Below are 57,671 nucleotides of genomic sequence, written 5' to 3'. Positions count from 1 at the left end.
ATCGCGTAGTTGACCATGATGAGCGAACGTTGTGTGGACAGGCGGCGAGCCAGTTCCGTGATCGTGTCCCGGCTTAGGCCCGTGATCCTCGCTGCCCAGGCGGCATCCTTGGCAACGCCGTCGAATTCGCCGGTCAAGTAGGAGGCGAAGCGGTCGAACCCGACGCAGCAACGGCGAAGGAAGTCCTCGTCGTGCCAGCCGTTGACCAGCATGGTGTGTGCGATGCCGAGCATCGCGGCGGTGTCGGTGTTGGGGATGACGGGCAGCCACTCGGCGTCGAGGAAACCGGCGGTGTCGCTGCGGATAGGGCTGATGTTCACGAACCGCACCCCGGCCGCACGGCACTTTCGCTGAAGGTCCTGCGTCTGGTGTCTGGCCAGTCCGCCGGGGTTGATCTGGCTGTTCTTGAGGGCCAGCCCTCCGAACGCCACCACAAGCTCACAGTTGTCGGCGATCTCGTCCCACATCGGCATCCGGGACTGGTAGCTCCACGGAGCTCCGCCGATCACATGGGGGAGGATGACCTCCAAAGCCGCGGTGCTGTACGTGTTGCGAGAGTCGGTGTATCCCCCGCCCAACGCAAGGAACCGGTGGAGTTGCCCCTGCGCGTTGTGGAACGCGCCCGCACTCGCCCAGCCGTAGGAGCCGCCGAACACGGCGCTGTCTCCGTGCTGTGAACGCACTCGGCGCAGTTCCTCGCTCACCAGGGTGATCGCGTCGTCCCAGCTCACCTCCACGAAGGCGTCCGTGCCCCTGGCGGTGTCGTGGGCGCGCGGCAGGCCGTTCAGCCAGCCCTTGCGCACCGCGGGGCGCAACACGCGGGCGCTGTCGTCGGCGGCTGTCACCATTCCGGGTCCGATGGGCGACGGTGCGGGGTCATCGCGCCTCGGCTCGATTCGCACCAGCCGACCGGAGTCAACCACCGCGACGAAACTGCCCCAGTGCGTCGCAACCGACATGCGTCGTTCCACGATGCATCAACCCCGTCTCTGATGTTCCCCGGCTCTGGGACAGCGGCCACTTAAGTCACAGGGGCTCCACGTCAGTTGACGGGCCGCAGGACACAGACTCCCCCTGCGGCCCGCTGCCCAACCCTGTAGGTGCACGAGCCTCCCAACGGCCGCACGGAAGCGCCGTCCGCGTCGACTCGCCTCAGGGAGCATGTGTCTCACGGGCTGGCAATACGTCCGGGACACCGGCGGCACGGTATCTATCCCCACCGCCCGAGATCTCCCGCCCGCCGCAGCCGCCGAACGGGAAGACCTGGAGCCGGGTCGGCGGAGCAGGGCACGTCAGGACGGTGAGGGGAAGAGGACGGTGACGGGAAGCGGACGGTGAGGGGAAGAGGACGGTGAGGGGAAGCGGACGGTGAGCAGGGCCCGGTCGTCGGGGAACGCCGCCTCGGGCTGGGGTGGTGCAGGAATCGGTCGCAGAGCTCGGCGATGTCCAGGCCGCTGGTGGTGCGGGCGAAATCGGTCAGTCGCCGCATCCCGATGGCGAGGTCTTCGCGACGGCGCTCGATCAGCCCGTCGGTGTACAGCAGCAGCGTGTCGTTCTCGGCCACGGTGGTGTCGGCCTGCCGGTAGCGGATGCCCCGGACGGGGCCGAGGGGCGGGGAGGTGGCGTGGGCGAGGTAGGTGCTGGAGCCGTCGGCGTGTTGAGCAGCGGCGGCGGGTGGCCGGCGGTGTCTTGCATCAGGGTGCGGGTGCGGCGATCGAGACCAGGTGGCAGGCGGTGGCCATCCGCTCCGGGTGACAACGGCCGAGGAAGGTGTCGACTTCGTCGAGGACGGCGGCAGGGTCGGCGCCGCAGCGCGGCACGATGTTGCGCAGGGCGGCGGTGACCTGGGCCATGACGGTCGCTTCGTGCAGTCCGTGGCCGGCGACGTCGCCGATGCTCAGGACGATGTGATCGGCATCCACGTCGTAGACGTCGTACCCGTCGCCGCCGACCGAGAGCAGGTCACTGCCCGGGGCGTAGCAGGTGGCCGTCTCCAGGCCGGGAAGCTGTGGAAGCTGGGGCAGGAGGCTGAGCTGCGGGCGTTCGGCGACCCGATGCTCGTGTTCGTGCAGGCCCGCCCGGCGCAGGGCCTGGGCGATCTGCTGCGCCACGGCCGTCACATGCTCGGGAGCGGTGGAGCTGTCCGAGCCGTAGACGATCAGCATGCCCAGGTGGACGCCGTCCGCCTCCAGGGACAAGGCCAGGGGAACCGCGTCCGCGGCTTCACGAGTGAGCGGGCCGTCCGAGGAAGAGGGCCGGTCCAGGTCGGTCCAGCCGCCCGCGCCGACCGGAAGGCTGCTGTCCTCCGGCTGGAGGGGCGGTACCAGCCGTGCCGCGTGCAGACAGAGCTCCGCCGCGGTGGCCCCCCCCAGGGCGGCCGGCGCCACCTCGCTGACAGCGTGGGAAACCTCCGCGAGAGTGATCGCTCCGGCCAGGGCGGCGGTCAGGTCGTACAGGTGCTGCAACCGGGCACGGGCGGCCTGTTCAGCGGCCGGCAGCCGCGCCCGGTCCACTTCGGTGGCCGACGGAAGGTTACCTCCCGGGTCAGTGCCTCTACCTGCCGGCTGAGCACGACGAACCGGTCCGACGCCCCGGCCTCGACGAGATGCAGATGCACAGCCGGCTGCGGGCCGTCCCACCACGTGGCCCGCGCCCCGTGGCGGCGGAAGCGCCGCGTGCGGCCGTCGGCGTCCTTGAGGACCAGCGCGCCGGGCACGGGACTGCCGCTGCGCAGCCACACAGCACCCTCGGGCCCCGGCGGCAACGCCACCGGCGTGACCTCATGTCGTGTGACGGGATGATTCTGCCGACGCACTTCAGCCCTTCACCACCAGTCCCGTCGACAGCGGCGATCAACCCTTCACAGGATCAGCCCGTCGCCCGACGGACACAGATGGTTCACCAAGCAGGCAGTGGTAACCCGACAGACGACTGCGACCGGCTGTACGCAGCGTCGGCCGGCGGCAGAGCAGGGCCGCCACCCTGGCTGGAGGAACCTCATGAACGGCGAACCGACCATCCCGTCCTGCGAGTCGCGTTTCCCCGCCGTCACGGCGAGCATCGCGGCCGCCCGGCACTGGGTCCGCGACTGCGTGGAAGGTTTCGGCGGCCCGCTGCGCCAGCACCCGATGATCCAGAATGCCGAACTGCTCGTCTCGGAAATGATCACCAACGCCATCCGCCACGGCGCCGGCCCACCCCTGATCCGACTCACGTGGAACGGCCGGATGCTGCGCATCGCGGTCAGCGACTACAGCGACCGCTGGCCGCGCATGCGTGCCACCAAGAACACCGAACCCGGCGGTTTCGGCATGCAGCTCCTCGAACGGCTCGCGCACCGCTGGGGCGTCACCCCGCGCCACCCCGGCAAAACGGTGTGGGCCGAACTCGGCCTCGCTCCCTGAGATCGCCCCCTCTGGGGCGTGAGTCAGCATGGGCGGCTACTACGGGAGGACACCGACTCGGTCGCATGAGCTCCGCCGGCTCTCCTCACCGGGGCCCGTGCGGGCCAGGCCCGGCCCGATTCCCTCGCTCGGCCGGACTGGGCGTCCACCGGTGCCAGACCGCGTATCGTGCAAGGTGACCGGTAGAGCCGCCGTGCGGCCGAGCCCGGGGAACTGGGGGGCAAGAACGTGGATGTCGTACCCGGCGAGGGCGGGCCCCCCGTCGCGCCGCCACGTGATGCGGTACTGCAGATCGATCCGTTGCCCGGCAGTTCGGGGCTGGGGGCGACAGGGGAGATCAGCATGAACACACGGTCCGTATGGCAGCAGGCGCTGAACCAGCTGGTCGAGCGGCGCACGGACGTGCTGCATGTGGATATGTCCCGGGTGCGGTTCGTGGATGTGGCCGGTGTGACAGACCTGGCGGTCACCGCTCAGCGTCTCCCCGAGGGGCAGCGGATCGTGCTTCACCGACCACCGCCGCAGTTGCCGCGCATACTCGATCTTTTCTGGCCCGGTATCGCCGCGATCGAGGTGGCTGCGTGATGAGCACAGCCACCTCGTACGAGCCGTTCGTCCACCCCGCACTGTTCTACGAGGGGACGGACCAGTACATCGAGGGCACGGTTCCCTTCTTGCGGGAAGGGCTGGACGCCGGTGAGCCCGCAGCCGTCGCCGCGCCGCCGGATCGACTGGAACTGATCCGCGAGGGGCTGGGTGAGCGAGCAGCGGAGGTGCGCTTCATCGACATGACTCAGGCCGGCCGCAACCCCGGCCGCATCATCCCCAACGTGCTGCGCAAGTTCGCCGACGCCCAGCCGAGCGCCCGCCGGGTCCGCATCATCGGCGAACCGATCTGGCAGGGGCGTTCCGCCGTCGAATACCCGGCGTGCGTCCAACACGAGGCGCTGATCAACACCGCTTTCACCGGGCGCGCGGTAACCATCCTGTGCCCCTACGACGCCGGGCAGCTGGACAAGCAGGCCCTCAGCGACGCCCTGGCGACCCACCCGGTCGTCATCGACGCCGATGGCCAGACGCAATCCACCGCCTATGGCCCCGAGCAGATCATCGCCCGCTACAACGAGCCACTGCTCGCCCCCCTCGAAGCAGCGGCCCGCCCGTTCGCCGTCCAGACACTGCCCGACACGCGCGACTTCGCAGTATCCCAGGCGCGGTCCCTGGGCGTGTCCGGGGCGAGCCTGGGAGATCTGGAACTCGTGGTGGCGGAGCTGACCACCAACAGCGTCGTCCATGGCGCCGGCTCGGGGACAGTGCGGATCTGGGCCGAGAGCGGCCGGGTCGTCTGCGAGGTACACGACGGCGGACAGCTGACCGATCCGTTGGCCGGCCGCCGCCCGCCGAATCCCACGCAGCCCGGCGGCCGTGGACTCCTGCTCGTCCACCAGCTCGCCGACCTCGTCCGTGTCCACACCGGCCCCGACGGCACCACCATGCGCTGCTACCTCCCCACCTGACCACGACCGTGTGCCGGGCCGCTCGACACAGCACAGGTATAGGTACGGGATGACGGGGTAGACGATGCGCCGTCGGCCGTTTTGCAGGCGGTAGCGGTCGGCTCGAACTTTGGGAGGGGCACAGCATGGCGCTCATGAGCATTCCGGCGGCACTGGACGCACGAACGAGCGAGCTGCCGGAGGTCGCCGACCCCTCCCGGGTGGCGCCCAAGGACGCTCGCCAGCTCTCCCGGCTCTTCTTCGAACAGCTGACGGTCCTGGAAGAGGGCACCCCCGAGTACAGCTACGCCCGTGGAACGCTGATCGAGATGAACATGTCCCTGGTCCGATACGCGGCCGGTCGTTTCCGCAGCCGCGGCGCGGAGGAGATGGAGGACATCGTCCAGGTCGGCATGATCGGCCTGATCAAGGCCATCGACCGGTTCGAGCTGACGCGCGAAGTGGAGTTCACCTCGTTCGCGATCCCCTACATCGTGGGTGAGATCAAGCGGTTCTTCCGCGACACCACCTGGGCCGTGCACGTGCCGCGCCGGCTGCAGGAAGCCCGCGTCGAACTCGCCCGCGCCACCGAGGAACTGCGAAGCCGGCTCGGCCGCACGCCCACGGTCCAGGAGCTGTCGGAGCTGATGAGCCTGTCCGAGGAAGAGGTGCGGGAGGCCCGGCTGGCCGCCAACGGCTACAACTCCTCCTCCCTGGACGCCGCGATCGGCGGGAGCGAGGACGGCGAGAGCGCCCTGCAGGATTTCATCGGCGCCGAAGACCAGGCGCTGGAACTGGTGGAGGACTTCCACACTCTCGCCCCGCTGCTCGCCGAACTCGATGAGCGGGACCGGCAGATCATCCACATGCGGTTCGTGGAGGAACTCACCCAGGCCCAGATCGGCGAACACCTGGGCGTGTCCCAGATGCACGTCTCCCGGCTCCTGTCGCGGACCCTGAACCGCCTGCGTGAAGGCATGCTCACCCACCGCTGAGGCCTACCGGCAACGCGGTGCCCGGTCCGAGTCCGTCGGCGGATGCCGTCCAGAAACCCTGGTCGGGCCCAGGGCCTACGCCTTCTTCCGCCGGAGGGGCGAGCACGGACTGACCGCCGAATTCCACGACCTGCTGCGCGTGAAGGCCCGGGAGCGGGGAGCCGGGGGCCGCGAGGCCGAGCCGTCGGCGTCAGGCACGGCCACGGGCCGGCACCCTCATCCCGCCGCCACGCCGACGCGGCACGAGCGGGGCGGCCCCGATCGACGTGGCCACCGCATCTGTGCCCCTGCGTTGCTCTCCGCCGAAGCGTGCGGGCCTGTCTCCACCGTCACCCCGGCGTCCGATCGCCCTGCCGGGAACGCGGCAGAAGGGCCAGGCTTCCGAAGCGCCGTCAGCTCGACGTGCGCCCTTTGTCGAGTGCGTCGGCCGGGCGGTCGCCGAGCCGGGGGGCGGGGAGGGTTGCCCGCGCCTTCTCGTGGCGGAACGCGCGGGCGATGGCGCGGGCCTCGATGCCCGCCTGGCGAAGGACTCCCGTGAGGGGATTGGTGAATCCGGTCAAGTACAGGCGCGGGGCTTCGGGATGGGTCCGTGCCCCTGTGGCGAGGGGATGCCCGGCCTCGTCGAGTACGCCCAGAGACCCGACCAGGTCGTGCAGGTTGGGCCGGTAGCCGGTGGCGGCGATGACAGTGTCGGGTCGCAGCCGTGTGCCGTCGGCGAGTACCACCTCGGGGCCCTCGAACGCCTGGACGGCCGCGACCGGCTCGACCCGGCCGGACCGGACGGCGTCCACGAAGCCGTGGTCGAGCACGGGGTTGACCCCTTCACGGGCATTGCGGGTGTACAGGCCCGTGCGGGGTCGAGGCAGTCCCCGTGAGGTCAGGTCGGGCACCGCGAGACGTTGCGTGAGCAGGGAGGTGCGATCGCGCCACGCGAGGGGGAGGGCCTCCGTCAGCCGGCCGGCAGCATGCCATCGTGCGCTGGAGCGGGGCAGGATGTTGGGTGGGGTACGGACCGCGATCCATACCCGCCCGGCTCCGCCCCCGGCCAGGACACTCGCGATCTCGGTACCGCTGTTACCGGCGCCGACCACCAGGACGTCCCGCCCGCGGTAGGGGGCCGGAGAGCGGTAGTGGGCCGAGTGCAGCAGGGTGCCGGTGAACGTCGAACGCCCGGGCCAGCGGGGGAGGTTCGGGGTGTGGCAGCGGCCGGTGGCCACCACGACCGCGCCAGTGGGCACGGGACCGGCGGGGGTGTGGACCAGCCACCGTGCTCCCGAACCGGGCTCAGCCCGTTCGATGCGCCGCACCGGGGTGGTCACCCGGACGTCGAGTCGGTGATGGGCTACGTAACGCTCCAGGTATCGCACATAGTCGTCCCGGCTCACCCACGGGCCCGCCTGGCGCGGCATCGGCAGGCCGGGAAGCTTCGACGTGCCGGGAGTGGTGTGCAGGCGTAGGTGGTCATAGCGCTGCGCCCAGCTCGCTCCCACGCCGTACGACCGTTCCAGGATCACGGTCGGCTCTCCGGAGCGGTTCAGTAGCGCGGCTGCCGCCAGGCCGTGGGGGCCTGCTCCGATCACGATCGTGGGAGCACTGAGGTCTCGTTGTGGTGTCGGGGGCATCGCCTCCTATAACGGCGGACCGCGGCGCATGTCACGCCCAACTGGCAGGTACAGGAGGCCGGGTGACCGCCGTTACACCGGCGGTACGGACTCGTTGGACACCGGGCAGCAGACGTTGCGCGGAGGATCGGTCCGCCCAGGGCCGGACCGTCCGGGTCGGCTCGTTACATCTGTCCGATCTTTCGAGGGGCTCATGTGCAGGCAGTGACGACGCGCCACCGGCCACGGCTGCGGATCAGCGGAGTCTGCAAGGCGTTCGGCGGCAGGCAGGTCCTGCGCGATGTGGATCTTGACGTGTATGCCGGAACGCTGGTGGGAGTCGTCGGCGAGAACGGAGCGGGAAAGAGCACTCTGTTGCAGATCGCCGTGGGGCACCTCGCACCCGACCGCGGAACCGCGACACGGACCGGGGCGGTTGGGTACTGCCCGCAACGGGCGGTACTGAACGACGGGTTCACCGTCGGACAGCATCTGCGGTTGTTCCAGATGGCCTATCGGCTGCCGACACTGGAGCGTGCCGGCGAGCTGATGGAGCTGCTGGCGTTGACCGGCTGCCGGCGACAGCAGGTCGGCGAGCTCAGTGGTGGCACGCGGCAGAAGCTGAACCTGCTGATCGCTCTCATGCACGATCCGCAGTTGCTGGTCCTGGACGAGCCCTACCAGGGCTTCGACTGGGACACCCATCAGCGGTTCTGGGCCCTGGCCGCCGACCTGCGTGATCAGGGCCGGTCGATCATCGTGGTCTCTCACCTGCTGCACGACCTGCACCACTTCGACGCGATCGCTCACCTGCGCCAGGGCCGTCTGCACTTCGAGGAGACCGACCGTTGAGGCTTTCCTGGACGGCATTCACCGAACTGCTGCGCTGTACTCTGCTGGGCCACCTGCGCAACCGGCTGGCCCTGGTTCTGGCGGTCGCGTTCATCCCCGTCTGGATCGCTGTGGCACGCCTGTGCACCTCCGACCAAGTGGTGCGCATCCGGCTGGACGCCATCGGCGCCCCCATCTCCGCTCCGGCCAGCCAGGTGGGGCAGGTGGCCAGCGCGCTGGGCGCCGTCACCATGGTCGCCGGCTTCATCACCTTCACCGAGACCTTCCGATCGCGGCAGATGGACCGCCGTCTGCTGCTGGCCGGTTACCCCCGGCTGCCGATGCTGCTGGCGAAGCTTGCCGCCGTCGCCCTCACCGCCGCCCTGTTGGCCCTCTACACCACGATCGTGCTGTGGGTGTCTCTGCCCGTACGCCACGCGTTCCCCCTGGCGCTGGCCCTCGCGGGCGCCGGCCTCGTCTACGGCGGCATCGGCCTTCTGCTCGGCTCTCTGGTCCGCGGCGAGCTGGAGGGCTTCTTCCTCATCATCATGCTCAGCCTGGTCGACACCGGCCTGCAGAATCCCGTCTTCAACACACTCATGGATGTGGCGGGCGTATGCGCGCTCCCTCTGTACGGCGTGAACCAGCTGGCGCTGAGTTCAACCCTCACTCCCCAGAGCGCCTGGTCCCCTGGCTTGCTCTCCCTCGCCTGGTCCGCAGCGACCGGCGCCCTGGCGCTGCTCGTCCTCCACACTCACCGCCCTTCCCGCTCTCCGGTGTCCCGCAGGACGGGGGTCCGGGCAGGGTGATCGCTGTCGTGCTGCGATGACCGCATGCCGGCGCGGGCTGCTCTCGAAGGGACGTGCGTTCAGCGATGCAGGAGCTTGCTGACCGGGCGCGTGAGCCTGCTGTGGCGGATTTCCCGGTGTCGGCCTCGCTGGGTGCGGGGCAGGGCCGTGGAACCGCCAGGCGGCCGGCTACGGTTCCAGGAATGCGAGCGCCCGCGGGACGAATCTGTCGTGGTGCTGGAAGATCCCGCCGTGTCCGGCGTCGGGGTAGAGGGGTTCGAGTTCGCCTTGGGGCAGCCTGGCCGCCAGGTCGACCGAGTTGACGCTCGGGACCATGCGATCGCTCTCACCGTTGGCCACCAGGACCGGTTGGTGGATGCGCGACAGGTCGGCCGGTGCCTGGCGGCCCCAGTGGTGGATGGCCTTCAGCTGGGCGCGCAATGATGAGAGCGAGATGGCCTTGTCGCGGGCGTCCGTGCGTTCCTTCAGCCGCTCCAGGAAGGCGTGGGCCGCCCGGCGGCCACCCGCGGTGCCGGTGAAGAAGAGGTACTGCTTGGGGTCCTTGCGGGTCAGGACGGCCTTGATGGTGTCCTTGATGGTGAGGCTGGTGACCTTGTCGATGCCGAGGCCTCCGGCGGGCCCCGTGCCGGCGAGGATGAGCTTGCGTACAAGATCGGGTTCTTCTGCCGCGATGACCTGTGCGATGAAGCCGCCCATCGACAGGCCGAGCAGATCGACCCTGTCGTACCCGAGGGCCCGGATGAACAGCACGGTGTCGCGGGCCATCGCCTCGATCGTGCCGGGTGTGGAGCCGCCGGACCCGCCGACACCGCGGTTGTCGAAGGCGATCACCGGGCGCCGGGCGGCGAGTCCGTCGACGACACGGGGATCCCAGTTGTCCAGGATTGCGGACAGGTGGTTGAGGAGGATCAGCGGCACGCCGTCGTCCGGGCCGAGCTGCCGGTAGACGAAGGTCACGCCACGCACGGACACGGAGCGGTTCGGCGTGTTCTTGTACGACGTCGGGGCGGGGGAACTGGGCGGTGTGCTCATGACCGGGTCCTCGGGTGGTGTGGCGGGGGGAGAGAGCGGGGTGTGCAGGGTCTTCTCGTTGTCGGAGGTGACGGGCGCCGGGGACTCGTTCCCGCCCTTACGTCATTGCCACGACGACCTTGCCGGCCTTGGCCCGTCCCTTTTCCACGTACTCCATGGCCTGGAGGGTTTGTTCGAACGGGAAGACGCGGTCGATGACGGGGCGGATCTTCCCGGTGTCGATGAGGGGGGTGAGCTCGCGCAACTGGTCGCCGCCGGCCTTCATGAACAGGAACGAGTACGTCACACCGTGGCGCTTGGCGTTGCGCCGGGTTGTGAAGCTGAGGGCGGTCATGGCCAGGCGGAGGATCGGGTTCGCCCCCAGTTCGCGGGCGAAGTCCGGGTCGGGCGGGCCCGCGACGCTGATGGCCGTGCCACCGGGCTTGAGAACGCGCAGGGACTTGGTGAGGTTCTCGCCGCCGAGGCTGTCGAGGACGACGTCGTAGCCGTCGAGGACCTCTTCGAAGTCCTGGGTGCGGTAGTCGACGACGACGTCCGCGCCGAGGTCCTTGGCCAAGCCGACCTTGGCGGTGCTCACGGTGGTGGCCACCTGCGCGCCCAGCGCCTTGGCCAGCTGGACGGCGATGGAGCCGAGGCCGCCGGCGCCCGCGTGGATGAGGACCTTCTGGCCCGGCTGCACGCGTGCCCGCTCGACCAGCGCCTGCCATGCGGTCAGGGCGACGAGGGGGAGGGAGGCGGCCTCGGCCATGGTGAGGGTGGCCGGCTTGAGTGCCAGGTCGTCCTGGTGGACGGCGATGAGTTCGGCGAAGGTACCGATGCGGTCCTTGTCGGGCCGGGCGTAGACCTCGTCGCCCACCGCGAAGCGGGTGACGGACGGGCCGACCCGGACGACCGTCCCTGCGAGGTCGTTGCCCAGAACGAGCGGGAGACGGTAGGGCATGAACGCCTTGAAGTCTCCGTTGCGGATCCTGATGTCCAGCGGGTTGACGCCCGCCGCGTGGATCTTGACCAGGACGTCGTCGGCCCCTGCCCGGGGGTCGGGCAGGTCGGCGGCGCGCATCCCGGCTTGGTCGCCGTAGTGCTCGACCGTGAAAGCCTTCATCGTCATCTCCGTTCCGTTTCCCGTCCGTGAGAGGTCGGGGTCTTTCCTTGCTCCGGGTATGTCTCGGTGCGGGGTAGTTTGTAGTGCTCTTCTGGCTGTGTGCGGTCGCGCCGCGTCCTCAGCTGCGTTCACCCCTCAGGCCACCGGCACGACCGGGGCGGTGACGCGGTCGGCGGTGCCTCCCTGGAGGCGGTCCAGCGAGGCGGCGATCCTCTCGTGGGACATACCGAGCGGCACCGCGCTGACCTCGGTCAGGCGGGTGTACTGATCATCGGTCAGGTGGACGGTCGCGCCGGGGTTCAGGGGCGAGCGTCAGTCCGCGTGCGGCTCGGGTGCCGCGGACAGGCTCTGCTTGACGTACCGGCTGCTCTCGTCGGCGAGGACCTCGGGCAGGCCGGTCTCGATGCCGTACAGGGCCTGGGCCGCGACGTCGGCGGCGGCGACCTTCTGATCGGCGGGCACGCCGGCGGCCATGTCGGTGTCCATATAGCCGACGTGCAGCGCCGAGACGGCGATGCCGCGGGGCGCCAGCTCGTCGCGGGTGGCACCGGTCAGCGCCCACGCGGCGGCCTTGGACGCGGCGTAGGAGCCGAGCCCTGCCGGGTGGAACCAGGACAGGACGGACAGGACGTTGAGCACGGCGCCGCCGCCGTTCCCCTCGATGACGGGGGCGAAGGATCGGGTCGCGGCGAGCGGGCCGAAGAAGTTGGTCTCCATCTCCCGGCGCACCTCGGCTGCGTCGCCTCCGATCAGCGACGCGCCGGTGGAGATGCCCGCGTTGTTGATCAGCAGCGTCGCGTCCGACGCCACGCGCGCGGCCTCTCGTATCGACGCCTCGTCCGTGACGTCCAGCCGCAGCGGGATGACGCCCGGCACGTCGACCGTCTCGGGGCGTCGGGCCGCGCCGTACACCTTCGCGCCGCGCTCGACGAGCTGGGCGGCCAAGTGCCGCCCCAGGCCTCGATTGGCGCCGGTGACGACCGCGACCGCGTTGTTCAGTTCCATGCTCGCTCCTGGTCCTGGCGGGCGTCGTCGGCCACCCGCAAGCGTTTAGATTATGAAGTCAATCTAAGCACGGGTCTATGATAGATGCCAGTCGACATCCAAACGGGAGGTGGTCATGGGCCGCGTATCGCAGGCGCAGGCGGAGGAGAATCGCAGGCGGGTGGTGGGCACTGCGTCCCGGCTGTTCCGAGAGCAGGGCATGCAGGTCAGCGTCGCCGACCTGATGAAGGCGGCCGGTCTGACTCACGGCGCCTTCTACAAGCAGTTCGCCTCCAAGGAGGCACTCGTCGACGAGGCCACCGCCCACGCCTTCGCCGAGTTTGCCCGACTCCACAGCGCCGGGCTCGAGCAGTACGACGGGCAGCGTGCCGCCGCCCAGCAGGCGCTGATCGACACCTACCTCTCCGTCGAGCACCGCGACGACCCTGCGGACGGCTGCCCGGTCGCCGCGCTCGCCACCGACATCGCGCGCGAGGGCGGGGGGCGCGAGGCCCGTCGCGTCTACTCCGAGGGGGTCGCCGACTTCGCCGACTTCCTGGACGGTGACGACCAGGACGGCATCGTCCGGCTCTGCACGCTGTTCGGTGCGCTGGTTCTGTCCCGTGCCACCAAGGGCTCCCCGCTTTCCGGGGAGATCCTCGCCGCCGCGCGCGCAGCCTTGACCGAAGCAGGCTGATCAAGGGCGGGGGGCGGACCATCCGCCTCGGCGGTCGGCTCGGGAGGGCGTCGATCGCGGAGGGCGGCCGACGTGGCCGGGGCGGGGTGAATGGCGGCGTCAGAGGGGCGCGGCTGTGACGCTCACAGGACGCTCCGGCCCGGGGTGGGCCGTTCCGGCACCAGGGAAAGGCCCTCTCGCCTGCGGCTTTCTCCCATCAGGGGACTCAGGCATGGTTCCGATGACGCATCAGCCGGAGTGCGTGGCGAATCTGGAGCCTGCTGCAAAGGGGCTCTGACCTGTCGTTTCCCTTCGTATCGATGAAGGGCGTCACACTCGGGCCGGTCACCGGTGAGTTCGTCATCGGGCGACGCCACTACCCCGGCAAGCAGGTGGGCCAGGTCATCATCGGCCGGGACCGGCGCGATGGCGGCACAGGTGTGAGCCCAACCGGGCGGTGAGGCCCGACCGGCGCACGCCGGTCGGGCCTCACCGTGTGTCGTGTCTCGGTGGATCAGTGGCCGGAGTAGCTGAAGTCGCCCACGGTCCAGGCGGCGACGTCCTCGATCGCAACGCGGTACATCCCGCCTGTCTCCGGGATCCCCACCGTGCCCTGCAGGATCCGGGCGACATGGAAATGCAGATGCGTGGGCGGCCCGTCCTTCTTGGCGGGGGTCTGGAAGACGGTGGAGAACTCGCCCAGGTCGGCGGAGTCCGTCAGCACCTCGGACACCCTCTGCCTCCATGTGGCTTCCGGAGCCAGTCGACCGGTGATGACAGCACCACTGGTGACCACGGTCAGGGACATCTGATTGCTCTGTCCGGACTCCACAAGGGCGGCTATGGCGACGAGCAGCTCATCAGGCTTCTGCATGGGATCGGATTCTATGCAACGGCCCGCCCGGACGGCTTGGAAGGTGGCGCAACCGGGCGTCGGCAACGGCCGCGTGGAACGGGGGTGCTGCGGACGGCCCCGGGCATTCGCAGATCGTCTCAGTGGAACACCTCCTCGCCGAGTCGCAGCAAATCTGTGCTTGCTGGAGTAGACATTCGATGGCTTCATGGTTATGGTTTCTCTCGTAGCCGAGATCCAGCAGGGCCCGGCAGACACGAACTGCCGGGCAGCAGTCCACGCATGACGGTGCGGTGGTGGAGTTTCGAAGCCAGGTTGTTGTACGACGGCGACGGGACTGACGACCGGACCGGGTGGCCCGAAGTGATGAGGGGCCGCCGTGAGCAGGGCCGCAGTTGATGCGGTTGCAGTACCAGAAGTACGCAGTCCCTGTTGGCAAGTGATTGATTCCGAGGGAAGAACGGAGGAGTCGAGCACCATCAGGATCGCCCGGGCGGAAGACGCAAGCCCGGGTACCGCAGGACATCGATAGGTAGGTGGTCTCCGGTCACGCATTCGCGATCCCCGCACCCCCGTCGGAGTATCGGGCGGCTGGGCGGAAACAGAAGGCCGGCGCAGCACTAGGGCCGGCAGATGGTGTTGCAGTTCCTTCGGGGCCTTGGTGTCAAACGGCACCAAGGCCCCTCGACGTGTTCCACAGAGAGGTGAGATGACAGCAGACGAGTCGCTGAGCCGTCTCGACGACGACGACTACCCCGCCTACACGATGGGCCGGGCCGCCGAGTTGCTCGGTACCACTCCCGGCTTTCTCCGCGCCATCGGCGAAGCGCGACTGATCACACCACTGCGCTCCGAGGGCGGTCACCGCCGCTACTCCCGCTACCAACTGCGCATCGCGGCCCGCGCGCGTGAGCTCGTCGACCAGGGCACCCCGATCGAGGCCGCATGCCGGATCATCATTCTCGAAGACCAGCTCGAGGAAGCCCAGCGCATCAACGCCGAACACCGCCGCACCGGCGGATCGTCCAGTCCATCGGCCGCAGCCTGAGTGAGCGGGCCCCGCCGGTATCGGCGGGCCATCACGGCCGTGTGTGGCCGGGCTGCGGTGCACAGCGATGATCCTCGTGTCCCCACGGCTCCACCGGCATGCCGCCCACCTCCGGCCCCGCTCGCGGCGTCGCCACACCGGGCGAGGCGGCCGGCAGGATCCCTACCCGGGCGCCGCCTCCCCTCCAGGCATCCCCCCGCACGGTCCCAGTCGCTGATCGAGCCGCAGCACCGGGGTTCCTGGTCCGGCCAGTGACCTCGCCGCGAGCTCGCCACCCCGGATGCGAGAGCCGTGCCGAAGCAGAGGGCCGGGCTCACGGCTGACCCACCGAAGGCGGTACCGCCCTGACCCCTTCCTGTCCGGCCGCAGGCGTCATCCGCTCGTCCCGGAGCAGCCGCTGCCCGCTCCGTCGGGCGGAGAGATCACACAGGCGATGGATCATCTTGTTCTGCTCTCCGGGTACCGTCAGGGTATGAGTCATCCGCACCCCGAACTGAAAGCCGCCCCGCCCCTTCCCGAAGGAGGGCTGCGGGTCATCGCCCTGGGCGGCCTGGGTGAGATCGGCCGCAACATGACCGTCTTCGAGCACGCCGGCAAACTGCTCATCGTCGACTGCGGCGTGCTGTTCCCCGAGGAGACCCAGCCCGGCGTGGACGTGATCCTGCCGGACTTCACCTCGATCCGGGACCGGCTGGACGACATCGTGGGCATCGTCCTCACCCATGGCCACGAGGACCACATCGGCGGCGTGCCGTACCTCCTGCGCGAACGGCGCGACATCCCCGTCGTCGGCTCCAAGCTGACGCTGGCGTTCCTGGAGGCCAAGCTCAAGGAACACGGCATCCGGCCGCGCACGGTGCGGGTGCGGGAGAGCGACCGGCGCGGCTTCGGGCCCTTCGACCTCGAGTTCGTGGCGGTCAACCACTCCATCCCGGACAGCCTCGCGGTCGCGATCCGCACCGGCGCCGGCATGGTGCTGCACACCGGCGACTTCAAGATGGACCAGTTCCCCCTCGACGACCGCATCACCGATCTGCGCGCCTTCGCCCGCCTCGGCGAGGAGGGTGTGGACCTGTTCCTCACCGACTCCACCAATGCCGAGGTGCCTGGCTTCACCACCTCCGAGCGTGAGCTGAACCCGGCGATCGAGCAGGTGATGCGCACCGCGCCGCGGCGGGTCATCGTCTCCAGCTTCGCCAGCCATGTGCACCGCATCCAGCAGGTTCTGGACGCCGCCCACCAGCACGGCCGCAAGGTCGCCTTCGTCGGCCGGTCGATGGTCCGCAACATGGGCATCGCACGTGACCTGGGCTATCTGAAGGTCCCGTCCGGTCTGGTCGTCAGCACGAAGGAGCTGGAGAAGCTCCCGGACCACAAGGTCACTCTGGTGTGCACCGGCTCCCAGGGTGAACCGATGGCCGCGCTGTCACGGATGGCCAACCGCGACCACATGATCCGCATCGGCAAGGGCGACACCGTCCTGCTCGCCAGCTCCCTCATCCCCGGCAACGAGAACGCCATCTACCGGGTGATCAACGGACTCACCCGGTGGGGCGCCCACGTCGTCCACAAGGGCAACGCCAAGGTGCACGTCTCCGGGCACGCCAGCGCCGGCGAACTCGTCTACTGCTACAACATCGTCAAACCCCGCAACGTCATGCCCGTGCACGGCGAGTGGCGCCACCTGCGGGCCAACGGCGACCTCGCCATTCGTACCGGTGTCGACCCCGACCGGGTCGTCATCGCCGAGGACGGCGTCGTCGTCGACCTGGTCGACGGGCGCGCGTCCATCACCGGCAAGGTCCCCGCCGGCAACGTCTACGTGGACGGCATGGAAGTCGGCGGCGCCACCGAAGCGTCCCTCAAGGACCGCCTCACCCTCGCCGAGGAAGGCGTGGTCACGGTGGTGGCGATCGTCGACGCGGACACCGGCGCCCTCGCCGAGGCCCCCGACTTCCTGGCCCGCGGCTTCGTCCACGACGATGCCACCTTCGAGCCGGTCATCCCCGTCATCGAGAAGACCCTGGCCACCGCGGCCGAGGAAGGCGTCGGGGACGCCCGCCAACTCGAACAGCTCCTCGCCCGCGCCGTGGCGAACTGGGCGTTCCGCACCCACCGCCGCAAGCCCCTCATCATTCCCGTCATCATCGACGCCTGAGCCGCAGCCCGGCAGGCACCCGGGGTCGGACGCCCACATGCACGAGGTTGGAAGCGTGGCTTTCCTCAAGCCTGCCGCTGAGGGCGTCTGACCTGCCGTTTTGTTCACGGAGAGCGAGCCCGGCCGGGTCGCGAGGGGCGGCGCCGTGACCCGGGGGTTCGAGTAGCCGTTATCACCCGGCCACCTTGATACCAGCTCGGTTTCATTGCTCCATGGCGATGACACTCCGGCTCCCCGACGACCTTGACGCGAGGCTGACAGGGCGTGCTCGACGGGAGGGCCGCAGCAAGCAGGAACTTGCCATCGAGGCCATCCGTGACGCCCAGGACCGGGCCGAGCTGAAGGTCGATGACGTCCTGGCCGAGCTCATGGACAGCGATGCGGAGATCCTGGACTACCTGAAGTGACCGAAGTGCGTTACCTCCAGATCGACGAGATCCTGGCCATCGCCCGCACGGTCAACGGAACCGAGCACAGCGTGCGTGACATGGGACTTCTGGTGTCAGCGATCGAACGGCCCCGGACCGACGTCTTCGGGGCCGAGCTGTATCCCACGCTGCACGAGAAGGCGGCGGCACTGCTGCACTCCGTTGCTCGCCATCACGCGCTGATCGACGGCGACAAGTGCACGGCCTGGCTTGCCATGCGCGTCTTCCTGCGGTTCAACGGCGTCAGCGCCGGTACCGTTCCGCCGCCCGTCTCCATCGCCGGCCCGTTCGTCGAGGAAGTCGCGCAGGACGACATCGATGTACCGGTCATTGCCAAGCGCCTGTCGGCCTCGTTCCCCGTGTCCTGACGTCCGAGGTCGTGCCTCCGCAGTGAAGCGGGAATGGCGTCCGAGAGCGCCTTCCCGCCTTGGGCGGCGGTCAAGGCGGGCTCCGGCGGTCGCTTCCCGACCGGCATCCGCACCGAGCAGCCGTTCGCGCCTCCGTGGTCTGATCGTTTTCGGTCAGGGTGCCGGTCCCGCGTCCGCCCGTGGGGCGGTGGGTCCTGTTGATCCGGCCCCGGGGGTCATCGTTTTCCGGCTGCTCTCCCCCTGCTCCCCGGGCTCGGTGGGTCCGCCGAACGAGGCGGTTGTCCGGCATGGCTTGATCAGATCACCTGTGCGATAGCGAATCGGCCATCCGTGCGAGCGGGGCGGCCGGATGCCGGAGTGGAATCCGGCCACTACAGGTACCGGGGAGTTTCGTGGTTACCGGGTGTAAGGGGCAGTGGATTGTCAACGGGTGAATTCCGCCCGAGATTACTCGGTGCGAATTCGCGCAACTGATCACTTGTACAATCCACGAAAAGTAAAGAGGATTCCCCGATTCCGCGCCGTCGAAGCCCCTGACCTCCGGTACGGCTGGAAAACGCCAGGGAACCGGCCCGGCCGCTCGGGTATTGTCGTCCAGGCGCTGCGGTGAGGACGGTGGGTGGAGTTCTGGGGGGACATCCGTGGGCGAGCGGCTCGGTTTCAAGGTCCTGGGGCCCCTGTCGGTGACGGCGAACGGCCGCGCGCTCACCGTCGGCGGTGCACGCCAGCGCACGGTCCTCGCTCTCCTGCTGCTCAACCCTGGCCGGATCGTGCCGGTCGACACCCTCGTCGAGGGTGTCTGGAACAGCGGCCCGCCCGCCACCGCCCGCACCCAGATCGCGATCGTGATCGCCGCCCTGCGCAAGACCTTCAAGGCCGAGGGCGTCACCGAGGACATCATCGTCACCGCCCATCCCGGATACCTCCTCAGATCCGAGGGTCACGCGGTCGACTCGGTCGACTTCGCCCGGCTCATCAAGGACGCCGAGACGGCCGTGGAGCAGGGCCGGCACGCCGACGCGGCCGACAGCTACGCGCATGCCCTCGCCCTGTGGACGGGCCCAGCCTTCGCCGGCATCGCCAGCCCGGTGGTGGAGGACGAGGCCGCCCGGCTCGAAGGACACCGTCTCAACGCCTACGACGACGCCACCGCCGTCATGCTGGAACTCGGCAGCCACCAGGACCTCGTACCGGAGTTGGCGGCCGTCGTGCGGGAGCATCCGCTGCGCGAGCGCACCCGGCACCATCTGATGCTCGCGCAATACCGGTCCGGGCGGCGGGCCGAGGCGATGGGAACCTTCCGGGAGGCGCGAACCCAGTTCATCGAGGAACTCGGCATGGAGCCGGGCCCGGACCTCCAGGAACTGCACGACGCGATCCTGCGCGACGACCCCTCCCTCGCCCCCGCGCCGCCGGTCGTCACCACCGACGCGCTGCGCTCCGACTCCGTCATCGTCCCGTCCGAACTCCCGCCGGACGTACCCGGCTTCACCGGCCGCGGGCCCGAACTGGCGGTACTGGACCTGCTGGTGGCCGACCGGGACCGGCAACAGGGGCCCGCCTTCGGACTGATCACCGGCATCGCGGGCGTCGGCAAGACCGGCCTCGCCGTCCGCTGGGCCCACCGGGCCGCCGCCCACTTTCCGGACGGGCGGCTCTTCGCCGACCTGCGCGGCTACGACGAGGAGCACGAGCCGACCGTCGCCGCCGACGTCATCAGCCGCTTCCTGCGCTCGCTGGGCGTGCCCAGCGACCAGATACCGCCCGAGACGGAGGCGCTCGTCGCGCTGTACCGCAGCGTGCTCGCCGAGCGGCAGGTGCTCGTCGTCCTGGACAACGTCCGCTCCTATGCGCAGCTGCGCACCCTGCTGCCCGGCAGCGGACGCTGTGCCGTGCTGGTCACCAGCCGGGACCAGCTGGAGGAACTGGTCACCTGGCCGCAGGAAGCCCGGGTGCACCTCGGCGTACTGCCCGAGCCGGAGGCCGTGGAACTGCTCGGCCGGATCGTCGGCACCGAACGCATCGCCTCCGCCCGCGCCGACACCGTACGGCTGGCCGAGCTGTGCGACCGGCTGCCGCTGGCCCTGCGCATCGCCGCCGCCCGGCTCGCCTCCAAACCGCACTGGACCGTACGGCACCTGGTGATCCGGCTCAACGACGAGGCACGCCGGCTCGACGAACTGAGCCAGGGTGCTTCCCGGGTGCGGGCCAGCTTCGCGCTGTCGTACCGCTATCTGCCCGAGGACGCGGCGCTGCTCTACCGGCGGCTCGGCCTGCTCGACGTGCCGGACTTCGCGGCCTGGGTGGGCGGCGCGCTGCTCGACATCGACGTGCTGGACGCCGAACGGATCATGGAGGACCTCGTCGACGCCCAGTTCCTGGAGGTCGTCGGCGTCGACGCGACCGGCCGGCTGCGCTACCGGCTGCAGAACCTGATGCGCCTCTATGCCCGCGAGCGGGCCTACGCCGAGGAGCCGCCGGACGCCCAGCGGGCCGCCCGCGAGCGCGCTTTCCGCACCTGGCTGACGATCGCGGAGGAGGCCCACCGGCGGGAGTACGGCGGCCATTTCAGCGTCGTGCACAGCGAGGTGGCGCGCCGGCCGGTCGACCCCGTCCTCCTCGACGAACTCCTCGACTCGCCGCTGGAGTGGCTGGAGGCGGAACGCCTGCCGCTGGTCGCCGCGGTCGAGCAGACGGCCGCCCTGGGCATGGCCGACCTCGCCTGGGACCTCACGGTCTCGGCGGCGGTGCTCTTCGAGACCCGGCACTACCTGGACGACTGGCGGATCTGCTCCGAGGCGGCACTGGCCGCAACCTGCAGGACGGGCAACCTGCGCGGGCAGGCCGCCATGCTCCACCAGCTCGGGGGCGTCGCCCAGTCCTACCGCCGGCTGGAGGAGGCGCACGCCCGCTACAGCGAGGCGCTGGAGCTGTTCGAGCAGGCCGGTGAGGAACACGGGCAGGCGCTGAACCTGCGCAACCTGTCGATCCTGGACCGGTTTCGCGGCAACCTGGACGTCGCCATGGAGCGGTTGCGCACGGCCCGGGACATCCTGCGCCGGGTCGGCGACACCTCCTCCGAGGCGCACACGCTCGACAACATGGCGCAGATCGAACTGGACCGCGGTGCCACCGAGCAGGCGATGAAGCTGAGTCTCGAAGCGGTACAGCTCATGGAGTCGATCGGCGGCGGCAGCCGGCGCGGCGCCGCCCAGACCCTGCACCGGCTGGGCCGGGTGCACCTGGCCCGGTCGGACTTCGACCTGGCGGAAAAGGCGTTCCAGCAGGTGGTCGCGCTGGTCACCGACAAGTCCGACCGGGTGGGGCTCGCCTACGCCCTGCTGGGACTCGGGGAGAGCCGCCTGGGCGCGGACGAGGTGGAGGCCGCCGCGACCACGCTGACCGAGGCGCTGGAGGTCGTCGAACACATCGACGCCCCCCTCGTCGACGGCCGGATCAACCTCGCCCTCGGCGACACGTTGCGCCGCCTGGGCCGCCACGACGCGGCGCGTGAACGGCTGGCCGCCGCCCAGGACGTCTTCGTCCGCGCCGACGCCCCGCAGTGGCGCGCGGAGGCGGAACGCGCGCTGGCCCGGCTGGAGAACGAGGAAGGCTGAGGCCGGACGGCAGCGGGGCGGAGTGGGCCGGGGAGGCCGGGCCCCCCAAGTGCCGTTGTAGACGACCGATACCCCACCGATAAGCGGGCTGCCTACGTTCGGCCGGTACCACTGTCAGCCGAAACGTGGAGTACACGATGCCGCCTGCCGCCAAGGCGCCCACCTTCGCCGTGATCTCCGGGGCCCAAGTCCACCGGGTCCTGGCCGGCCGGCACCAGGAGGTGGTGCGTCTGATCGAAACGGCGTACCGCGTCCACGGTGCCGGTGACACCGTCAACCCGCCGTCCTACTTTTTGCGCTTCCCCGACCGGCCGGCCTCCCGCATCATCGCGCTGCCCGCGTCGATCGGCGGCGGCATCGGCGTGGACGGCCTGAAATGGATCTCCAGCTTCCCCGGCAACGTGGCGGCGGGCCTCCCGCGCGCCTCCGCCGTGCTCATCCTCAACGACCCGGACACCGGCTATCCGCTGGCCTGCCTGGAGAGTTCGATCATCAGCGCGGCTCGTACGGCCGCCTCCGCGGCGCTGGCCGCCGCGACCCTCGCCCGGGCCCGTGGGGACCGGCCGCGCCGCGTCGGCTTCTTCGGCACCGGTCTCATCGCCCGCTACATTCACCAGTATCTGGCGGGCACCGGCTGGGAGTTCGACGAGATCGGCGTGCACGACCTGTCGGCACAGCACGCCGCCGGGTTCGCCGGACACCTCGACCGCTCCGGGGCCGGGGGCCGCGTCACCGTGCACGAGTCGGCCGAGGACCTCGTCCGCGGCAGCGACCTCGTCGTCTTCGCCACCGTGGCCGGCACCCCGCACGTCACCGACCCCGGCTGGTTCGGCCACCACCCGCTGGTGCTGCACGTGTCGCTGCGCGACCTGGCGCCCGAGGTGATCCTCACCGGCGCCAACTTCGTCGACGACGTCGAGCACTGCCTGAAGGCCGACACCTCCCCGCACCTGGCCGAACGGCTCAGCGGCGGACGGGAGTTCATCGACGGCACCCTCTACGACGTGCTGACCGGCGCGGCCGGTGTGCCCGACGACCGGCCCGTGTTCTTCTCGCCCTTCGGGCTCGGCGTCCTCGACCTCGCCGTCGGCAAGCACGTCTACGACCGGCTGCTCGACTCCGGTGAACTCGCCGTCGAGCAGGACTTCTTCCACGAGCTGCGCCGCTACGGCTGACCATCGCCCGCCACCCTTCGAGGATGGGGTTCACCTGTGACCACACTGCTCGACTCACCACTCCGAGCGGCCGGCGCACCACACCGGCCCCTCACCGTCCATGTCGACGAGACCGTCCTGCCCCCGCACGACCCGCTGGACCTGTACACGGCCCTGCGCGCCCGGGCCGGCGACGAGGTGTTCCTGCTGGAGAGCCTCGCCGCCCCCGAGGAGGACGGCAACGGCGCCGTCGTCGGCCACGGCCGGCTCGCCGAACTCCAGGTGCACGCCGACCGCGTCACCGTCGACGGAGCCCCTGCCGTCACCGAGGCGCTGCGCGCCGCCGCCACCGACCTGGGGCTGGCCGAACTGCCGGACGGGGCCCGCGCCCTGGCCGACGCCGACCAGGTGTGGGAACTGCTGCGGGCCGCCCAGCGGGCGTTCACCGTGGAGACCTCGGTGCCCGCGGACGGATACGCCTTCGGTTTCCTGGCCACCGTCGGCTACGGCGCCGCCTGGCACATGGAACGGCTGCCCGAGCGCTCCGCCGACGGCGGCCCCGACCTCGTCCTGACCCTCTTCCGAGAGGTCGTGCGCTACGACCCCGACGCGGGCACCGCCCGGCTGCTCACCGCCCGCTGCCCGGACTTCCCGCCCGCCGCGGTCCCCGGCCTCGTCGCCGCCGTCGCCGCCGGGCTGCGCCCGCCCGCGCCCGCCCCGCTGCCCGCGGCGCCCACCCCGCGCACGGTCCGTGACAGCACCGATGAGCGGACCTTCCTCGCCCAGGTGGAGCGCTGCCTGGCGCACATCGGCGTCGGGGACATCTACCAGATCCAGATCGGTCACCGCATCGACGTGGACACCGAGCTGACGCCGCTGGACGTCTACCGGCGGTTGCGGCACCGCAACCCCTCGCCGTACATGTACCTCGTCCCGCGCGACGGTTCCACGCTCATCGGCGCCAGTCCCGAGGTGCTGTTCCGCACCGAGGGCGACCGGATCGTCATGCGGCCCATCGCCGGCACCACCCCGCGCAGCGGTGACCCGGCGGTCGACGGGCCGCGCATCGAGGCGCTGAAGGCCAGCGAGAAGGAACGCGCCGAGCACGTCATGCTGGTCGACCTGTGCCGCAACGACATCGGCCGGGTCAGTGCGCCGGGCACGCTGGACGTGCAGCGGCTGATGACCGTGGAGACGTACTCGCACGTCTTCCACCTGGTCTCCACCGTCGAGGGGGTCCTCGCGCCCGGCGAGGACACCTGGTCGGTGCTGCGCGCCACCTTCCCGGCGGGCACGGTCACCGGCGCCCCGAAGATCCGGGCCATGGAGATCATCGAGGAGTTGGAGAGCGCGCCCCGGCGGATGTACGCGGGCGCGGTCGGCCTGGTCGACGTGCGCGGCTGGTCCCGGCTCGCCTTGTGCATCCGCACCATCACCCACGACGGGACGGCGTACTCCACCCAGAGCTGCGCCGGCATCGTCGCCGACTCCGAGCCGCTCGCCGAATGGCACGAGACGCTGCACAAGATGGGCGCCGCCTACTGGGCGCTGACCGGTGAGGAGCTGCTGCCGTGAAGGTCCTGCTCGTCGACGCCTACGACAGCTTCACCCACATCATCGACCAGTACCTGCGCACGCTGGGCGCCGAGACCGACGTGGTGCGGTCGGGCACACGCACCCCGGCGCAGCTCGCGGCCCTGGGGGCACAGGCGGTGGTGCTGGGGCCCGGGCCGGGCCATCCGGCCGACTCCGGGCACGTGGAGCTGGTGCACACCTTCGCCGGGCGGGTTCCGCTGCTCGGCATCTGCCTGGGCCACCAGGCGATCGGCCTCGCCTACGGGGCGCGGGTCGCCGTCGCCGCCCGGCTCAAGCACGGCAAGACCAGCCCCGTCGCGCACGACGGCGCCGGGGTCTTCACCGGCCTGGGCGGCGAGGTGACCGCCACGCGGTACCACTCGCTCGTCGTCGAGGAGCCGCTGCCGCGGGGGCTGACCGTGACGGCACGGGCTGCCGACGACGGCTACGTCATGGGGCTGCGGCACTGCGCGCTGGCGGTGGAAGGGGTGCAGTTCCATCCCGAGTCCATCACCACCGTGGGAGGAATGCGGCTGCTGGAGAATTTCCTGTTGATGTCCTCCCGGGCCGCCGTTCCGGTTTCCTGAGGAGTTGGAATTTTTTCGCGTATGGCCCGTGCGGGTCGCGGGGAGGGCCTCCGCAACCCCCGCACGACCCCTGGAATCTATGGGTCCGAATTTCCCTTTAACATGGTGTGACCTGCGAGTATATCGCCGTTATTGATCCAGCGGTGATCGCTGAAGCACCTCCGATAATCAACTAAAGCCGTAGCTCCGTAATTTTCTCGGTGTCGGGACGGAACGGGTCGGACCGAAACCAAGAGAAAACAATGACGGGGAGACGGAAATGCAGCTCACGCAGATCAAGAAGTCCGGGATCCAGGCCTTCGTCCTCGCCGCCTTCACGGCCGGCGCCCTGTTCACCAGCGCGGCGGTGTCCGACCAGGCGCACGCGGCTCCGAACAGCGTGGTGGCCGTCACCGAGGAGGTGGACCCGTGGAGCAACGGGGCCGCCGGTGGCGATGTGGATCCGTGGAGCGGCGTGGCTGCCGGTGGCGATGTGGACCCGTGGAGCGGCGTGGCTGCCGGTGGCGATGTGGACCCGTGGAGCGGCGTGGCTGCCGGTGGCGATGTGGATCCCTGGAGCTGACGTCCGCGAGGCACTGTTCCCGGACCGGATGACTGAAGGAGAACCGGAGTGAACGCAAGGACCGTACCGGGTGGGCCGCAACTGTCCTGGCCCGGGCTGCTCGGCTCCGTCCTGAACGGTCGCGACCTGTCCGAGCCGGACACCGCGTGGGTGATGGACCAGGTGATGCGGGGCAACGCCTCCGACGCCCTGATCGCCGGCTTCCTGGTGGCGTTGCGCGCCAAGGGGGAGACGACCGGCGAACTGGAGGGGCTGGTGCGGGGCATGATGGCGCACGCAGTACGCATCGACGTGCCGGGGAGGACCGTCGATGTGGTGGGCACCGGAGGGGACGGGGCGAAGACCGTCAACATCTCCACGATGTCCGCGGTCGTGGCGGCGGGCGCGGGGGCGCGCATCGTCAAACACGGCAACCGCGCCTCCAGTTCCGCCTCGGGCTCGGCCGACGTACTCGAAAAGCTCGGGGTGAGCCTTCGGCTGCCGCCGGGACAGGTGGCGGCACTGGCGGAGGAGGTCGGGATCACGTTCTGCTTCGCCCCCGACTTCCATCCGGCGATGCGGCACGCGGCGGTCGCCCGGCGCGCGCTCGGCATCCCCACCGTCTTCAACGCCCTCGGGCCGCTGACCAACCCGGCGGCGCCCGCCGCCCAGGCGGTCGGCGTCGCCGACGCCCGGCTGCTGCCGCTCGTCGCCGGGGTGCTGGCGCGCCGGGGGGTCGACGCGCTGGTGTTCCGCGGCGACGACGGGCTGGACGAACTGACCGTCACCACCACCTCCACCGTCCTCACGGTGGAAGGCGGCACGGTCCGTCAGGAGTCGTTCGACCCACGGGCCCTCGGCTTCGGGTACGCCCCGGTCGAGGCGCTGCGCGGGGCGGACGCCGGATACAACGCGGACGTGGCGCGGCGGGTCCTCGGCGGCGAGCGGGGGCCGGTGCGGGACGCCGTCCTGCTCTCGGCCGCCGCGGCCCTGGCCGCGCTGGAGCCGGCCGGCGGACGGACGCTCACCGAACGCCTCGCCCCGGCCGTCGGCCGGGCCGCCGAGGCGATCGACTCGGGCGCCGCCCGCTCCACCCTCGAACGCTGGGCCTTGGCCAGCAGCGCCCACGCCCTGACACCGGCGGCCTGACCATGGGCGTCCGTACGACCGCGACGCCCCCGGTTGCCGCAGTGACGGCGGGGACCGGCTGCGTTACGCGGCGGTGACCGGCCGGGGGGCGGGGACGGACGGCTCCGGGGCCGGGGTACGACGGAACCAGGTGAGCGCGGGGGAGGTCATGGCCGTGGTGATCAGGGCCATCAGGACCAGGATGGTGAACAGGTCCGGTCCGATGACGCCCAGTTCCAGGCCGAGGTTGAGAACGACGAGCTCGGTCAGGCCGCGGCAGTTCATCAGCGCGCCGAGCGACATCGCGTCCCGCCACGACTGGCCCGACAGCCGTGCCGCCGCCGTGCTGCCGCCGAACTTGCCGAACAGCGCCACCGCCAGGACCGCGCCGGCCCACAGCCACTGGGCGGCGTCACCGGTGAGCAGCGAGACATCGGTGCGCAGTCCGGTGCTGACGAAGAACAGCGGCAGCAGCACCGGGACGGTGAACGCCCGCAGCCGGGCGGCGGACAGCTCGACCACCCGCGAACCGCGCGGCACGACCACGCCGAAGAGGAACGCGCCGAACAGGGCGTGGATGCCGATGCCGTCCGTGACGAAGGCCGACAGGCACAGACCGGCGAAGACGAAGACCAGGACCGAGCTCTCCGCGACCTTGCCGGCCTGCCGGGTCAGCCGGGCCAGCACCGGCCGGACCAGGTACATCATGCAGGCCACGAAGAGCAGTGACCAGGCAGCCGTGACGGCCGCCTGCTCCATCGAACCGCTGGTGCTGACCGCCGCGACCAGCGCCAGCAGGCACCACGCGCTGACGTCGTCCACGGCCGCGCACGCCATCGCCAGCGACCCGAGGGGAGTGGTGTAGAGGCCGCGGTCGGTGAGGATCCGGGCCAGCACCGGGAAGGCGGTGATGCTCATCGCGACGGCGACGAACAGGACGAACGGCAGCCGGTCCACCCCGGCCGGAGCGAACGGGCCGTACATCCCGAGCGCCAGCAGCGCGCCCAGCAGCAGGGGCAGCGCGATGCCGACGTAGGAGACGGTGACCGCTGCACGGCTGTGACCGCGCAGGGCGGACAGGTCCAGCTCCAGCCCGACCAGGAACATGAAGGCGAGCAGGCCGAGATTGCCCAGAACCATCAGGTGCGGGAGGACCTCCGCCGGGAACAGCCAGTGCTGGGCGGCGGGGGAGATCCAGCCGAGCAGCGACGGGCCGAGCAGGATGCCGAGGGTGATCTCGCCGATGACCGAGGGCTGCCCGATCCGGCGGAAGAGGAGCGCGCCGATACGGCACACGCCGATCACCACGGGAACGGCGACGAGCAGGCCGGGCAGCGGGTCAGGAGCCGACACGGGCTTCTCCTTCCACGGGTGAGGGCACGGCGAGCGCAGGAGCGGGCAGGGCGCGGGCCGGCGCGGGCTCTGCCTCCGGCGCCGGCCCCGACGCGGCCGCCGACCAGCGGGCGTACCGGCGTCTGCCGTAGAGCAGCGGTGATCTGCCGTCGGTGTGGGTGACGCGGGTGACCCGGCCGAAGACGGCCGTGTGGTCGCCGATCTCCACGGTGTGCACCACCGTGCAGTCCGCGACGGCGAGGGCGGCCTCGGTCAGGTGCGGCCCCGCGGCACCCAGCGGGAGCCGCCACTCGGCGTGCGCGAACCGGTCGGTGCTGCCGGAGGCGAACAGGTCGGAGACGGTCCGTGCCTCCTCGTGCAGCAGGTTCAGGGCGAAGTGCCCGCTGTCCAGGGCGGCGCGCAGGGTCGGGCCGGCGGTGCGCAGGCAGACCACCAGGGTCGCCGGGTCCAGCGCCACACTCGCCAGCGAGCTGCACGTCATCCCGCGCGGGGCGGAGTCGGCGCCGAGCGCGGTCACCACGCTGACCCCGGAGGGGAAGGACGCCATCAGGGGGCGTATGTCGGTTTCGTCCGGCGCGGCGGCCGGTGCCGCCGAAGGGGTCGAAGTGGTCGAAGCGGTGGTCGTCGTGGTCGTCTCAGCTGTACCAGTCATGCGGTCGGCTCCTGTCGGAAGCAGGATCGGGCCCGGAGTCGGGACAGGGATCGGGACGGAGCGGGTCTGCCCGGCGGACTGCGGGGGTTCAGCGCCGCCGGGCTGATCCGTGGCCGGAGCGGCCGGGGACTACTTGCCGTGCAGGCGGCGCAGGTAGTCGTAGGCGCTGGGCAGCGTGTCAAGCAGGTGCTGCTGCTCCTGCTTGACCTTGTCGAACAGCGGCTGGGCGCCCGCGACGGACTCCGGCTTGTGGGCGAGCGCGGGCAGCGGCGTGTCCGGCTCCAGACCGAGGCCGGCGAAGATGCAGTAATAGCTGCCGTTGGTCCAGAAGTTGCGGAACTCCGCCTCGAAGTTCCCGTAGTACGTGGACTCGTCGGCGATCGGCGAATTGACCGGGAGACCCGCCTTGTAGGCATCGATCTTCCGCTGGATGTTCTCCGGCAGCTTCAGCTCTTTCTGGGCCCGCCAGAACGGCGAGTCGTCGCGCGGCGCGTAGTAGAAATGCGCCTGGATGAAGTCACGGGTGTCGTCGAACATCATCTCGATCTCCTGGTTGAAGCTGTTCACCAGGGCCGGGTTGAAGGTGCGGTCGGGGAAGTGCTTGGCGAGCTGGTAGATCGCGGCGGTGATGAAGTAGATGCCGGTCGACTCCAACGGCTCCAGGAAGCACGAGGAAAGGCCGATGCTCACCACGTTGTTGACCCAGGCGCGGCGGTTGCGGCCGACCCGGAAACGGACGTGGTTGAACTGCGTCTCCGCGGGGTCGAGTCCCCACATCTCACAGAACTCCGCAGTCGCCTCGTCCTGCGAGGTGAACCTGCTGGAATAGACGTAACCGGACCCGAAACGGCCCAGCATCGGAATCTTCCAGGCCCAGCCGGAGGACATCGCGATGGCCGAGGTGTACGGCTCGACCCCGTTCGCCTCGTCGTCGTGCGGCACGGCGGTGGCCACCGCGCTGTCGCACATCAGGTGGTCGCTCATGTCGACGAACGGCTCGCCCAGCGCCTTGTTGATCAGCAATCCGCGGAAGCCCGAGCAGTCGACGAACAGGTCGGCGTCGAGCACCCGGCCGGACTTGGTGTGCAGGGCCGTGACGTAGCCGCGCTCGTCCTGCTCGACCCGGACCATCTCGTCCTGGACGTGCTCCACACCCTGCTTGTCGGTGGCGAAGCGGCGCAGGAAGTCGGCGACCAGGGCGGCGTCGAAGTGCCAGGCGTACCGGGTGGACTCGGTGCCGTCGAGCCACTTCGGCGACTTGTTGGCGTCCATCACCGGCGGCTCGCGGAAGCAGGCGTAGTCGAACGGCTCGTCGGTGCGGCCCTCGTGCCTGTTCTTGTACCAGTAGTGGGACAGCGGTGTGTTGTCGTGGTCGGGCAGGATGCCGAACGGGTGGTAGAAGTGGTCGGGCCGGCCGTCGTCCAGGGTGCGCGCCCCGGGCTCGCCGCGGCCCGGGGTGCGCCAGTTGACGAAGCGCACGGCCATCTTGAAGCTGGCGTTGCACTCGCGCATCCACTCCTCCTCGGGTATGCCGAGGTAGTCGAAGAGCACGCGGTGCAGATTCGGCACGGTGGCCTCGCCCACGCCGATCCGGGGAATGGCCGGGGCCTCCAGCACCTGGATGTCGACGGTGCCCTGGAGCGCCTTGCCGAGATAGGCGGCGGTCATCCAGCCGGCCGTGCCACCGCCGAGGATGACGACTTTGCGGATGCGCGAGTCGGTGTCGTTCGTACCGATGTCGGTCATAGGAAGGCTCATTTCTCCGGTCGGGTGCGTCCGTGCGCCGCTGTGTGCAGCGCCTTTTCACACTGTCGAGTGGATTTACACGCCAGAATCGGCTGACTCGCTATGCGGCATCTATAGGTGGCCGGAATTGCCGCTTGAGCAGGTTCGTATGGGTGAGGTATAGGCGGCTCGACGATTCTCGGTAGGCGTCGAAAACCGCCCGCAACTCCCAGCAGAGGATGGCTGCATCAGATGCCGTACGAAGACGGGAAGGCCGTTGCCCAGGGACCGGGCGGACTTCCCGGCATGCCGCTTGCGGAACTCCGGGGAATCCTCGCCGTGGTGGGGAACACTCCGCTCATCGAGCTGGAACGGCTCGCACCGGACTTACCGGTACGGCTGTTCGCCAAGGCAGAGAGGTTCAACCCCGGCGGCAGCGTCAAGGACCGGTCGGCGCTCTCGATGGTGCTGAACCGGATCCGCTCCGGGGAACTCGTGCCCGGTCGGTCCACCGTGATCGAGTCCAGTTCCGGAAATCTCGCGATCGGACTCGCCCAGATCTGTGCGTACTTCGGACTGCGCTTCATCTGCGTGGTCGACGCGCGCACCACCCAGCAGAACCTCGCGATCCTGCGTGCCTACGGCGCCCGGGTCGAGGTCGTCACCGACCCGGACCCGGTCACCGGGGAGCTGCTGCCCATGCGGCTGCGCAGGGTGGCCGAACTGCTGGCCTCGACACCCGACTCGTACTGGCCCGACCAGTACGCCAACCCGCTCAACCGGCAGGCGCACCTGACCACGATGCGCGAGATCGCCGAGGCGCTGGACGGCAAGGTCGACCACCTGATCCTGGCGGCCGGCACCGGCGGCACCCTGGGCGGTTGCGCCGAGTACATCCGGCAGAGCGGCCTGACGACGACCGTGCACGCGGTGGACGCCGTCGGCAGCGTGCTCTTCGGCCGGAGCCCCGGCTGCACCCGGCTGGTGCCGGGCCACGGCGCGTCGATCCGGCCCAAGCTGCTGCGGCCCTCGGACGCCGACCACGTCGTCCACGTCACCGACCTGGACTGTGTGGTCGGGTGCCGCCGGCTCGTACGGCGCGAGGCGATCCTCGCGGGCGGCTCCTCGGGAGCCGTGGTCTCCGCGCTGGACCGCATCGCACCGGGCCTCGAACCCGGTTCCAACGTCGTGCTGATCCTGCCCGACGGCGGAGACCGCTACCTCGACACGATCTACGACGACACCTGGGTGCGCCGGCACTTCGGCGAGGTCGCCGAGCTGTCGCAGGACGCTGACCTGCCGCACCAACTCGTATCCGATTCACAGGAGTTGGCGGATATAGGGCACCGATAGCGGGCCCCGCCACCATGAACGCATCCCCCACACCACCACCCGAGGCCCGCTGGGCCGACACCGATGCACGGAGGCATCCCATGACCACTCAGCTCCCGGCCCTGGACGACGGGCAGAAGGCGGAGATCAAGGACATCGTCTGCGACATCCTCGAGCTGGAACTCGACGAGGTCACCGACGTCAGCCTGTTCAAGGAGGAGCACGACGCCGACTCGCTGCGCACCATCGAGATCCTCTCCTCCCTGGAGCGGACCTTCGGCATCGCCCTGACGCAGTCCGAGCTCAGCCGGATGGTCAACCTCGCCGGCGTCTACGCCGTGGTCGCCGAGGCGCAGGTCAAGTGAGCGGGGCCGCGACGCCGGGCCGCGGCGGGCGTGGCGCCCGGCACCGGGTGGTCGTCACCGGCCTCGGCGTGGTGACGAGCATCGGTACCGGTGTCGACGCGTTCGCCGCCGGCCTGCGGGCCGGCCGCAGCGGCGCGAAACCGATCGGTGCCTTCGACACCACCGGCTTCGCGCACTCCAACGCCTGCGAGATCACCGACTTCGACCCGGCGGCCTGGCTGACCGCCCAGTCCCCGGACGACCTGGGCCGGGCCGCGCAGTTCGCGGTTGCCGCCGCCCGGATGGCGGTCGCCGACGCGGGCCTGACCGCACAGCAGGTGCGCGACGTGCGCTCGCTGGTCTCGGTCGGCACCACCGACGGCGAATCCCGCGACCTGGACCACCTCACCGCGCTCCAGGTCGCCGAGGGTGAGGACGCCCTCGACGAGGTGGCGGCCCGCCGGGTGTGGCCCGGCCGGCTGTCGGCCGGCATCGTCCGCGAACTCGGCCTGGAGGACGTGGAGACCGTCACGGTGCCCACCGCCTGCGCGGCCGGCAACTACGCGGTCGGCTACGGCTACGACGCGATCAGCTCCGGAGACGTCGAGATGGCACTGTGCGGCGGCGCGGACGCGCTGTGCCGCAAGACCTTCACCGGCTTCTACCGGCTCGGCACCATCGCGCCCGACGTGTGCCGCCCCTTCGACGCCGACCGGCAGGGCATCCTGACCGGCGAGGGCTCCGGCATCCTGCTGATGGAGTCGCTGGAGTCCGCACTCGCCCGCGGCGCCCGGATCTACGCCGAGGTGCTGGGCTACGGCCTGTCGTGCGACGCCAGCCACCCGGTCGCCCCGGACCGGGACTCCATCGCCCGCTGCATCACCGCGGCGCACCGCAACGCCGGCATCGAGGCCACGGACGTCGACTTCATCTCCGCGCACGGCACGGGCACCAGGGCCAACGACGTGACCGAGGTCGGCGCGATCCGGCAGGTGTTCGGCGACACCCTGCCACGCACGGTCTCCATCAAGTCGATGATCGGCCACACCATGGGCGCCGCCAGCGCCCTCGCCTCCGCGGCCTGCGCGCTGGCACTGCGGGACGGCTTCATCCCCCCGACGATCAATCACCGCTCGACCGACCCCGAGTGCGCGGTCGACTGCGTGCCCAACGAGGCGGTCGAGGCGGAGCTGAGGGTCGTGCAGAACAACGGGCTCGCCTTCGGCGGCAACAACGCCGTCCTGGTGCTCGGCAAGTGGGAGCAGGCGGCGTGAGAGCCGGCGGCCGCAATCTTGAGAGGAGTTGACGAGCATGGCGCTCCAGGCGAACGCTGCCGCGCCCCGGCTGGCGATATCCGGCTGGGCCGTGTCCTCGCCGTACGGACTGGGCAGGCAGGGCTTCACCCAGGGCCTCAGGTCCGGGCTGCGGGCGGTCGCGCCGGTGGACGCGGCCACCTGGCCGGTCCCCTACCCGGAGGCCGGGCTGATCCCCGGCTTCGACGTCAGGGCCGTCCTCGGCCGCAAGGGAACCCGTTCCATGGACCGGGTCACCGGCATCGCAGCCACCACGGTCGGCATGCTCCTCGACGAGTACGGCACTCGACTCGCCGCCGACCCCGAGCGCACCGGCCTGGTGCTCGGCACCTCCGGCAGCGTCCAGTCGATCATGGATTTCACCCGGGACGCGCTCACCGGCGACAAGCCCTACCTCGTCGACCCGGCGCGCTTTCCCAACACCGTCATGAACTGCCCCGCCGGTGCCAGTGCCATCCGGCACACCCTCAAGGGCCCCAACGTCACCGTCTCCGGCGGCGCCACCACCGCCCTGCTCGCCCTCCAGTACGCCTCCCGGCTGCTGCGGGGCGGACACGGCACGGCGCTGCTGGCCGGTGCGGCGGAGGAGTTCTCCGTTCAGCGGGCCCGGCTGGAACGGGTCGCCGACCACGACGGCGGCGAACCGCAGCCGCTCGGCGAGGGCGCCGCGCTCTTCCTCCTGGAGGAGGCGACGGCCGCCCGGGAGGGAGGCCGGCCCGTGCTCGCCTCGGTCCTCGGCTCCCGTTTCCGTGCCTTCCAGGACAAGGGCCGGGCCGGAGCGGCGCTGGAACGCTGCGTCGCCGACGTCCTGGCCGACGCGGACGCCGCCCCCGGCGACGTCGAACTGATCGTGCCCGGCAACCCGCCCGGCCTGCTCGGCAAGCAGGAGGAGTCCGCCCTCGACGGGCTGACCGGCAACCGGCTCCCGGTGCGCTCCCTGGTCGGCGACGCCGGCGCGGCCTCCGCCGCCTTCCAGCTCGCCGCCGCGCTGGCCGAGGCGGAGAGCGAACCGAGCCTGGTGGACCGGCTCGCCCTGATCACCGCTGCCGACCGCGACGGCACCGTCGGCGCGCTGCTGCTGCGGCTGGCCTGAGACACCCCCGGCCACCCGTTCCGTCACCCAGGAAAGAGGCACGTCACATGTCCGACACACCGAGGCCGGTCGCCCTGGTCACCGGCGGTTCGCGCGGGATCGGGCGGGCCGTCGTGGAGACCCTCGCCCGCGACGGTCATGACGTCGCGCTGTGCTACCAGTCGAACGAGGAGGCGGCCGCGCTCGCCGCCAAGTCAGCCGCCGCGCACGGCGCCCGCACCCTCGCCCGCCGCGTCGACGTGACGGACCGGGCCGCCGTCGCCGCGTTCGCGGCCGAGACCGAGGAGCTGCTCGGGCCGGTGGACGTGGTGGTCACCGCGGCCGGGATCGTCCGCGACGGCCACCTGGCGATGATGGCCGACGAGGACTGGGACGCCGTGCTGCGCACCAACCTCGACGGCACCTACAACGTCGTCCGCACGCTCGCCTTCCCCATGCTCAAGCGCCGCCGCGGCACCGTCGTCACGCTCTCCTCGGTCGCCGCGGCGGGGCACGCCACGCAGACCAACTACTCCGCGTCCAAGGCCGGGATCATCGGCTTCACCGCGGCCTTCGCCAAGGAGGCCGGACGCTCCGGCATCCGCGCCAACGCCGTCGCCCCGGGCTTCATCAGCACCGACATGACCGGCGGCCTCTCCGAGAAGCACGCCAAGGAGATGACCCGCCGCATCCCGCTGGGCCGCTTCGGCGAACCCCAGGAGGTCGCGGAACTGGTGTCCTTCCTGGCCGGCGACCGCGCCGCCTACATCACCGGACAGGTCTTCGCCGTCGACGGCGGACTGGTCGTCTGAGAACCCCATCCGCCCAAGGGAGTCAGCCATGCCACGCGCCGCCCGGCCGCCGCGCTTCTACTTCAACCTGCGCAGCCCCTACAACTTCCTCGCGCTGCGCGACCTGCGCGAGAACCACCCCGGCCTGCCCGACCGGCTGGAGTGGCGGCCCTTCTGGGAGCCCGACGAGATCAGCCGGAAGCTGCTGGCCGAGGAGGGTGCCGAGTTCCCCTACGTCCCGATGTCCAGGGCCAAGCAGTTCTACATCCTGCGGGACGTGCGCCGGCTCGCCGCGGCCCGCGGGCTCACCCTGACCTGGCCGGTGGACGCCGACCCGTGGTGGGAGCCCGCGCACCTGACGTGGTTCCTCGCCGAGCGCCGGGGCCTGGGCCGGGCGTGGGTGGAGCGGGCGGGCCGGGCCCGCTGGCTGGAGGGCCGCGACCTGTGCGACCCGGCCACCGTGCGTGAACTGGCCGTCTCCATCGGCCTGGACGCCGAAGAGGCGGGCGCCGTCACCGACGACCCGGAGATCCGGGCGCAGGGCGCCAAGGCCCTGGTGGACGTGTCCCGCGACGGCGTGTTCGGGGTGCCGTACTTCATCCACGGCTCGGAGCCCTTCTGGGGCCTGGACCGGGTCGCCGACTTCGCGGCGACCTTCCCCGAGCACGCCCCGGCGCCCGCCGCGCAGAACCCCGACCCCACCGAGCCCGGCATCGCCCTCGTCGGCGGCCCCGCCTCCGACCTGAGCCACGCGGGAGGCTGCGGATGAGCACCTCCGTGCAGGCCCTGCCGCTGACCTCGATCCAGGAGGCGATGTGGACCGCGTACCGCATCGCCCCGGACAGCGCCGCCTACAACATCGTGATGCCGCTGCGGCTGAGCGGCCGGGTCGACCCCGCGGCCATGGACGCCGCTGTCACCACGGTCGGCCAACGCCAGGAACTGCTGCGCTCCGTCTTCGCCGAGCACGGCGGACGCCCGGTCCGCATCGCCTCCGACGCACCCGTCGTACGGCTCGAACTGCGGGACCTCGACGGGATCGACGAGGACGGGCTGCTGCGTGCCGTCGAGGAGGCCGGGGCCCGGCCGTTCCGGCTGGAGTCGGGGACCTTCCGCGTGGTGCTGCTGCGCCGCGCCGACGACGACTGGGCGCTGGTCACCTCCGCCCACCACATCGTCAGCGACTTCACCTCCCGCTGGCTGCTGGTCCGTGACGTCCTCGTCGCCTATGCGGCCCACGCCGCCGGCACCGCCCCCGACTGGCGCCCGCTGAAGAGCTCGTACACCGAGCACGCGGCGGCGGAGCTGGCCCACACCGCCTCCGAGGCCGGGTTGCGGGCCGCCGCCGCCTGGCGGGAGTCGGTCGCCGGATCGGCCCCGGCCGAACTGCCGCTGGACCGGCCGCGCCCCAGGGTGCGCTCGCTGCGCGGCGACACCGTCGTCCGGCGGCTCGCCCCCGAGGCCGCCGACGGGATCGGCGGGGCGGCGGGCGCCGCGGGGGTGACCCCCTTCGCGTACCTGCTCGCCGTGTTCCAGTCGCTTACCCACCGCTGGACCGGGCAGGACGACTTCCTGCTCGGGGTACCCGCCTCCAGCCGCTCCGGCCGCGGTCAGCGGGACGTGATCGGCTGCTTCCTCAACACCATCCCGGTGCGGGCCGAGTTCGGGCCCGGCGCCACCTTCCGGGACGCCGCCGCGCAGGCCGGCGAGCGGATCATGCGGGGCATGCTGGGCGTGCGCTACCCGTGCGGCCTGGCCTTCCCGCAGGCCACCCTGTTCCGCGCCGCGCTGTTCCTGGTCCACATGGACCGCATGGAGCCGCCGGTGCCCAATGTGCCGCCGGGCCAGGCGGTCGGCCGTGCCATCCCGTACGCCGGTCTCGACATCGCCCTGATCGACGTGCCGCAGCAGGAGGGCCAGCTGGACCTGCTGCTGCGCATCGAGCAGACCCCCGACGGTGTGACCGCGGTCTTCTCCTACGACACCGACGTCCTGGACCGGACGACCGTCGAGCGGTTCGCGGACGGCTACGAGCGGATGCTCACGGCCGCCGTACGGGACCCGGACGCCCGGATCACCGATGTCGAACTGGCCGCCGACGCCGACCTGGACGCCGTGCTCGCCCTCGGCTCCGGCGAGACCGGCGCCTTCGACGACTTCAACTCCTTCAATTCCTTCGACTCCTTCGAGAAGGCATGGGACCACCGATGACCACCACCACGATCGCGGTGATCGGCGCGGGCATCGGCGGACTCACCGCCGCCGCCGCCCTGCACCGCCGCGGCATCGACGTCCACGTCTACGAGCGGGGCGACACCCTGCGCGAACAGGGCGTCGGCATGCACCTCGGCCCCAACGGCACCCGGCTGCTGAACCGCATGGGGCTGGCCGGACAGCTCGCCCGGAACGCGGTGCGGCCCGAGGCGCTGGAGGTCCGCGCCTTCCACGACGGCTCCACGGTGGCGCGGCAGGAGATGGGCGTCGCCTGGGAGGAGCGGTTCGGGGCCCCCTACCTGACCGTGCACCGCGGCGACCTGCACCGGATGCTGGCCTCGCTGCTGCCCGCCGAGCGTGTGCACACCGGGCGCGAGCTGACCGGCTACGAGGAGGGTGCCAAGGGCGTCACGCTCCGGTTCGCGGGCGGAACGGTCACCCGGGCCTCCGCGCTGATCGGCGCGGACGGCGTGCACTCCCTGGTCCGCCGTCGGCTGGCCGGACCCGAGCGGCCCGTGTACTCCGGCAACTGCGCGCTGCGGGGTCTGGTGGACGCGGCCGCGCTGCCGGACCTCGACCCCGCGCTGATGTACATGTTCGCGGGCCCCGCGGGGCGCGTACTGCTCTACCCGGTACGCGGCGGACGGCAGTTCACCTATGTCGTGGTCGCCCCGGCGCCCGAGGGGCTGGACGAGTCCTGGACGAGCACGGCCGGGCCCGCCGACCTCGACGCGACGCTGGCCGGATGGGCGCCGCAGGTGCGGGCCCTCGTCGGCACGGCGCGGGAGGTGCGCCGCTGGGCGCTGTACGACCGGGCGCCGCTGGAGCGGTGGAGCACCGCCCGCACCACGCTGCTCGGCGACGCGGCCCATCCGATGCTCCCGCACCACGGTCAGGGAGCCAACCAGGCCATCGAGGACGGGGTGGCCCTCGCGATCTGCCTCAAGGAGGAGGCATCGGGAGCCGCGGGCATCGCCGCCGCGCTCCGCCGCTATGAAGCGACCCGCCGGCCGCACACGACCCGTGTGCAGCTGGGTTCCCGGGACGGACGGCCCACCACCACACAGAAGAGGAACCCTTCCATGACCAACAACCTCGGCAACAACGGCTCGAACAACAACCGCAACGTCAACAACCAGGCCGCCGATATGGCGTGGATCCTCGCCAACGACGTCGAGGCCAACCTGAACCGTAACGACAACCTGCACAGCAACGCCGCCTGATCACTCGTCAGCGACGAGCCCAGGCATCCACGAGCCCCCGGCATCCACGAGCCCCCGGCGCCCCTCGGCGCCGGGGGCTCGCCCCTGTCCACGGTGGCTCAGCGGAGCGTATAGGTGGCCGATAAACGTCCGATAGCGCTGCGTTCAACCATGGGCCACATCTCACCGCGCAGAAGGGACACCCCCATGGCTGAACACATGAGCGACGAAAGCCTGTACCGCGTCGTACTCAACGACGAGGAGCAGTACTCGATCTGGTGGGCCGACCGCGCCCTGCCCGCCGGCTGGCACGCCGAGGGAACCGAGGGCAGCCGCGCGGAGTGCCTGGAGCGCATCAACGCCCTGTGGACCGACATGCGCCCGCTGAGCCTGCGCCGCCGCATGGCCGAGGCCGGCGCCGGCAGCTGATCCGCACCGCCGATCCCGATGGAGGAGAGATCGTGAACGAGCCTGCCAAGTCGGGACGCGTCCCCGGCCATCTGCTGATACTCCCGCTGTTCCGCGCCCAGGCCGCCCGCACCCCGGCAGCAGCCGCCGTCGTCCGCGCCGACGGCACCGCCGTCACCTACGCCGAACTGGCCGCGCTCGCCGACCGGTTCGCGGCCGTCCTGCGGTCGGCCGGGGTGCGCCCCGGCGACTTCGTCGGGGTGTGCCTGGGCCGCGGCCCGGAGCTCGTCGCCGCGTTCCTCGGCGTCTGGCTCGCGGGCGCCGCGTACGTGCCGCTGGACCCGCGGCACCCGGCGGCCCGCCTGGCGGCGGTCCTGGCGGACACCGGGAACCCGGTCGTCCTCGCCGAGCGGGCCACCGCGGACGGCCTGCCCGGCACCGTCCGCACGCTGACCGTCGAGGGCATCGAGGGCATCGAGGGCATCGAGGGCATCGAGGCTGTCCAGGGCGCCCAGGACCTCCAGGGCATCGAGAGCGCCGGCGGCGAACTGCATCACGAGGGAGTGCAGTTCGCCGCCGACGCAGACCAGCCCGCCTACGTCCTGCACACCTCCGGCTCCACCGGCCGCCCCAAGGGCGTGCTCGTGCCGCACGGCGGAATCGCCAACCGGGTGCGCTGGCTGGCGCACCGGCACCGGGTGGGCGCGGGCGACCGGATGCTGCTGAAGACGACCGTCGGCTTCGACGCCGCCGGCCTCGAACTGTTCTCCCCGCTGATCGCGGGCGGCGCCGTGGTGCTCGCCCCCGAGGGCGCCGAGCGCGACCCGGCCGCCCTGCTGCGGGCCGTCATCGAGGGCGGCGTGACGATCCTGCAGGGCGTGCCGTCCGTCTACCGTCGCCTCGTCGAGGAGCCCGGCTGGGAGGGCGCAGGCGCCCTGCGCCTGCTCTTCAGCGCCGGAGAGCCGCTCCACGCCGAGCTGTGCCGTGCCCTGCACGACCGGGTGCCCGGGGCGGAGATATGGAACACCTACGGGCCCACCGAGGCGTCCGTCGACATCACCGAGCACCGCTGGGACCCGGCGCAGGACACCGGCGCCGTGCCGATCGGGCGGCCCATCGGCAACATGCGTGTCCTCGTCCTGGACCAGGCCGGGCGCCCGGTGCCCGTGGGCGTCCCCGGCGAACTGCACGCGGGCGGCGTCGGTCTCGCCCTCGGCTACCTCGGCCGCCCCGACCAGAGCGCCGAACGCTTCGTGCCCGACCCGCACCGGGCGGGCGCCCGTCTCTACCGCACCGGCGACCGGGCGCGCTGGCGGACCGACGGCGTCCTGGAGTACCTGGGCCGCCTGGACCACCAGGTCAAGGTCAACGGCGTCCGGATCGAACCCGGCGAGATCGAGGCCGCGCTGGCCGCCCACCCCTGGGTGCGGGCCGCCGTCGCCGCCGGCGTGCCCGACGGCCGCGGAGGACACCGGCTGGTCGCCTGGGTGCAGTCGCGCGGCGAGCCGCTCGGCCCGCAGGAACTGCGCGCCTTCCTGCGCCACTCGCTGCCCGAGCCGCTGGTGCCGACCGCCTACGTGCCGGTCACCGAGTTCCCGCTCACCCCCAACGGCAAGATCGACCGGTCCGCGCTGCCCGACCCGGCGGACGCCGCCGCCGAGACCGCGCACATCCCGGTCCGTACCCCGGCCGAGCGGGTCGTCGCCGAGGAGTGGACGCGGCTGACCGGCACCCCGGCCGCCGAGATCGGCGCTCACCACGACTTCTTCCAGCTCGGCGGGTCCTCGCTGATGCTCAACCGGCTCGCGGCCGGCCTGTCCCACGCAGCCGGACGGCACATCCCGGCGACCGCGCTGCTGACCGCCACCACCGTGGAGCAGCAGGCCGCGCTGCTCACCGCCGGCCGGGCCGCGGACGACACCGCCGGCCGGGCCGCGGACGACACCGCCGTACCCACGACGCAGCGGTCCGTGACCCCGGTCGACCGCGACCCGCACGGCCTGCCGCTGTCGCCCGGCCAGCAGAGCATGTGGCTGCTGGACCGGCTGCGCCCCGGCAGCGCCGAGTGGAACGCGCCGGTCTTCCTCACCCTGCCCGCCGCGTACGACGACACGGTCGTACGCGGAGCGCTCAGCGCGCTCGCCGCCCGCCACGAGATCCTGCGCACCCGCTACCTGCTGCGCGGCACCGAGCCGGTGCAACTCGCCGACCTGCCGGCCGAGTGGGACGTCCGCTTCGCCCGCGCCGACACCGCCGACGAGCTGAACGTGCTGGTGGAGGCCGAGTTCGCCGTCCCCTTCGACCTGGTGCGGGGGCCGGTGCGCCGGGCCCTCGCGGTGCGCGGCCGGGGCATGCTGACCCTGCTGCTGAGCATCCACCACATCGCCTGCGACGGCTGGACCTCCGTCGTCCTGGAGCGCGATCTCAAGGCGCTCGCCGAGGCCCTGTACACCGACACCGACGCGCACCTGCCCGCCCTGCCCGTCCAGTACGCCGACCACGCCGTCCACCGGCGCGCCCGGCTGACCGACACCTTCCTGGTGTCCGAACTCGCCCACTGGAAGGAGGCCCTGGACGGCATCACGCCGGTCGACCTGCCCGCCGACCGGCCCCGCCCGGCCACCCGGGACGCGGCCGGCGCCGCGCACGTCTTCACCGTGCCGGCCCCGCTCGCCGAGCAGGTCGCCGCGCTCGGCCGCAGCCGCGGGGCCACCCTGCAGCAGACCCTGCTGACCGCGTTCGCCGCGCTGGTGGCCCGGTTCAGCGGCAACTGGGACGTGCCGGTCGGCGTGCCGGTCGCCGGACGGCACGGCGACGAGGTCGCCGAGGTGGCGGGCTACTTCCTCAACACGCTGGTGCTGCGCTGCGACGCGCCTGCCGATACACCGTTCAGGGAGGCGCTGGTCCGGGTCCGCGACACCGCCCGTACGGCCTTCGCTCACCAGGAGCTGCCGTTCGACCGGCTGGTGGCCGAGCTGGACGACACCCGCGACCCGGCCCGCACCCCGCTCTACCAGGTGATGTTCGACATCCACGAGGAGGGCCGCACCGGCACCGCGGTCGACGCCGGTGACGTGGACGCCTTCCGTGGGGCCTGGCGCACCGCCCGCACCGACCTCACCTTCGTGCTCCAGCGCCGCCCCGACGGCTCGCTGCTCGGCCTCGCCGAGTACGCCACCGCCCTGTTCGACGCGGCCACCGTCGAGCGGCTGGCGGACTGCTGGATCCGGCTGCTGGAGTCGGTCACCGCCGACCCGGACCGCCGGCTGGCCGACGTCGACCTGCTGCCCCCGCCGCTGCGCGCCGAGCTGCTCGCCCGCGGGCCCGGCCGGCCGGAGCCCGGCACGGTCACCGGACCCGAGCAGACCGTCGACGCGGCCATCGCCGCGGCGGCCCGGCGCGCGCCGCAGGACACCGCGGTCGTGTGCGGCGGCGAGAGGTGGACCTACGAGCGGCTGGAGCGCCGGGCCGAGGCGTTCGCCACCCGGCTGCGCGCCGCGGGCGCCGGCGAGGGTTCGGTGGTCGCCGTCCTGCTCGGCCGCACCCCCGATCTGGTCGCCGCGTTCCTCGGCGCCTGGCGGGCGGGCGCCGCGTACGTGCCGCTGGACCCGGCCGCCCCGGACGAGCGCACCGCGCACGTCCTGACGGACGCCGCTGCGTCGGTCCTGGTCACCGACGGCACCCACGCCGCCCGGTTCGCGGGCCGCTTCGAAGGCCGGGTACTGGACGTGGGCACGGTCGCGGAGACCCCGCAGACCGCCGCCCGTACGCGGCCGGCACCGCCCGTCCCGGCGGTCGCCGACGACCCTTCCCGCCTGGCCTACCTCATGTACACCTCGGGCTCCACCGGGCGGCCCAAGGGAGTCGCCGTCGAGCACGGCTCGCTGCTGACCATGCTGCGCGCCTCCCAGGCCCATCTGGACTTCGGCCAGGGCCCGGACGACGCCTGGCTGGCGCTGGCCCAGGTCACCTTCGACATCTCCTGCACCGAGCTGTTCATGCCGCTGGTGGCCGGTGGCCGGGTGGTGCTCGCCCGGGAACAGGAGCAACGCGACCACGCGGCCCAGCTGCGGCTGATCGACGAACAGGAGGTCAGCCACCTCCAGGTGGCCCCGACGCACTGGCAGCTGCTGCTGGACGCGGGGCTCGGCCGTCGTCCCATCGTCGGCCAGACCGGCGGCGAACCCTGCCCGCCCGCGCTGGCCCGCGAACTCTCGCGCCGCCTGATGCGGTTCATCAACGAGTACGGGCTGACCGAGACCACCATCGCCGCCACCCGCTGGGACGCCGACGACGCCGCCAGCGGCGTGCCCGTCGGCCGCCCCTACCCGCACGTGACGGCGTACGTCCTCGACGACCGTCTCCAGCCCGTGCCGTACGGCGTCACCGGCGAGCTGTGCGTCGGCGGTGACGGACTCGCCCGCGGCTACCACGGCCGCCCCGGCCTGACCGCCGCCGCCTTCGTGCCCGACCCGTACGGCCCCGCCGGGGCGCGGCTGTACCGCACCGGCGACCGGGCCCGGATGCGGCCCGACGGCACCCTGGAGTTCGCGGGCCGCGCCGACGGCCAGGTCAAGATCCGCGGTCGCAGGGTGGAGACCGGCGAGGTGCAGGGCGTCCTCGTCGAGCACCCGGCCGTCGCCCAGGCCTACGTCACCGTGCACGGCTCCGGGCCCGAGGCGGCCCTGGTCGGCTACTGGACGCCCGCCTCGGACGCCGGGCCGGCCACCGACGCGGAACTGCTCGACCACTGCGCCCGCCGGCTGCCCGACTACATGCTGCCCGCCTTGCTGGTGGGCCTGGAACGGCTGCCGCTGACCCGGCACAACAAGGTCGACACCGCCGCGCTGCCCGTGCCCGACCTGGCCGCCGCGCTCGCCGACGAGCCGTACAGCGCGCCCGAGGGACCGGTCGAGGAGGCCCTCGCCGCGATCTGGTCCGAGGTGCTGTTCGGCGACGGCGCCGCCCGGCCGGTCGGGGCCCGTCAGGGCTTCTTCCGCATCGGCGGCAACTCGGTGCGCGCGACCCGGGTGATCGCCCGCGTCCAGGAGGAGTTCGACGTCGAGCTGCCGCTGAGCGCCGTCTTCGAGCGGCCCACCGTGCGGGGCCTCGCCACCGCTGTGGAAGAGGCCGTGCGCGCCGAGATCGAATCGCTCACCGAGGCCGAACTGGCCCTCGCCCACCGGGAGTACCAGCCGTGACCGCACCCACCGCACCGAACCGGGAAGAGCTGGCGGCCGACCTGCTGCGCCGCCGGCTGGCCGCCCGCGCCGGAGGCCGCCGCGCGGTCCCGGCCGAAATCCCCCGCGCCGACCGCTCGAAACCCCTCGTCCTGACCGCCGGACAGCGCAGCCTGTGGTTCCTGCACCAGCTCGACCCGGACAGCCCCGAGTACCTCCTGCCGATGGTGTACCGGCTGCGCGGCGCCCTCGACACCGGCGCCCTGCACCGCGCCTTCGACACGCTGGCCGCCCGCCACGAGATCCTGCGCACCCGGTACGTCCTCGACGGCACCGAACCCCGCCAGGTGATCGACCCGGCAGGCCCGGCGGACTTCGCCGTCGTCGAGGGCGGCGACTGCGACGGTGACGCCGACAGCCGCGCTGTCGCGTTCGCGGAGGAACAGGCCGCCCGGCCCATCGACCTCGCCACCGAACAGCCGCTGCGCGTACGGCTGCTGCGGCTCGCCGCGGACGACCACGTGCTGGTGGCGGTGGTGCACCACATCGCCTGCGACGCGATGACCCGACCGCTGCTGCTGTCCGAGCTCTCGGCCCTGCACACGGCCGCCGTCGAGGGCCGCGACCCGGCGGGCGCACTGCCCGAGCCGGCCCTCCAGTACGCCGACTACGCGGCGTGGCTCACCGAGCGGGACGGCTCACCGGCCGCGGCCGCCGGCCTTGCCTGGTGGCGGGAGCGGCTGGCCGGACTGGCCCCGCTCGGGCTGCCCACCGACCGGCCCCGGCCCGCCGTCCGCGACGGCAGCGGCGCCATGACGCGCTTCGAGGTGCCCGCGCCGGTCGCGGAGAGCCTGCGCGCACTCGCCCGGGACGAGGGCGCCACCGCCTTCATGGTCCTGCTCGGTGCCTGGCAGCTGCTGCTCGGCCGCTACGCCGGCACCACCGACGTGTGCGTCGGCACCGCCTCCTCCGGCCGTACCCGGCCCGAGCTGCGCCGGATGGCCGGCTACGCCTACAACACCCTGGCGCTGCGCGCCGCCTGGCGGCCCGGGACGTCCTTCCGCCGCTTCCTCGCCGACAGCCGCACGGCCGTACTGGCCGCCTTCGACCACCAGGGCACCCCCTTCGACCGGATCGCCGACGAGGTGGAGCCGGAGCGGGACCTGTCCACCACGCCCGTCTTCCAGGTCATGTTCGACCTCGTCTCCGGCGAGGGCGGCCCCGAGGGCCCCGAGCTGCCCGGCGTCACCGTCGCGCCCGTACCGGCCGAGAGCCGCGTCTCCCGCTTCGACCTCACCCTGCACCTGACCGAACGGCCCGACGGCACCCTCCACGGCAGCCTGGAGTACGCCACCGCGCTCTTCGACGCGGCCACCGCCGAGCGGATCACCCGCCACTACCGGACCCTGCTCGCGGCGATCGCCCGGGCCCCCGGCACCCCGGTCGCCGACCTCGACGTCCTGGACGCCGCCGAGCGCGCCCTGCTGCTCGACGGCCCGGCCACCCCCGTGGGCACCGACCGCCCGCTCGAACTCGGGGCCCTGCGCCCCGTCTTCGAGACGATCGCCGCGCAGATGGCGGCCACCCCGCACGCGCCCGCGCTACGGCACGCCGGCAGCACCGTCAGCTACGCCGAACTCGACGCCCGAGCCGACCGGTTCGCCCGCCGTCTCACCGAGCTGGGCGCCGGTCCCGAGGCCGTCGTCGCCGTCCTCCTGGACCGCGGCCCCGACCTGGTCGCCGCGCTGCTGGGCATCTGGCGGGCGGGCGCCGCCTACCTCCCGGTCGACCCGGCCCACCCGGACGACCGTGTCGCCCACATGCTGGCCGAGACCGCGACCGCCCTGGCCGTCACCGAGACCCGGTACACCGGCCGCCTGACCGGCGTCCGCGCGGTCGTCGTCGACGACCCGGCCGAGCGGGCCGCGCTGGAGACGGCCGACGCCGAGCTGCCCGCCGTCCACGACCTGGACCGGCTCGCCTACGTCATCTACACCTCCGGCTCCACCGGGCGCCCCAAGGGCGTCCTGATCAGCCACCGCGGCCTCGCCAACTACCTGGGCTGGACGGTCCGGGCGTACGCGAGCGCGGGCACCGGGGGAGCGCCGCTGTTCTCCTCCATCGCCTTCGACCTGGGCGTGCCCGATCTGTACACGCCGCTGATGACCGGGCAGCCGGTGCATCTGCTGCCGCAGGACCTCGACACCGCCGACCTCGGCGACCTGCTCGCGGCAGGCGGACCGTACGCCTTCATCAAGCTCACCCCGGGCCATCTCAACCTGCTGGTGGAGCAGTTGAGCCCGGAGCAGGTGCGCGGGCTGGCCGGACTCGTCATCGCCGCCGGTGACTCCTTCACCGCCCGGCTCGCCGAACGGTGGGCGACGGCGGCGGGAGAGGGCGGCACCCGGCTGGCCGCCGAGTACGGGCCCACCGAGATCACCGTCGGCAACTCCGCCTACTTCCTCGAAGGGCCGGTCGCCACCGAGCTGGTGCCCATCGGCCGGGCCGTCCCGCACACCACGATGTACGTCCTGGACGACCGGCTGCGCCCGCTTCCCACCGGCGTCCCCGGCGAGGTGTGGATCGGCGGCACCGGACTGGCACGCGGCTACGCCGGCCGGCCCGACCTGACCGCCGAGCGGTTCGTGCCCGACCCCTACGGCCCGCCCGGCAGCCGCCTCTACCGCTCCGGCGACCTGGCCCGGGTGCTGCCCGACGGGAACCTCGACTTCCTCGCCCGCGTCGACCACCAGGTCAAACTGCGCGGCTACCGGATCGAGTTGGGGGAGATCGAGACCGCGCTCACCGCGCACCCGGCCGTCGCCGAGGCCGTCGCGATCGTCCGCGAGGACACCCCCGGCGACCAGCAGCTCGTCACCTACCTCGTACCGGCCCCCGGCACCGGCGCCGACGACCTCGGCCCGGCCGGCCTGCGCGCACACCTCGGCGCGTCGCTGCCGCCGTACATGCTGCCCTCCGCCTACCTCACCCTGGACTCGCTGCCGCTGACCGGCAACGGCAAGCTCGACCGGCGTGCGCTGCCCGCGCCCGGCCGCGCCGCCACGGCCGTCGGCGCGCACGTCGAGGCCCGCACCGACGCCGAGCGGGCCATGGCCGCCGTATGGGCGCGGGTACTCGGCCTGGACACCGTCGGGGTGCGCGACAACTTCTTCGACCTGGGCGGCGACTCGCTGCGCGCGGTCGCACTGGTCGGGGCGCTGCGCGCGGACGGCTGGGAGACCAGCGTCCGGGACGTCTTCGAGCACCGGACCGTCGAACGCCTCGCAACGGCCGTCGCCCGCACCGGCGCCCCGGCCGCCGACGTGCCCCGCACCGTCGCACGGTTCGCGCTGATCGACGCCGCCGACCGGGCGGAACTGCCCGCCGACGTCACCGACGCCTACCCGGTCTCCCGCATCCAGGCCGGGATGCTCGTCGAGATGCACGGCGGCAGCGGCGAGAACCGCTACCACAACATCACCTCCTTCCGGATCCGCGACGAACTCCCCTTCGACCCGGCCGCGTTCCAGCGGGCCGCCGACCTGATCGTCGAGCGGCACGAGGTGATGCGCACCTCCTTCGCCCTGGCCGGGTACTCCCAGCCGCTCCAGCTGGTGCACGCCGCCGCCCGCATGCCCGTCGTCCACGAGGACCTGCGCCACCTCCCCGAGGACGCCCGGCAGCAGGCGCTGTGGGACTTCGCCGACCGGGACCGGGCCGAGCTGTTCGACCTGACCCGGGCACCGCTGATGCGGATGGCCGTGCACCTCCTGGACGACGAGAGCTGGTGGCTGTCGATCACCGAGTGCCACCCCGTCATCGAGGGCTGGAGCTACCACTCCCAGCTGATGGAGATGCTCCGCGCCTACCGTGCCCTGCGCACCGGCGGCGAGCCCGCCCCCGCGCCGCCCGCGCCCGCCGTCCGCTACGCCGACTTCATCGCCGGTGAGCTGCGCGCCCTCGAGGACCCGGCCGACCAGGAGTTCTGGCGCGGGATCGTCGAGGGACACGACAAGTTCACCGTGCCGCCCGGCTGGGCGGGCGACCCCGCGGGACCCGACGAGCGCTACCGCATCGACCTGCCCCTGACGGACCTGGAACCGGGCCTGCGCGCCCTGGCGACCGCCGCCGAGGTGCCGTACAAGAGCGTGCTGCACGCCGCGCACAGCAAGGTGCTGTCGCTGCTGACCCGCTCCGCCGCCTTCCGCGGCGGCATGGTCGCCGACGCCCGGCCCGAGGAGGCCGGCGCCGAGACGGTCTCCGGCATGTACCTCAACTCGGTGCCCTTCCCCTACGAGCGGACCGCCCGCACCTGGGGCGAACTGGCCCGGCAGGTCTTCGCGCACGAGGTCGCGCTGTGGCCGCACCGCCGCTACCCGATGCCCGCGATGCGCGTGCCCGGCGGCGAGGCCCATCTGATCGACGTGCTCTTCCACTACCTGGACTTCCACCAGGTCGACACCGAGCTCATCGACATCATGGCCAGCCGCGACGACAGCCCCAACGAGTTCCCGGTCGTCGTCGGCACTCCCGTCCGCGGCCACCTCTCCCTCGCCTCCCGCACCCGCACCCTCTCCCGGTCCGCCGCCGACCGGCTGGCCGGGCTGTACCGCGCGGTGCTCACCGAGATGGCCCGCGCGGGCGCCGACGGCGACAGCACCGGCGCCTTCCCCGACCGTTACGAAAGAGCCCGCCTCAAGGCGCCCGCCCTGCCCCACCCCGAGATCCCCGCCGACGTCCTCGGCGCCTTCGAGGCGCAGGCCGCCCGCACCCCGGCGGCCACCGCCCTGCACGGAGAGGACTTCCGCCTCTCCTACGGCGAGCTCGACGCCCGCGCCAACCGGATCGCCCGCCGCCTGCGCGCCCTCGGCGCCGGCGCCGAGACTCGGGTGGCGGTGCTGCTCGACCGAGGCCCGGACCTTGTCGCCGCCCTGCTCGGCGTGTGGAAGGCGGGCGCCGTGCAGGTGCCCCTCGACCCCTGTGCGCCGGACGCCCGGCTCGCCGGGACCGCGCCGCGGATCGCCGTCACCCAGCGCTCGTACCTCTCCCGGCTGCCCGCCGCAGCCGTGCTGCTCGCCGACGACGCCGCCCACGAGGGCGACGGCTCGCCGCTCGGCCTGCGGCACGATGCGGACCGGCTCGCCTACGTCCTGCACACCTCCGGCTCCACCGGCACCCCCAAGGCCGTCGAGGTCTCCCACCGGGCCCTCGCGCACTACCTCGACTGGGCCGTACGGCAGTACACCGAGGCGGGCCGTGGCGGAGCGCCCTGGTTCACCCCGGCCGGCTTCGACCTCGGGATGCCCGCACTGTACGCGCCGCTGATGACCGGGCAGCCGGTACGGGTGCTGCCGCAGAGGTACGGCACGGCCGAGTTCGGACAGCTGCTGCTGCGCGGCGCGCCGTACGCGTTCCTCGGCCTGACACCGGGCCATCTGGCGTTGCTGGAACACCAGCTGACCGACCGGGAACTGGCCGGGCTGGCCGGGCTCGCGGTCTGCGCCGGGGACGCCTACCCCACCGCGCAGGCCGACCGGGTCGCCGCCCGGATCCGCGCCGGCGGCGGGGGCATGGCCCTCGGCGCCGAGTACGGGCCCACCGAGGCCACCGTCGCCGCCACCTACGGCCCCGTCCGCGCCCGGTCCACGCGGGCCCTGGTCCCGCTCGGTGCCCCGCTGCCCGGCGTCCTGGTCCGCGTCCTCGACGCGGAGCTGCGGCCCGTGCCCGACGGCGTCACCGGTGAGGTGTTCCTCGGCGGCGACGGACTCGCCCGCGGCTACGGCGGCCGTCCCGACCTGACCGCGCTCGCCTTCCGTCCCGACCCGTACGGATTGCCCGGCAGCCGCCTCTACCGCACCGGCGACCTGGCCCGGCGACTGCCGGGCGGGCTCCTGGAGTTCGCGGGCCGCACCGATGGCCAGGTCAAGATCCGCGGCCACCGGGTGGAGCCCGGCGAGGCCGAGGCCGCCCTCACCGCCGACCCGGCCGTACAAGAAGCGCTGGTCACGGCCGTCCCGGCCGCCGACGGCGGGAAGCGGCTCGCCGCCTGGGTGGTGCCCGCCGAGGGCCGCACCATCGAGGTCGCCGCGCTCCGGGACCGGCTGCGCACCCTCCTGCCCGCCGCGCTCGTCCCGGCCACCGTCGAAGTGGTCACCGCCCTGCCGCTCACCCCGCACGGCAAACGCGACCGGGCCGCCGTCGTGGCCCGCGAGGCGACCGGCGCGGGCGCGGCACCGTACGCGGCACCGCGCACCGCCACCGAACGGCGGCTCGCCGCGGTCTGGGCCGAGGTGCTCGGCCTCGAACGGGTCGGCGTCGACGACGACTTCCGCGAACTGGGCGGCGACTCGCTGCTCGTGCCACCGCTGCTGGTCGCCGCCCGCCGCGCCGGCCTCGCCCTCGACCTGGCCACGGCCCTGCGCCACCCCACCGTCGCGCGGCTCGCCGCCGCCCTGGACCACTCCGCAACCAGCAGGGAAGGCTGACCCATGGAAGTCCTCCGGGACGTGCGCCACGCGCGCCACCTCATCTCCGTCGACGACCTCACCGACCACGAACTGCACCGCGTCGTCGCACGCGGCGCCGCGTTCTCCGCCGGCCTCGCCGACCCGGTCCGCCCGCTAGACGGCCTGGTCGCCGGGGTCTACTTCGCCAAGACCTCCACCCGCACCCGGACCGCCTTCTCCTCCGGCGCACTGCGCCTCGGCGCATCCCTCGTCTCCTACGGGCCCGGCGACCTCCAGCTCAACACCGGCGAGAGCACCGAGGACACCGGCCGGGTGCTGTCCGGCATGCTCGACGTGCTGGTGGCCCGCACCGCGGGACCGGAGGAGGAGATGCGCGGCTGGGCGAGCCAGCACCGGATGGCCGTCGTCAACGCCATGAGCGCCGAGGAGCACCCCACCCAGGCGCTGACCGACCTGACCACCCTGCTCCGGCACTTCGGCCGCATCGAGGGCCTGCGCGTCCTCTACGCCGGCGAGGGCAACAACACCGCCGCTGCCCTCGCCCTGGCCCTCGGCCGCTACCCCGGCGTCCACCTCGACCTGCGCACCCCGCCCGGGTACGGGCTCACCCCGTCCGTCGCCGAGCGGGCCGCGGCCCACGCCGCCCGCAGCGGCGCCCGGATCACCGAGCGGCACGACATGGACGCCCTCGCGGGGGCGTACGACGTCATCTACACCACCCGCTGGCAGACCACCGGCACCAGCAAGCCGGACGCCAACTGGCGGGAGATCTTCGCGCCGTTCCAGGTGGGCCCGTGGCTGTGGGACGGCTCGCCCCGCGCCGTCTTCATGCACGACCTGCCGGCCCACCGCGGCGAGGAGGTCACGGCGGACGTCCTGGACGGCCCGGCGAGCATCGCCTTCGCGCAGGCCACCAACAAGATGCACAGCGCCATGGCGGTCCTGGAGCACGTGCACGCCCCGCTGACGGCCCGGGTGCCGGAAAGCGCAACCGCCCGATGAGCGGCACCACGGGTCCGGCCACGGACCCCTCGGAAGTGCCGTGGCTGATGACGGAGGAGACGCGCGACGGGAGCGGCAGCGCGGTGGGTACGGTCACCGAGGTGCCCGAGCCGACACCGGGGAGCACACCGGGGCCGGTGTCTGCCGGTAGGCCGGGGACCGGACCGGAGTCGGTGTCTGCCGGTAGGCCGGGGACCGCACCGGAGCGGGTGTCTGCCGGTAGGCCGGGGACCGCACCGGAGCGGGTGTCTGCCGGTAGGCCGGGGACCGCACCGGAGCCGGCGTCTGCCGAGTCCGCGCCCCTACTGCCGCTGCGCCGCAACCGGGACTTCACCCTGCTGTGGGGCGGCGCCGGGCTGTCGCTGCTGGCCGGGCGGGCGACCGCCGTGGCGTATCCGCTGACCGTGCTGTGGGCCACCGGATCGCCGGGGGACGCCGGACTGGTCGGCACCGCGTTGCTGCTGCCCATGCTGCTGATGCAGCTGCCCGGCGGGGTGCTCGTCGACCGCTACGACCGGCGGCGCATCATGATCGGCGCCGGGCTCGGCCAGGCACTGATCGCCGTCGTGGTGACCGCGCTGCTGCTCAGCGGACGCACCTGGCTGTGGGCGCTGCTGGCCGCCGCGTTCGCCGAGGGCGCCCTCGGCGTGCTGCACCAGCTCGCCGAACGGGCGGCCGTACCGGCCGTCGTCCCCCGCGAGCAGCTGCCCGCCGCGCTCACCGGCAACGAGGCCCGCACCCGCGGCGCCGCCATCGCAGGACAGCCGCTCGGCAGCGGACTGGTCGCGCTCGGTGCCTCGCTGCCCTATGCCGCCGCTGCCGTCAGCCAACTGGCCTCCGTCATCTGCCTGTTCGGAGTGCGAGGCAAGCTTCAGCAGGAACGCACCGGACCGCCGGCCCGGCTCGGCACCGAGATCCGCGAGGGCCTGGTGTGGATGTGGCGGCAGCCCTTCCTGCGAGCCGTGATGACCGCCGTCGCCGTCACCAACATCCTCTTCCAGGGCCTCAACCTGGCCGTGATGGCGGGCATCCAGGAACGGCACGGCACCCCCTTCGAAGTCGGCCTGGTGCTCTCGCTCAGCGGCGCCGGCGGGCTCGTCGGCGCGATCACCGGCGGCTGGTGGAACACCCGGTTCCCGCTGCGCACCCTGGTCCTGGGCGGACTGCTCGCCTGGACCGCCTTCATGGTCCCGGTGGCCGTCGCCCTGGACACCCCCGTGCTGCTCGGCGCCCTGTTCGCGGCGAGCGGCTACGTCGGCGGCGTCTTCAACGTCGCCGGCGGGGTGCTCCTCGTCCGGGCCGCGCCCGACCAGCTGCGAGGCCGCGCCAACTCCTTGGCCAACCTGGTGGGTTCGGGTGCCATGGCGGCCGGGCCGGTCGCCGCCGGCTTCCTCCTGGAGTCCACCGACGCCCTGCGCACCGCCCTCGCCCTCAGTGCCGTCATGGCGCTCACGGCACTGGTGGCGCTGGCTTCGCCCGGCCTGCGCAAGGCGCCGTTCCCCGAGCCGGGGGACGCCCCCGCCGACGGCCCCGGGAACACCTCCCGGAAGCGTCCCTGAGACCCGCCCGGAAACCGGCCCTGACCTGCCGGTTTCCGGTATAGGTCGCCGATAGGGCCATACGCGAGAGTCATAGCACGCAAGCAACTGGGCCACCGGCCCGCAGCCCCGCCCGTGATTCCGCCCCATCCACCCCGTGTAAGGAGAACGCGCATGACGCTCAACACCCTGGACCGCAGGAGTGCGTTGCGGGCCGCCCTCGGCGTCGCCGGAGCGGCCGCCACGGCGTCCCTCGTCGGCGCCACGCCCGCCGAGGCCCACGGCCGCCGCCACCCCGCCCTGCCGGAGGTCTCGGGCATGGTCGGCGACCGCTGGGCGAACGAGTTCTGGTACCAGTACGACGAGATGTCGTACTACACCCCGTCCCAGGAGATGTCGGACGCGGTCTACGCCATCGTCGCGCCGTTCGGCGGCTTCACCAAGACCTACGACGCCTGGGTCGAGACCCGCAAGAGCGGCCGCTACCCGCGCAGCTACATGGAGCTGATCAGACCGAACAAGGCCGCCTTCGAGGTCGTCTCGCGCGAACAGATAAAGATCTACGACCAGTTCTACGGCCGCGACCCGCGCGGACTGCTTTTCGCCTTCCAGGAGTACGGCCAGGGCACGCTGTTCGACCCGCGCCGCCCGGACGGCCAGAAGGTCCACATGATGAACTACACGCCGCCGTCACCCACCCACGCCTACCACCGCTGGCACCCTTTCCTGGCCGGCTTCGCGCTCCTCGGCATCAAGCCGCACTACTGGACCCACATCAACCGGCTCGCCGGCGTCGCCTGGGAACTGCAGTCGCTGGCCCAGCCGATCACGGACCGCAACGACAACCCGCACCTGCCCAAGCGCACCGTCCGCCGCGTCACCTCCAAGTGGATGTGCCGCGACCGCGCCGAGCTGGACAAGGCCTTCGACGTCTTTCCCTTCCCGGTCGACCTCGGCAAGTAGCGGCAGGCACGGACACAACCGGGCAGGGGCGCCCTCCGCGGCGCCCCCACCGGCCCCCGCCGCAACCCGGCTCGGCCCCGTCCCGACCCGGCTCGGCCCCGTCCCGACCCGGCTCGGCCCCGTCCCGACCCGGCTCGGCCCGTCTCGACCCAGCTCAGGCCCGTCCCAGCGCAGGAGGCACGCTCACCATGCAGGACACTGCCCGCTCCCTCGGAACCTCACCCCGTATCGGCGTCTGGCTGGTCGGCGCCCGAGGCTCGGTCGCGACCACCGCCGTCGCGGGCGTGGCCGCCATCGCAGCGGGCCTCGCCTCCGCCACCGGATGTGTCACCGAGTCCCCCGACTTCGCCGGCGCCGGCCTGCCGGACCTCGCCGACCTCGTCTTCGGCGGCCACGACGTCGTCGACGTGCCGCTGACCGTGAGGGCGGGCGAACTGGCCCACGCGGGCGTCCTGCCGACCCCTCTCGTCGCCGCGGTGCGCCCCGCCCTGGAGGCCGCCGACGCCGGGATCCGCGACGGCTCGCCGCTGCCCGACGAGCCCCAGTACACCACCGCGCGTCGCCTCGCGGCCGACATCGACGACTTCCGTACGCGGCACGGCCTGGAGCAGGTCGTCGTCGTCAACGTCTCCTCCACCGAGCCGCTGCCCGAGCCCGACCACGCCTTCCTCGCCCTCCCCGACCTCGACAAGGCCCTCGCCGCCAGCACCGACCTGCTGCCGCCCAGCTCGCTGTACGCCTACGCCGCCTTCCACGCCGGCTGCGCCTACGTCAACTTCACCCCCTCCGCCGGTGCCGCGCTGCCCGCCCTGGAGGAGCTCGCCCGGCTGCGCGGGGTCCCGCACGCGGGCCGCGACGGCAAGACCGGCGAGACGCTGGTCAAGAGCGCCCTGGCGCCGATGTTCACGCAGCGCGCGCTCCGGCTGCGCTCCTGGTCCGGCACCAACCTGCTCGGCGGTGGCGACGGCGCCACCCTCGCCGACCCCGAGGCCGCGCGCAGCAAGACCGAGTCCAAGCAGCGCGCCCTGGAGGAGACCGTCGGGCACGCCGTCGAAGGCGTGGTGCACATCGACAACGTGCCGGAGCTGGGGGAGTGGAAGACCGCCTGGGACCACATCACCTTCGAGGGGTTCCTCGGCGTGCGCATGACCCTCCAGTTCACCTGGCAGGGCTGCGACTCGGCGCTGGCGGCGCCGCTCGTCCTCGACCTGGTCCGGCTCGCCGCGCTGGCCCGCCGCCGCGGGGAGAGCGGGGCGCTGCCCGCGCTCGGCTTCTTCTTCAAGGACCCGGCGGCCTCCGCGGAGCACAACCTGACCCTGCAGTACGGAGCCCTCATCGAGTGGGCCGCCACGTCCGCCGAGCCCGCGCGCCGGTCCGAGGTGGCGCGATGACGACCGCGACCGCTCCGCCGCCGGTCGCCGGCGCCTCCGGTGCCTCGGCACCCCGGCAGCCAAGTCCCCGCCGTCGCACCCTGCGTGAACTGACCCGCGGCGCTCGCGACACGCTCACGGCGTGCCGCGCGGCCGCCCGGGCGGCGTCGACGGCGTTCCGGACGGCGCGGGGGACCGAGACCACCCCCTCCGTTTCCCCCCGCCCCCGGTACGACACCGGGTACCGGCCCCGTTCCGTCGCGGTCCGGCAGCACGCCACCGCGGTCGCCGAGCTGGTACGGGCGCCCGCCGCGCTCACCGTCCCCGGCGACGTCCTGGCCGGTGCGCTCAGCGCCGGCCGCCCGGCGGGCGGGCGAACCCTGCTCCTGGCCGCCTCCTCCGTCAGCCTGTACTGGGCCGGCATGGCTCTCAATGACTGGGCCGACCGCGAAGAGGACGCCCGCGAACGCCCCGAACGCCCGGTGCCGTCCGGGCGGATCAGCGCCGGGGCCGCCCTGGGCATCGCCGGCGGGCTCACCGCCGCGGGCCTCGGCCTGGGCGCGCTCGCCGGCGGCCGCCGCGTCCTGCTGCGGCGGACCCTGCCGCTCGCGGCCACCGTGTGGGCGTACGACCTGGGCCTGAAGCACACCCCGCTGGGACCCGTCGCGATGGCGGCGGCCCGTGCCCTCGACGTGCTGCACGGCACCGGCCCCTCGCCGGCCGGTCCCGCGCTGCACGCCGCGGCCACGGTCGGCGCCCACACCTGGGCGCTGACCCGCCTCAGCCGCCACGAGGTGAACGGCACGGCGGGCCACGAGCCCCTGCTGTCCCTGGCGGTGACGGCGGCGGTGACCCTGGCGGCGACGGCCGGCACCTCATATGCCTCCGGGCGGGGGCGTCCTGAGCCGGCGTCCGCCGCGGCGAGGCAGGTGCCGGACGGCGCACCGGCCACCGCGTCCGCCGTGCTGCGTCACCTCGCCGACTTCGCCGCGCGGTCGGCCCCCGGCGTCGCGCCGGACGGGCCACCGGCCACCCTGTCCGCCGTGCTGCGTCACCTCGCCGGTTTCACCGCGCGGTCGGGCCCCGGCATCGGAACCGACGTGCCACGGCTGCCCGGCCGGTCCCTCGCCGTGACCCTCCTGACCTCCGCCGTCTACGCGGTCACCTGCGCCCGCGCCCAGTGGGCCGCCCTGCGCGACCCGGACGCCGCGCGGACCCGGGCCGCGGTCGGCGCCGGCATCCACGCGCTGCTGCCGCTCCAGGCCGCCCTCGTCTCCCGCACCGGCTCTCCCGGGCTCGCCGCCCTGCTCGCCGCGGTCCTCCCGCAGGCAGCCCGCCTCGCCAGAAAGGTGTCCCCGACATGACAGCCCACCAGGGCCCCCGGCCCGGCACGCACCCGGCTGTCACCGGCGCCGGCCCGGCAGCGACCGAAACCCACCCGGGCGTGGGGGCCGGCGCCGGTCCGGTCGGGCCCGAAACCGTCCCCCAGGAGGAGGCACACCCCGCACAAGCGGAGCGCCTCCGCTTCGCCTACGGCACCAACGGCTTCGCCGATCACCGGCTCACCGACGCCCTCGCGGTCCTTGCCGACCTCGGGTACGACGGGGTCTCGCTCACCCTCGACCACCAGCACCTCGATCCGTACGCTCCCGGCCTGGCGGCCCGCGTCCGGGACGCGGGGCGGGCGATCCGGCGTGCCGGGCTCGCCGTCGTCGTGGAAACCGGGGCGCGCTATCTGCTCGATCCGATGCGCAAGCACCGGCCGACGCTGCTGAGCGCCGAGCCCGAGGGGCGGGCCGCCCGGCAGGAGCTGCTGCGGCGCGCGACCGTCATCGGGGCCGAACTGGGCGCCGAGGCCGTGCACTTCTGGAGCGGCACGCCCGACCCCGGCACCACCCGCGAGGAGGCGTGGCGGCGGCTGGAGGAGGGCTGTTCGACGGCCCTCGCCGACGCCGAGCGGGCCGGGGTCCGGCTGGCGTTCGAGCCGGAGCCGGGCATGCTCGTCGCCGATCTGGCCGGGTACCGCAGGCTGTGGCGGGCGCTGGGCGCACCGGACCGGCTGGGGCTCACCCTGGACATCGGGCACTGCCGGTGTCTGGAGCCGTACCCGGAGCGGCGGTGTGTCGAGCTGGCCGCCGACCGGCTGGCCCACGTGCAGATCGAGGACATGCGGCGGGGCGTGCACGAGCACCTGCCGTTCGGGGAGGGGGAGATCGACTTCCCGCCGGTTCTCGAGGCGCTGCGCGCGGCCCGGTACCGAGGCCTGGTCTCCGTGGAGCTGCCCCGGCACAGCCACGCCGCGACCGCGACGGCCCGCCACAGCATCGAGTTCCTGCGCGCCGCGGCGTCCCGGCCCCC

At 72.4% G+C, this 57,671-nt stretch carries 45 protein-coding genes and 2 pseudogenes (2 of these 47 cut by a window edge); 35 read left to right on the top strand and 12 right to left on the bottom strand.

The window, feature by feature from the left end:
- The 4 genes from FDO69_RS19790 to FDO69_RS19775 form a co-directional block, all read right to left on the bottom strand.
- Positions 1 to 959, bottom strand: the 5' portion of a protein-coding gene (locus tag FDO69_RS19790; RefSeq protein ID WP_199838295.1) for a molybdopterin-dependent oxidoreductase. 1,339 nt of this gene lie to the left of the window's left edge; only the first 959 of its 2,298 coding nucleotides appear in the window; its start codon is at positions 957 to 959; its stop codon lies off the left edge, out of view.
- Between the two features lie 251 nt (positions 960 to 1,210).
- The gene (locus FDO69_RS43080) at positions 1,211 to 1,798 is read right to left on the bottom strand and encodes a SpoIIE family protein phosphatase (RefSeq protein WP_104781182.1); all 588 of its coding nucleotides are present in this window, start codon (positions 1,796 to 1,798) and stop codon (positions 1,211 to 1,213) included.
- Positions 1,695 to 2,465 (bottom strand): PP2C family protein-serine/threonine phosphatase, encoded by a 771-nt coding sequence (locus tag FDO69_RS42715; RefSeq protein WP_138430127.1) that lies wholly within the window; start codon positions 2,463 to 2,465, stop codon positions 1,695 to 1,697. Before FDO69_RS42715 ends, FDO69_RS43080 begins: the two co-directional genes overlap by 104 nt.
- Positions 2,444 to 2,770, bottom strand: coding sequence for a hypothetical protein (locus FDO69_RS19775; RefSeq protein WP_138430125.1), 327 nt, complete (start codon positions 2,768 to 2,770; stop codon positions 2,444 to 2,446). The genes FDO69_RS42715 and FDO69_RS19775 overlap by 22 nt, the downstream gene beginning before the upstream one ends.
- A 229-nt stretch (positions 2,771 to 2,999) precedes the next feature.
- Between FDO69_RS19775 and FDO69_RS19770 the strand changes: the two genes are divergently transcribed.
- The 4 genes from FDO69_RS19770 (at position 3,000) to FDO69_RS19755 (ending at position 5,895) form a co-directional block, all read left to right on the top strand.
- Positions 3,000 to 3,404: an ATP-binding protein gene (locus FDO69_RS19770; protein ID WP_107502212.1), complete on the top strand. Its 405-nt coding sequence runs from the start codon at positions 3,000 to 3,002 to the stop codon at positions 3,402 to 3,404.
- Between the two features lie 228 nt (positions 3,405 to 3,632).
- The gene (locus tag FDO69_RS19765; protein WP_234388008.1) at positions 3,633 to 3,989 is read left to right on the top strand and encodes an STAS domain-containing protein; all 357 of its coding nucleotides are present in this window, start codon (positions 3,633 to 3,635) and stop codon (positions 3,987 to 3,989) included.
- Entirely contained in the window at positions 3,989 to 4,921 is a 933-nt protein-coding gene (locus FDO69_RS19760) for an anti-sigma factor RsbA family regulatory protein (RefSeq protein ID WP_104781178.1), read from the top strand. Before FDO69_RS19765 ends, FDO69_RS19760 begins: the two co-directional genes overlap by 1 nt.
- A 125-nt stretch (positions 4,922 to 5,046) precedes the next feature.
- Positions 5,047 to 5,895, top strand: coding sequence for an RNA polymerase sigma factor SigF (locus tag FDO69_RS19755; RefSeq protein WP_170320911.1), 849 nt, complete (start codon positions 5,047 to 5,049; stop codon positions 5,893 to 5,895).
- A gap of 392 nt (positions 5,896 to 6,287) precedes the next feature.
- On the opposite strand, the gene FDO69_RS19745 is transcribed toward FDO69_RS19755, so the two are convergent.
- A complete protein-coding gene (locus tag FDO69_RS19745) occupies positions 6,288 to 7,517 on the bottom strand; it encodes a flavin-containing monooxygenase (RefSeq protein WP_104781177.1) in 1,230 nt (409 codons plus the stop codon).
- A 195-nt stretch (positions 7,518 to 7,712) separates the two neighbouring features.
- On the opposite strand from FDO69_RS19745, the gene FDO69_RS19740 reads away from it, so the two are divergent.
- Positions 7,713 to 8,348: an ABC transporter ATP-binding protein gene (locus FDO69_RS19740; RefSeq protein WP_104781176.1), complete on the top strand. Its 636-nt coding sequence runs from the start codon at positions 7,713 to 7,715 to the stop codon at positions 8,346 to 8,348.
- Entirely contained in the window at positions 8,345 to 9,136 is a 792-nt protein-coding gene (locus FDO69_RS19735; RefSeq protein ID WP_104781175.1) for a hypothetical protein, read from the top strand. Before FDO69_RS19740 ends, FDO69_RS19735 begins: the two co-directional genes overlap by 4 nt.
- Positions 9,137 to 9,304: 168 nt before the next feature.
- Here FDO69_RS19735 and FDO69_RS19730 read toward each other — a convergent pair whose 3' ends face one another.
- The 3 genes from FDO69_RS19730 to FDO69_RS19715 all read right to left on the bottom strand — a co-directional run bounded on the left by FDO69_RS19730 (position 9,305) and on the right by FDO69_RS19715 (position 12,275).
- Positions 9,305 to 10,168 (bottom strand): alpha/beta fold hydrolase, encoded by an 864-nt coding sequence (locus FDO69_RS19730; protein ID WP_104781174.1) that lies wholly within the window; start codon positions 10,166 to 10,168, stop codon positions 9,305 to 9,307.
- Between the two features lie 97 nt (positions 10,169 to 10,265).
- Positions 10,266 to 11,270: an NADP-dependent oxidoreductase gene (locus tag FDO69_RS19725; protein ID WP_104781334.1), complete on the bottom strand. Its 1,005-nt coding sequence runs from the start codon at positions 11,268 to 11,270 to the stop codon at positions 10,266 to 10,268.
- A gap of 312 nt (positions 11,271 to 11,582) precedes the next feature.
- Positions 11,583 to 12,275 carry an SDR family oxidoreductase gene (locus FDO69_RS19715; protein ID WP_104781173.1) on the bottom strand — a complete coding sequence of 231 codons (693 nt, stop codon included), beginning with the start codon at positions 12,273 to 12,275 and terminating at the stop codon, positions 11,583 to 11,585.
- Between the two features lie 115 nt (positions 12,276 to 12,390).
- Between FDO69_RS19715 and FDO69_RS19710 the strand changes: the two genes are divergently transcribed.
- Positions 12,391 to 12,951, top strand: coding sequence for a TetR/AcrR family transcriptional regulator (locus tag FDO69_RS19710; RefSeq protein ID WP_104781172.1), 561 nt, complete (start codon positions 12,391 to 12,393; stop codon positions 12,949 to 12,951).
- Positions 12,952 to 13,250: 299 nt separating this feature from the next.
- Positions 13,251 to 13,370: pseudogene (locus FDO69_RS43235) on the top strand (SCO5918 family protein); the annotation flags it as partial.
- Between the two features lie 74 nt (positions 13,371 to 13,444).
- Here FDO69_RS43235 and FDO69_RS19705 read toward each other — a convergent pair.
- Positions 13,445 to 13,804 (bottom strand): hypothetical protein, encoded by a 360-nt coding sequence (locus FDO69_RS19705; RefSeq protein WP_104781171.1) that lies wholly within the window; start codon positions 13,802 to 13,804, stop codon positions 13,445 to 13,447.
- A gap of 688 nt (positions 13,805 to 14,492) precedes the next feature.
- Here FDO69_RS19705 and FDO69_RS19700 point away from each other — a divergent pair.
- The 10 genes from FDO69_RS19700 (at position 14,493) to trpD (ending at position 26,408) form a co-directional block, all read left to right on the top strand.
- A complete protein-coding gene (locus tag FDO69_RS19700) occupies positions 14,493 to 14,831 on the top strand; it encodes a helix-turn-helix domain-containing protein (protein ID WP_104781170.1) in 339 nt (112 codons plus the stop codon).
- Positions 14,832 to 15,303: 472 nt separating this feature from the next.
- Positions 15,304 to 16,989, top strand: coding sequence for a ribonuclease J (locus FDO69_RS19695; RefSeq protein WP_104781169.1), 1,686 nt, complete (start codon positions 15,304 to 15,306; stop codon positions 16,987 to 16,989).
- 212 nt (positions 16,990 to 17,201) lie between these two features.
- Positions 17,202 to 17,396 carry a ribbon-helix-helix protein, CopG family gene (locus FDO69_RS19690; protein WP_104781168.1) on the top strand — a complete coding sequence of 65 codons (195 nt, stop codon included), beginning with the start codon at positions 17,202 to 17,204 and terminating at the stop codon, positions 17,394 to 17,396.
- Positions 17,393 to 17,785: a type II toxin-antitoxin system death-on-curing family toxin gene (locus tag FDO69_RS19685; RefSeq protein WP_104781167.1), complete on the top strand. Its 393-nt coding sequence runs from the start codon at positions 17,393 to 17,395 to the stop codon at positions 17,783 to 17,785. The genes FDO69_RS19690 and FDO69_RS19685 overlap by 4 nt, the downstream gene beginning before the upstream one ends.
- Positions 17,786 to 18,426: 641 nt before the next feature.
- On the top strand, positions 18,427 to 21,402 hold the full coding sequence (locus FDO69_RS19680; RefSeq protein WP_104781166.1) for an AfsR/SARP family transcriptional regulator: 2,976 nt from the start codon (positions 18,427 to 18,429) through the stop codon (positions 21,400 to 21,402).
- A gap of 137 nt (positions 21,403 to 21,539) precedes the next feature.
- Positions 21,540 to 22,577 carry a 2,3-diaminopropionate biosynthesis protein SbnB gene (sbnB, locus tag FDO69_RS19675; RefSeq protein ID WP_104781165.1) on the top strand — a complete coding sequence of 346 codons (1,038 nt, stop codon included), beginning with the start codon at positions 21,540 to 21,542 and terminating at the stop codon, positions 22,575 to 22,577.
- A 36-nt stretch (positions 22,578 to 22,613) separates the two neighbouring features.
- The gene (locus FDO69_RS19670; protein WP_104781164.1) at positions 22,614 to 24,131 is read left to right on the top strand and encodes an anthranilate synthase component I family protein; all 1,518 of its coding nucleotides are present in this window, start codon (positions 22,614 to 22,616) and stop codon (positions 24,129 to 24,131) included.
- Positions 24,128 to 24,718 carry an anthranilate synthase component II gene (locus FDO69_RS19665; protein ID WP_104781163.1) on the top strand — a complete coding sequence of 197 codons (591 nt, stop codon included), beginning with the start codon at positions 24,128 to 24,130 and terminating at the stop codon, positions 24,716 to 24,718. The genes FDO69_RS19670 and FDO69_RS19665 overlap by 4 nt, the downstream gene beginning before the upstream one ends.
- A 259-nt stretch (positions 24,719 to 24,977) precedes the next feature.
- Positions 24,978 to 25,280 carry a hypothetical protein gene (locus FDO69_RS19660; protein ID WP_104781162.1) on the top strand — a complete coding sequence of 101 codons (303 nt, stop codon included), beginning with the start codon at positions 24,978 to 24,980 and terminating at the stop codon, positions 25,278 to 25,280.
- A gap of 48 nt (positions 25,281 to 25,328) precedes the next feature.
- Positions 25,329 to 26,408: an anthranilate phosphoribosyltransferase gene (gene trpD, locus FDO69_RS19655; RefSeq protein WP_104781161.1), complete on the top strand. Its 1,080-nt coding sequence runs from the start codon at positions 25,329 to 25,331 to the stop codon at positions 26,406 to 26,408.
- 63 nt (positions 26,409 to 26,471) lie between these two features.
- On the opposite strand, the gene FDO69_RS19650 is transcribed toward trpD, so the two are convergent.
- The 3 genes from FDO69_RS19650 to FDO69_RS19640 all read right to left on the bottom strand — a co-directional run bounded on the left by FDO69_RS19650 (position 26,472) and on the right by FDO69_RS19640 (position 30,138).
- Entirely contained in the window at positions 26,472 to 27,740 is a 1,269-nt protein-coding gene (locus FDO69_RS19650; RefSeq protein ID WP_104781160.1) for a cation:proton antiporter domain-containing protein, read from the bottom strand.
- Positions 27,727 to 28,392: a flavin reductase family protein gene (locus FDO69_RS19645; protein ID WP_104781159.1), complete on the bottom strand. Its 666-nt coding sequence runs from the start codon at positions 28,390 to 28,392 to the stop codon at positions 27,727 to 27,729. Before FDO69_RS19645 ends, FDO69_RS19650 begins: the two co-directional genes overlap by 14 nt.
- Positions 28,393 to 28,521: 129 nt before the next feature.
- Positions 28,522 to 30,138 carry a tryptophan halogenase family protein gene (locus tag FDO69_RS19640; RefSeq protein WP_104781158.1) on the bottom strand — a complete coding sequence of 539 codons (1,617 nt, stop codon included), beginning with the start codon at positions 30,136 to 30,138 and terminating at the stop codon, positions 28,522 to 28,524.
- A gap of 285 nt (positions 30,139 to 30,423) precedes the next feature.
- On the opposite strand from FDO69_RS19640, the gene sbnA reads away from it, so the two are divergent.
- The 17 genes and pseudogenes from sbnA to FDO69_RS19555 all read left to right on the top strand — a co-directional run.
- The gene (sbnA, locus tag FDO69_RS19635; protein ID WP_104781333.1) at positions 30,424 to 31,470 is read left to right on the top strand and encodes a 2,3-diaminopropionate biosynthesis protein SbnA; all 1,047 of its coding nucleotides are present in this window, start codon (positions 30,424 to 30,426) and stop codon (positions 31,468 to 31,470) included.
- A gap of 80 nt (positions 31,471 to 31,550) precedes the next feature.
- Positions 31,551 to 31,814 carry an acyl carrier protein gene (locus FDO69_RS19630; RefSeq protein WP_104781157.1) on the top strand — a complete coding sequence of 88 codons (264 nt, stop codon included), beginning with the start codon at positions 31,551 to 31,553 and terminating at the stop codon, positions 31,812 to 31,814.
- Positions 31,811 to 33,067 carry a beta-ketoacyl-[acyl-carrier-protein] synthase family protein gene (locus FDO69_RS19625; RefSeq protein ID WP_104781156.1) on the top strand — a complete coding sequence of 419 codons (1,257 nt, stop codon included), beginning with the start codon at positions 31,811 to 31,813 and terminating at the stop codon, positions 33,065 to 33,067. The genes FDO69_RS19630 and FDO69_RS19625 overlap by 4 nt, the downstream gene beginning before the upstream one ends.
- A gap of 37 nt (positions 33,068 to 33,104) precedes the next feature.
- On the top strand, positions 33,105 to 34,199 hold the full coding sequence (locus FDO69_RS19620) for a beta-ketoacyl synthase N-terminal-like domain-containing protein (protein ID WP_104781155.1): 1,095 nt from the start codon (positions 33,105 to 33,107) through the stop codon (positions 34,197 to 34,199).
- A gap of 47 nt (positions 34,200 to 34,246) precedes the next feature.
- Entirely contained in the window at positions 34,247 to 34,990 is a 744-nt protein-coding gene (gene fabG, locus FDO69_RS19615) for a 3-oxoacyl-ACP reductase FabG (protein ID WP_104781154.1), read from the top strand.
- 28 nt (positions 34,991 to 35,018) lie between these two features.
- Positions 35,019 to 35,738, top strand: a complete 720-nt coding sequence (locus FDO69_RS19610) for a 2-hydroxychromene-2-carboxylate isomerase (RefSeq protein ID WP_104781153.1) — start codon at positions 35,019 to 35,021, stop codon at positions 35,736 to 35,738.
- Positions 35,735 to 37,180 carry a condensation domain-containing protein gene (locus FDO69_RS19605; RefSeq protein WP_104781152.1) on the top strand — a complete coding sequence of 482 codons (1,446 nt, stop codon included), beginning with the start codon at positions 35,735 to 35,737 and terminating at the stop codon, positions 37,178 to 37,180. The genes FDO69_RS19610 and FDO69_RS19605 overlap by 4 nt, the downstream gene beginning before the upstream one ends.
- Positions 37,177 to 38,406, top strand: coding sequence for an FAD-dependent monooxygenase (locus FDO69_RS19600; protein ID WP_104781151.1), 1,230 nt, complete (start codon positions 37,177 to 37,179; stop codon positions 38,404 to 38,406). The genes FDO69_RS19605 and FDO69_RS19600 overlap by 4 nt, the downstream gene beginning before the upstream one ends.
- Before the next feature lie 198 nt (positions 38,407 to 38,604).
- On the top strand, positions 38,605 to 38,814 hold the full coding sequence (locus tag FDO69_RS19595; protein WP_420878522.1) for an MbtH family protein: 210 nt from the start codon (positions 38,605 to 38,607) through the stop codon (positions 38,812 to 38,814).
- A gap of 32 nt (positions 38,815 to 38,846) precedes the next feature.
- Positions 38,847 to 43,994 carry a non-ribosomal peptide synthetase gene (locus FDO69_RS19590; RefSeq protein WP_104781149.1) on the top strand — a complete coding sequence of 1,716 codons (5,148 nt, stop codon included), beginning with the start codon at positions 38,847 to 38,849 and terminating at the stop codon, positions 43,992 to 43,994.
- Complete coding sequence (locus FDO69_RS19585; protein WP_104781148.1) at positions 43,991 to 50,458, top strand: non-ribosomal peptide synthetase; 6,468 nt, start codon at positions 43,991 to 43,993, stop codon at positions 50,456 to 50,458. The genes FDO69_RS19590 and FDO69_RS19585 overlap by 4 nt, the downstream gene beginning before the upstream one ends.
- 3 nt (positions 50,459 to 50,461) lie before the next feature.
- Positions 50,462 to 51,442, top strand: a complete 981-nt coding sequence (locus FDO69_RS19580) for an ornithine carbamoyltransferase (RefSeq protein ID WP_104781147.1) — start codon at positions 50,462 to 50,464, stop codon at positions 51,440 to 51,442.
- A 245-nt stretch (positions 51,443 to 51,687) separates the two neighbouring features.
- Positions 51,688 to 53,001, top strand: a complete 1,314-nt coding sequence (locus FDO69_RS19575; protein ID WP_234388007.1) for an MFS transporter — start codon at positions 51,688 to 51,690, stop codon at positions 52,999 to 53,001.
- A gap of 153 nt (positions 53,002 to 53,154) precedes the next feature.
- Complete coding sequence (locus tag FDO69_RS19570; RefSeq protein ID WP_104781146.1) at positions 53,155 to 53,943, top strand: Tat pathway signal sequence domain protein; 789 nt, start codon at positions 53,155 to 53,157, stop codon at positions 53,941 to 53,943.
- Between the two features lie 188 nt (positions 53,944 to 54,131).
- Positions 54,132 to 55,334: an inositol-3-phosphate synthase gene (locus FDO69_RS19565; RefSeq protein WP_104781145.1), complete on the top strand. Its 1,203-nt coding sequence runs from the start codon at positions 54,132 to 54,134 to the stop codon at positions 55,332 to 55,334.
- The gene (locus tag FDO69_RS19560) at positions 55,331 to 56,677 is read left to right on the top strand and encodes an SCO3242 family prenyltransferase (protein WP_104781331.1); all 1,347 of its coding nucleotides are present in this window, start codon (positions 55,331 to 55,333) and stop codon (positions 56,675 to 56,677) included. The genes FDO69_RS19565 and FDO69_RS19560 overlap by 4 nt, the downstream gene beginning before the upstream one ends.
- Positions 56,674 to 57,671, top strand: a pseudogene (locus tag FDO69_RS19555) (sugar phosphate isomerase/epimerase family protein); its annotated part runs 28 nt beyond the window's last position; the annotation flags it as partial. The gene FDO69_RS19560 and the pseudogene FDO69_RS19555, both read left to right, overlap by 4 nt.

This window comes from Streptomyces tibetensis (assembly GCF_007655005.1).
GTDB lineage: Bacteria > Actinomycetota > Actinomycetes > Streptomycetales > Streptomycetaceae > Streptomyces > Streptomyces tibetensis.
Note: the sequence above shows the minus strand (reverse complement) of the source record. Positions and strands in the feature narration are given on the sequence as shown.

What these genes read in the sequence shown, in the direction of transcription:
- FDO69_RS19770 (WP_107502212.1), top strand. Translation starts at nt 3,000, where the DNA reads ATGAACGGCGAACCGACCATCCCGTCCTGCGAGTCGCGTTTCCCCGCC.
- FDO69_RS19710 (WP_104781172.1), top strand. Translation starts at nt 12,391, where the DNA reads ATGGGCCGCGTATCGCAGGCGCAGGCGGAGGAGAATCGCAGGCGGGTG.
- FDO69_RS19565 (WP_104781145.1), top strand. Translation starts at nt 54,132, where the DNA reads ATGCAGGACACTGCCCGCTCCCTCGGAACCTCACCCCGTATCGGCGTC.
- FDO69_RS19730 (WP_104781174.1), bottom strand. Translation starts at nt 10,168, where the DNA reads ATGAGCACACCGCCCAGTTCCCCCGCCCCGACGTCGTACAAGAACACG.
- FDO69_RS19595 (WP_420878522.1), top strand. Translation starts at nt 38,605, where the DNA reads ATGAGCGACGAAAGCCTGTACCGCGTCGTACTCAACGACGAGGAGCAG.
- FDO69_RS19660 (WP_104781162.1), top strand. Translation starts at nt 24,978, where the DNA reads ATGCAGCTCACGCAGATCAAGAAGTCCGGGATCCAGGCCTTCGTCCTC.
- fabG (WP_104781154.1), top strand. Translation starts at nt 34,247, where the DNA reads ATGTCCGACACACCGAGGCCGGTCGCCCTGGTCACCGGCGGTTCGCGC.
- FDO69_RS19640 (WP_104781158.1), bottom strand. Translation starts at nt 30,138, where the DNA reads ATGACCGACATCGGTACGAACGACACCGACTCGCGCATCCGCAAAGTC.
- FDO69_RS19560 (WP_104781331.1), top strand. Translation starts at nt 55,331, where the DNA reads ATGACGACCGCGACCGCTCCGCCGCCGGTCGCCGGCGCCTCCGGTGCC.
- FDO69_RS19725 (WP_104781334.1), bottom strand. Translation starts at nt 11,270, where the DNA reads ATGAAGGCTTTCACGGTCGAGCACTACGGCGACCAAGCCGGGATGCGC.
- FDO69_RS19610 (WP_104781153.1), top strand. Translation starts at nt 35,019, where the DNA reads ATGCCACGCGCCGCCCGGCCGCCGCGCTTCTACTTCAACCTGCGCAGC.
- FDO69_RS19745 (WP_104781177.1), bottom strand. Translation starts at nt 7,517, where the DNA reads ATGCCCCCGACACCACAACGAGACCTCAGTGCTCCCACGATCGTGATC.
- FDO69_RS19705 (WP_104781171.1), bottom strand. Translation starts at nt 13,804, where the DNA reads ATGCAGAAGCCTGATGAGCTGCTCGTCGCCATAGCCGCCCTTGTGGAG.
- FDO69_RS19570 (WP_104781146.1), top strand. Translation starts at nt 53,155, where the DNA reads ATGACGCTCAACACCCTGGACCGCAGGAGTGCGTTGCGGGCCGCCCTC.
- FDO69_RS19760 (WP_104781178.1), top strand. Translation starts at nt 3,989, where the DNA reads ATGAGCACAGCCACCTCGTACGAGCCGTTCGTCCACCCCGCACTGTTC.
- FDO69_RS19630 (WP_104781157.1), top strand. Translation starts at nt 31,551, where the DNA reads ATGACCACTCAGCTCCCGGCCCTGGACGACGGGCAGAAGGCGGAGATC.
- FDO69_RS19600 (WP_104781151.1), top strand. Translation starts at nt 37,177, where the DNA reads ATGACCACCACCACGATCGCGGTGATCGGCGCGGGCATCGGCGGACTC.
- sbnA (WP_104781333.1), top strand. Translation starts at nt 30,424, where the DNA reads ATGCCGCTTGCGGAACTCCGGGGAATCCTCGCCGTGGTGGGGAACACT.
- FDO69_RS19580 (WP_104781147.1), top strand. Translation starts at nt 50,462, where the DNA reads ATGGAAGTCCTCCGGGACGTGCGCCACGCGCGCCACCTCATCTCCGTC.
- FDO69_RS19690 (WP_104781168.1), top strand. Translation starts at nt 17,202, where the DNA reads ATGGCGATGACACTCCGGCTCCCCGACGACCTTGACGCGAGGCTGACA.
- FDO69_RS19645 (WP_104781159.1), bottom strand. Translation starts at nt 28,392, where the DNA reads ATGACTGGTACAGCTGAGACGACCACGACGACCACCGCTTCGACCACT.
- FDO69_RS19695 (WP_104781169.1), top strand. Translation starts at nt 15,304, where the DNA reads ATGAGTCATCCGCACCCCGAACTGAAAGCCGCCCCGCCCCTTCCCGAA.
- FDO69_RS19605 (WP_104781152.1), top strand. Translation starts at nt 35,735, where the DNA reads ATGAGCACCTCCGTGCAGGCCCTGCCGCTGACCTCGATCCAGGAGGCG.
- FDO69_RS19700 (WP_104781170.1), top strand. Translation starts at nt 14,493, where the DNA reads ATGACAGCAGACGAGTCGCTGAGCCGTCTCGACGACGACGACTACCCC.
- sbnB (WP_104781165.1), top strand. Translation starts at nt 21,540, where the DNA reads ATGCCGCCTGCCGCCAAGGCGCCCACCTTCGCCGTGATCTCCGGGGCC.
- FDO69_RS19620 (WP_104781155.1), top strand. Translation starts at nt 33,105, where the DNA reads ATGGCGCTCCAGGCGAACGCTGCCGCGCCCCGGCTGGCGATATCCGGC.
- FDO69_RS19715 (WP_104781173.1), bottom strand. Translation starts at nt 12,275, where the DNA reads ATGGAACTGAACAACGCGGTCGCGGTCGTCACCGGCGCCAATCGAGGC.
- FDO69_RS19755 (WP_170320911.1), top strand. Translation starts at nt 5,047, where the DNA reads ATGGCGCTCATGAGCATTCCGGCGGCACTGGACGCACGAACGAGCGAG.